The organism is Microbulbifer sp. MCCC 1A16149 (assembly GCF_050368945.1).
Lineage (GTDB): Bacteria > Pseudomonadota > Gammaproteobacteria > Pseudomonadales > Cellvibrionaceae > Microbulbifer.
Window position 1 is genome coordinate 115,343 of sequence record NZ_CP185959.1, and the last position, 57,671, is coordinate 173,013.

The 57,671-nt window shown below is 55.3% G+C and carries 49 protein-coding genes (2 of these 49 running past the window's edge); 29 read left to right on the top strand and 20 right to left on the bottom strand.

Annotated elements, in window-relative coordinates:
* Positions 1-496 carry the 3' portion of a formimidoylglutamase gene (gene hutG / locus ACONT6_RS00480; protein ID WP_428819949.1) on the top strand. The gene continues 458 nt to the left of window position 1, outside the view, so 496 of the gene's 954 nt are visible here — the last part of the coding sequence; its start codon lies beyond the left edge, outside the window; it ends in the stop codon at positions 494-496.
* 24 nt (positions 497-520) lie between these two features.
* Here hutG and ACONT6_RS00485 read toward each other — a convergent pair whose 3' ends face one another.
* Positions 521-1,105 carry an NUDIX hydrolase gene (locus tag ACONT6_RS00485; protein ID WP_428819950.1) on the bottom strand — a complete coding sequence of 195 codons (585 nt, stop codon included), beginning with the start codon at positions 1,103-1,105 and terminating at the stop codon, positions 521-523.
* A 202-nt stretch (positions 1,106-1,307) separates the two neighbouring features.
* On the opposite strand from ACONT6_RS00485, the gene ampC reads away from it, so the two are divergent.
* From ampC to ACONT6_RS00510, 5 genes are all read left to right on the top strand, one after another.
* Entirely contained in the window at positions 1,308-2,552 is a 1,245-nt protein-coding gene (ampC, locus tag ACONT6_RS00490; RefSeq protein ID WP_428819951.1) for a class C beta-lactamase, read from the top strand.
* Positions 2,553-2,675: 123 nt separating this feature from the next.
* A complete protein-coding gene (locus tag ACONT6_RS00495) occupies positions 2,676-3,365 on the top strand; it encodes a TetR/AcrR family transcriptional regulator (RefSeq protein WP_428819952.1) in 690 nt (229 codons plus the stop codon).
* A gap of 88 nt (positions 3,366-3,453) precedes the next feature.
* A complete protein-coding gene (locus ACONT6_RS00500; RefSeq protein WP_428819953.1) occupies positions 3,454-4,617 on the top strand; it encodes an iron-containing alcohol dehydrogenase in 1,164 nt (387 codons plus the stop codon).
* Positions 4,618-4,657: 40 nt separating this feature from the next.
* On the top strand, positions 4,658-5,098 hold the full coding sequence (locus ACONT6_RS00505) for an acyl-CoA thioesterase (protein WP_428819954.1): 441 nt from the start codon (positions 4,658-4,660) through the stop codon (positions 5,096-5,098).
* Positions 5,099-5,133: 35 nt separating this feature from the next.
* Complete coding sequence (locus ACONT6_RS00510; RefSeq protein WP_428819955.1) at positions 5,134-5,943, top strand: DODA-type extradiol aromatic ring-opening family dioxygenase; 810 nt, start codon at positions 5,134-5,136, stop codon at positions 5,941-5,943.
* Between the two features lie 48 nt (positions 5,944-5,991).
* Here the strand turns inward: ACONT6_RS00510 and ACONT6_RS00515 are convergent, their stop codons facing one another.
* Genes ACONT6_RS00515 through ACONT6_RS00525 form a run of 3 tightly spaced genes read right to left on the bottom strand, consistent with a single transcriptional unit; the run spans position 5,992 to position 7,239 of the window.
* Positions 5,992-6,240, bottom strand: a complete 249-nt coding sequence (locus ACONT6_RS00515; protein ID WP_181254467.1) for a DUF2164 domain-containing protein — start codon at positions 6,238-6,240, stop codon at positions 5,992-5,994.
* A gap of 2 nt (positions 6,241-6,242) precedes the next feature.
* A complete protein-coding gene (map, locus tag ACONT6_RS00520; protein WP_428819956.1) occupies positions 6,243-7,040 on the bottom strand; it encodes a type I methionyl aminopeptidase in 798 nt (265 codons plus the stop codon).
* Positions 7,033-7,239, bottom strand: a complete 207-nt coding sequence (locus tag ACONT6_RS00525; protein WP_428819957.1) for a ParD-like family protein — start codon at positions 7,237-7,239, stop codon at positions 7,033-7,035. The genes map and ACONT6_RS00525 overlap by 8 nt, the downstream gene beginning before the upstream one ends.
* Positions 7,240-7,416: 177 nt before the next feature.
* Here ACONT6_RS00525 and ACONT6_RS00530 point away from each other — a divergent pair, with 177 nt between their 5' ends.
* Both ACONT6_RS00530 and ACONT6_RS00535 read left to right on the top strand, forming a co-directional pair.
* Entirely contained in the window at positions 7,417-8,088 is a 672-nt protein-coding gene (locus tag ACONT6_RS00530; RefSeq protein WP_428819958.1) for a pseudouridine synthase, read from the top strand.
* A 21-nt stretch (positions 8,089-8,109) separates the two neighbouring features.
* Positions 8,110-8,538 (top strand): hypothetical protein, encoded by a 429-nt coding sequence (locus ACONT6_RS00535; protein WP_428819959.1) that lies wholly within the window; start codon positions 8,110-8,112, stop codon positions 8,536-8,538.
* A 181-nt stretch (positions 8,539-8,719) separates the two neighbouring features.
* On the opposite strand, the gene ACONT6_RS00540 is transcribed toward ACONT6_RS00535, so the two are convergent.
* Positions 8,720-9,838: a histidine decarboxylase gene (locus tag ACONT6_RS00540; protein ID WP_428819960.1), complete on the bottom strand. Its 1,119-nt coding sequence runs from the start codon at positions 9,836-9,838 to the stop codon at positions 8,720-8,722.
* Between the two features lie 94 nt (positions 9,839-9,932).
* Complete coding sequence (locus ACONT6_RS00545; RefSeq protein WP_428819961.1) at positions 9,933-12,281, bottom strand: Tex family protein; 2,349 nt, start codon at positions 12,279-12,281, stop codon at positions 9,933-9,935.
* Between the two features lie 371 nt (positions 12,282-12,652).
* Between ACONT6_RS00545 and ACONT6_RS00550 the strand changes: the two genes are divergently transcribed.
* The 5 genes from ACONT6_RS00550 to ACONT6_RS00570 all read left to right on the top strand — a co-directional run bounded on the left by ACONT6_RS00550 (position 12,653) and on the right by ACONT6_RS00570 (position 18,949).
* Positions 12,653-13,825, top strand: a complete 1,173-nt coding sequence (locus tag ACONT6_RS00550; RefSeq protein WP_428819962.1) for an efflux RND transporter periplasmic adaptor subunit — start codon at positions 12,653-12,655, stop codon at positions 13,823-13,825.
* A 2-nt stretch (positions 13,826-13,827) separates the two neighbouring features.
* Entirely contained in the window at positions 13,828-16,962 is a 3,135-nt protein-coding gene (locus tag ACONT6_RS00555) for an efflux RND transporter permease subunit (RefSeq protein ID WP_428819963.1), read from the top strand.
* Between the two features lie 160 nt (positions 16,963-17,122).
* Positions 17,123-17,884 (top strand): 16S rRNA (uracil(1498)-N(3))-methyltransferase, encoded by a 762-nt coding sequence (locus tag ACONT6_RS00560; RefSeq protein WP_428821532.1) that lies wholly within the window; start codon positions 17,123-17,125, stop codon positions 17,882-17,884.
* Between the two features lie 21 nt (positions 17,885-17,905).
* The gene (locus tag ACONT6_RS00565) at positions 17,906-18,268 is read left to right on the top strand and encodes a hypothetical protein (protein ID WP_181254456.1); all 363 of its coding nucleotides are present in this window, start codon (positions 17,906-17,908) and stop codon (positions 18,266-18,268) included.
* Positions 18,269-18,289: 21 nt separating this feature from the next.
* On the top strand, positions 18,290-18,949 hold the full coding sequence (locus tag ACONT6_RS00570; RefSeq protein WP_428819964.1) for an HAD family hydrolase: 660 nt from the start codon (positions 18,290-18,292) through the stop codon (positions 18,947-18,949).
* A 15-nt stretch (positions 18,950-18,964) separates the two neighbouring features.
* Here the strand turns inward: ACONT6_RS00570 and ACONT6_RS00575 are convergent, their stop codons facing one another.
* Positions 18,965-19,717 carry a hypothetical protein gene (locus tag ACONT6_RS00575; protein WP_428819965.1) on the bottom strand — a complete coding sequence of 251 codons (753 nt, stop codon included), beginning with the start codon at positions 19,715-19,717 and terminating at the stop codon, positions 18,965-18,967.
* 245 nt (positions 19,718-19,962) lie between these two features.
* Between ACONT6_RS00575 and ACONT6_RS00580 the strand changes: the two genes are divergently transcribed.
* Positions 19,963-20,583, top strand: coding sequence for an OmpA family protein (locus ACONT6_RS00580; protein ID WP_428819966.1), 621 nt, complete (start codon positions 19,963-19,965; stop codon positions 20,581-20,583).
* 177 nt (positions 20,584-20,760) lie between these two features.
* Here ACONT6_RS00580 and metF read toward each other — a convergent pair whose 3' ends face one another.
* From metF to ACONT6_RS00600, 4 genes are all read right to left on the bottom strand, one after another.
* The gene (metF, locus tag ACONT6_RS00585; protein WP_428819967.1) at positions 20,761-21,600 is read right to left on the bottom strand and encodes a methylenetetrahydrofolate reductase [NAD(P)H]; all 840 of its coding nucleotides are present in this window, start codon (positions 21,598-21,600) and stop codon (positions 20,761-20,763) included.
* 65 nt (positions 21,601-21,665) lie between these two features.
* Positions 21,666-23,042 carry an adenosylhomocysteinase gene (gene ahcY, locus ACONT6_RS00590; RefSeq protein WP_428819968.1) on the bottom strand — a complete coding sequence of 459 codons (1,377 nt, stop codon included), beginning with the start codon at positions 23,040-23,042 and terminating at the stop codon, positions 21,666-21,668.
* Positions 23,043-23,123: 81 nt separating this feature from the next.
* On the bottom strand, positions 23,124-24,344 hold the full coding sequence (gene metK, locus ACONT6_RS00595) for a methionine adenosyltransferase (protein ID WP_428819969.1): 1,221 nt from the start codon (positions 24,342-24,344) through the stop codon (positions 23,124-23,126).
* Between the two features lie 443 nt (positions 24,345-24,787).
* On the bottom strand, positions 24,788-25,768 hold the full coding sequence (locus ACONT6_RS00600; RefSeq protein ID WP_428819970.1) for a metalloregulator ArsR/SmtB family transcription factor: 981 nt from the start codon (positions 25,766-25,768) through the stop codon (positions 24,788-24,790).
* Between the two features lie 311 nt (positions 25,769-26,079).
* Between ACONT6_RS00600 and tkt the strand changes: the two genes are divergently transcribed.
* The 4 genes from tkt (at position 26,080) to ACONT6_RS00620 (ending at position 32,192) form a co-directional block, all read left to right on the top strand.
* Complete coding sequence (tkt, locus tag ACONT6_RS00605) at positions 26,080-28,080, top strand: transketolase (protein ID WP_428819971.1); 2,001 nt, start codon at positions 26,080-26,082, stop codon at positions 28,078-28,080.
* A 206-nt stretch (positions 28,081-28,286) separates the two neighbouring features.
* The gene (gene gap / locus ACONT6_RS00610; protein WP_181254447.1) at positions 28,287-29,309 is read left to right on the top strand and encodes a type I glyceraldehyde-3-phosphate dehydrogenase; all 1,023 of its coding nucleotides are present in this window, start codon (positions 28,287-28,289) and stop codon (positions 29,307-29,309) included.
* 22 nt (positions 29,310-29,331) lie between these two features.
* On the top strand, positions 29,332-29,805 hold the full coding sequence (locus ACONT6_RS00615; RefSeq protein WP_428819972.1) for a DTW domain-containing protein: 474 nt from the start codon (positions 29,332-29,334) through the stop codon (positions 29,803-29,805).
* 230 nt (positions 29,806-30,035) lie between these two features.
* The gene (locus ACONT6_RS00620; protein WP_428819973.1) at positions 30,036-32,192 is read left to right on the top strand and encodes a PKD domain-containing protein; all 2,157 of its coding nucleotides are present in this window, start codon (positions 30,036-30,038) and stop codon (positions 32,190-32,192) included.
* Positions 32,193-32,303: 111 nt separating this feature from the next.
* Here the strand turns inward: ACONT6_RS00620 and ACONT6_RS00625 are convergent, their stop codons facing one another.
* Positions 32,304-33,650, bottom strand: coding sequence for a hypothetical protein (locus ACONT6_RS00625; protein WP_428819974.1), 1,347 nt, complete (start codon positions 33,648-33,650; stop codon positions 32,304-32,306).
* A 210-nt stretch (positions 33,651-33,860) separates the two neighbouring features.
* On the opposite strand from ACONT6_RS00625, the gene ACONT6_RS00630 reads away from it, so the two are divergent.
* On the top strand, positions 33,861-34,379 hold the full coding sequence (locus ACONT6_RS00630; RefSeq protein ID WP_428819975.1) for a peroxiredoxin: 519 nt from the start codon (positions 33,861-33,863) through the stop codon (positions 34,377-34,379).
* A gap of 138 nt (positions 34,380-34,517) precedes the next feature.
* Here ACONT6_RS00630 and ACONT6_RS00635 read toward each other — a convergent pair whose 3' ends face one another.
* A complete protein-coding gene (locus ACONT6_RS00635; RefSeq protein WP_428819976.1) occupies positions 34,518-35,315 on the bottom strand; it encodes a DUF2884 family protein in 798 nt (265 codons plus the stop codon).
* A 321-nt stretch (positions 35,316-35,636) separates the two neighbouring features.
* On the opposite strand from ACONT6_RS00635, the gene ACONT6_RS00640 reads away from it, so the two are divergent.
* Positions 35,637-38,219 (top strand): TonB-dependent receptor plug domain-containing protein, encoded by a 2,583-nt coding sequence (locus tag ACONT6_RS00640; protein WP_428819977.1) that lies wholly within the window; start codon positions 35,637-35,639, stop codon positions 38,217-38,219.
* Positions 38,220-38,463: 244 nt separating this feature from the next.
* Here the strand turns inward: ACONT6_RS00640 and ACONT6_RS00645 are convergent, their stop codons facing one another.
* Complete coding sequence (locus ACONT6_RS00645; protein WP_428819978.1) at positions 38,464-39,612, bottom strand: pyridoxal phosphate-dependent aminotransferase; 1,149 nt, start codon at positions 39,610-39,612, stop codon at positions 38,464-38,466.
* 54 nt (positions 39,613-39,666) lie between these two features.
* Positions 39,667-40,485 carry a sulfite exporter TauE/SafE family protein gene (locus ACONT6_RS00650; protein WP_428819979.1) on the bottom strand — a complete coding sequence of 273 codons (819 nt, stop codon included), beginning with the start codon at positions 40,483-40,485 and terminating at the stop codon, positions 39,667-39,669.
* A gap of 298 nt (positions 40,486-40,783) precedes the next feature.
* On the opposite strand from ACONT6_RS00650, the gene ACONT6_RS00655 reads away from it, so the two are divergent.
* Entirely contained in the window at positions 40,784-43,174 is a 2,391-nt protein-coding gene (locus ACONT6_RS00655; RefSeq protein ID WP_428819980.1) for a zinc-dependent metalloprotease, read from the top strand.
* Between the two features lie 77 nt (positions 43,175-43,251).
* Here ACONT6_RS00655 and ACONT6_RS00660 read toward each other — a convergent pair whose 3' ends face one another.
* From ACONT6_RS00660 to ACONT6_RS00670, 3 genes are all read right to left on the bottom strand, one after another.
* On the bottom strand, positions 43,252-45,183 hold the full coding sequence (locus ACONT6_RS00660; protein ID WP_428819981.1) for a S8 family serine peptidase: 1,932 nt from the start codon (positions 45,181-45,183) through the stop codon (positions 43,252-43,254).
* Positions 45,184-45,293: 110 nt separating this feature from the next.
* Entirely contained in the window at positions 45,294-46,091 is a 798-nt protein-coding gene (locus tag ACONT6_RS00665) for a transglutaminase domain-containing protein (protein WP_428819982.1), read from the bottom strand.
* Positions 46,092-46,102: 11 nt separating this feature from the next.
* Positions 46,103-46,333, bottom strand: a complete 231-nt coding sequence (locus ACONT6_RS00670; RefSeq protein WP_428819983.1) for a DUF350 domain-containing protein — start codon at positions 46,331-46,333, stop codon at positions 46,103-46,105.
* 165 nt (positions 46,334-46,498) lie between these two features.
* On the opposite strand from ACONT6_RS00670, the gene ACONT6_RS00675 reads away from it, so the two are divergent.
* From ACONT6_RS00675 to ACONT6_RS00695, 5 genes are all read left to right on the top strand, one after another.
* Positions 46,499-47,107, top strand: a complete 609-nt coding sequence (locus tag ACONT6_RS00675) for an SPFH domain-containing protein (RefSeq protein ID WP_428819984.1) — start codon at positions 46,499-46,501, stop codon at positions 47,105-47,107.
* Between the two features lie 537 nt (positions 47,108-47,644).
* Positions 47,645-48,682: a tyrosine-type recombinase/integrase gene (locus tag ACONT6_RS00680; protein ID WP_428819985.1), complete on the top strand. Its 1,038-nt coding sequence runs from the start codon at positions 47,645-47,647 to the stop codon at positions 48,680-48,682.
* A gap of 19 nt (positions 48,683-48,701) precedes the next feature.
* Entirely contained in the window at positions 48,702-50,882 is a 2,181-nt protein-coding gene (locus ACONT6_RS00685; protein ID WP_428819986.1) for a hypothetical protein, read from the top strand.
* Positions 50,879-52,864: a hypothetical protein gene (locus ACONT6_RS00690; RefSeq protein ID WP_428819987.1), complete on the top strand. Its 1,986-nt coding sequence runs from the start codon at positions 50,879-50,881 to the stop codon at positions 52,862-52,864. Before ACONT6_RS00685 ends, ACONT6_RS00690 begins: the two co-directional genes overlap by 4 nt.
* On the top strand, positions 52,857-53,504 hold the full coding sequence (locus ACONT6_RS00695; RefSeq protein WP_428819988.1) for a hypothetical protein: 648 nt from the start codon (positions 52,857-52,859) through the stop codon (positions 53,502-53,504). Before ACONT6_RS00690 ends, ACONT6_RS00695 begins: the two co-directional genes overlap by 8 nt.
* A gap of 58 nt (positions 53,505-53,562) precedes the next feature.
* Here the strand turns inward: ACONT6_RS00695 and ACONT6_RS00700 are convergent, their stop codons facing one another.
* Positions 53,563-54,984 carry a DEAD/DEAH box helicase gene (locus tag ACONT6_RS00700; RefSeq protein WP_428819989.1) on the bottom strand — a complete coding sequence of 474 codons (1,422 nt, stop codon included), beginning with the start codon at positions 54,982-54,984 and terminating at the stop codon, positions 53,563-53,565.
* Entirely contained in the window at positions 54,984-55,505 is a 522-nt protein-coding gene (locus ACONT6_RS00705) for a hypothetical protein (RefSeq protein ID WP_428819990.1), read from the bottom strand. Before ACONT6_RS00705 ends, ACONT6_RS00700 begins: the two co-directional genes overlap by 1 nt.
* A gap of 131 nt (positions 55,506-55,636) precedes the next feature.
* Here ACONT6_RS00705 and ACONT6_RS00710 point away from each other — a divergent pair, with 131 nt between their 5' ends.
* The 3 genes from ACONT6_RS00710 to ACONT6_RS00720 all read left to right on the top strand — a co-directional run.
* Positions 55,637-55,954, top strand: coding sequence for a helix-turn-helix domain-containing protein (locus ACONT6_RS00710; RefSeq protein WP_428819991.1), 318 nt, complete (start codon positions 55,637-55,639; stop codon positions 55,952-55,954).
* A 186-nt stretch (positions 55,955-56,140) separates the two neighbouring features.
* The gene (locus ACONT6_RS00715; RefSeq protein WP_428819992.1) at positions 56,141-56,956 is read left to right on the top strand and encodes a metallophosphoesterase; all 816 of its coding nucleotides are present in this window, start codon (positions 56,141-56,143) and stop codon (positions 56,954-56,956) included.
* A 151-nt stretch (positions 56,957-57,107) separates the two neighbouring features.
* Positions 57,108-57,671 carry the 5' portion of an NUDIX domain-containing protein gene (locus ACONT6_RS00720; protein ID WP_428819993.1) on the top strand. 15 nt of this gene lie beyond the right edge of the window, so only the first 564 of its 579 coding nucleotides appear in the window; the start codon lies at positions 57,108-57,110; the stop codon falls past the right edge of the window.

Below are 57,671 nucleotides of genomic sequence, written 5' to 3' on the forward strand. Positions count from 1 at the left end.
GCACCTGGACCTGCGCCTACCGGCACCGAAAGGCTCATCCGGCACGCCCTTTTTCCAGATTGCGGAGCAGTGCGATGTCAACGGCCGGCCATTCAATTACCTGTGCGTGGGGGCTGCAGCCACTGCCAATACCCCGGCGCTGTACAACCGTGCGGAAGAGCTGGGGGCGCAGGTCATTTCCGATCGTGAAATCGTGCCCTGGCGTCTCGAGCTGGTGCAGAAGCAGATCGCCGACTTTATCGAGCGGGTGGACTTCGTTTACCTGACCATCGACCTGGATGTATTTCCCGCCGCGGTAATGCCCGCGGTGAGCGCGCCCGCTGGGCGCGGTGTGGCGTTTGAACTGTTTGAACCGCTGCTGGACACGGTGCTGGAATCGAAAAAGGTGTGCCTGGCGGATATTGCCGAGTTCAATCCGTATTTCGATATCGAAGACCACGCCGCACGCACCGCGGCACGGGTTATCTTCCAGATTGCCAACGGCATCAAGGGGTAATCGGGGCTTTGCAATGTGTCGCGCTCAGCGCTCCGGTGCGGCGCGTTGCTTGCTGGGCTGTTCCACCGGGGGAATCCTTGGTGGGCGGCGGGCCTCCAGATAGCGCTCTATATACGGCTTGTGGGTGTAGATCACATCGTCCGGGAGCATATGCAGCTCGAAGAACCGGTAGCCGTAGATTTCCCCGTCGCGGATGGCTACCTGCTTATCCTTGAGGCGCCCGCGTATGGCGATATTGATGATTCCCGAGCGCGGTACCTTATCGACCTCCAGTACCTCGAAATCATCGATCCTGATGTCCAGCTCCTCGCGCAACTCGCGCCGCGCCGATTCCTCGAACGATTCGTTGCGCTCCACCCAGCCGCCCGGCAATGCCCACTTGTCCTGATAGGAGTGGCGCACCAGCAGCAACTGGTTGTTGCGCTCCACGAAGTACACCATGCCCACCACGAATTTATCGGTCAGCGCATAGGATATGTTCCAGCGGATTTTGGGGGGCAGCTTGCGGTAGACCTCGTATTTGAGTCCGGGGAATACCACAAACAGCAGTGCTACCAGCGCGCCTGAGGCGAGCAGCGTGAGAATGGCTTTTGTCAGAAATGATCGCATCGTCCCAGAACTGCTTTCACTGCTTATAGGGTAGGGCTTGTTTAGGTTGTCGCAAGTTAACCTGCCTAAAGTGTATCCGAGGCGCGGCGGGGCTTTCGAGTACTCTTTTCGTTGGTGGGGTTTGTTTAGGGCTATATTGCACTAACCGCACCATTCAAAGTCAGACAAATACAATAAGCAACAGTTTCACAGGGAAGTCCCGATGCTGCCACCTCTTGTCGTTATTCGCTCCGGCGCGAGCATTCTACGCCGGATGTCCATGTTGGCGGGTTTTTGGTTTTGTCTGGTGGGGGCTGCACAGGCGCAAACATTGAGCCCGGAGCAGCTGGAGGCCGTGGTGGTTGAGGCTATCCAGCCGCTGGTGGAGAAACACCGCGTGCCCGGTATGGCGCTGGCACTGACCATCGATGGCGAGCCCTATTTCTTCAATCTCGGGGAAACGGCGCTAGAGGGCGGCGAGCTGGTTACCGAGCACACCCTGTTTGAAATCGGTTCGGTCAGTAAAACCTTTACCGCGACCCTGGCGGCCTATGCCGAAGCGAAGGGCGCGCTGGACTTCAGTAAACCGGTGAGCGTCTACTTGCCGCCACTGCGAGGCAGTGCGATGGATTCGGTCTCCGTACTCAATCTCGCCACCCACACCGCCGGGCATTTTCCCCTGCAATTGCCGGCGGAAGTGCGCAGCGAAGCTCAGCTGCTCGAGTATTTCCGCAACTGGCAACCGCAATACACACCCGGCAGCAAGCGCACCTATGCAAACCCCGGCAGCGGGCTGCTGGGCCTGGTCGCGGCGCGCAGCCTGAATCAGCCATTTGCAAAGGCGATGGAGGATTCCGTGTTTCGCGGGCTGGGTCTATCGGACACATTTGTGGAAGTGCCGCAAGAAAAAATGACCCACTACGCCGAGGGGCACAATCGCAACCATCAGCCGGTGCGAGTGAATATCGGTTTGCTGGGAGAGGAAGCGTACGGTGTGCGCTCCAGCGCGGCGGACCTCACGCGGTTCCTGGCCGCACAGATGGCGCTGGTAAAAGTGGGGTCGGAAATACAGCGGGCCCTGCAGGCTACCCGGCAGGGGTATTTCCGCACGGATTACTATGTGCAGGACATGGTGTGGGAACAGTACAGCCTGCCACTGGAGAAGGATCGCCTGTTGGCCGGAAACTCCCGCAAAATGATCAGCGAAGACCACCCGGTGGCCACCGTCATCCCGCCGTTGTCGCCGCAAGAGAATGTGCTGATTAATAAAACCGGCTCTACCGGCGGATTCTCGACCTACGTAGCGTTTATTCCGGAGAAAAAATTCGGCTTTGTACTGCTGGCGAACAAATATTTTCCCAATGAGGAGCGTGTAGACATGCTTTACCAAATCCTGCAGGCGGTACTGCCGGAGGTCACGGGTGGCAGTGAAACGGGCGTTGCCGATAGCGGTTCCGGGGACGCGTGACTGCCGGGTGACGGCCCATTATGGGAAACCTTGTACGATTGACCAATAATTGGCCATTGTATAGGGTGCCAAGCGGGTGTGCCCTGCACATCCGTACCTATCTTCCCGTGTGAGGCAGTCAACATGGTATCCAGCACCTTTGCTGGCAAGGAAAGCCCTGGAAAAACATCGCGCACGACTTCGGCCCCGGACAAAAAGGCCGAGAAGCGCGAAATCGCCAAGACAAAGATCCTCAATGCCACCCTCGATATCATTGCCAGCGAGGGGCTGGCGGCGCTGTCTCACCGTTCCATTGCCAGCGAGGCTGGCGTCCAGCTGGCGATGACCACGTATTATTTCGGCACTATCGACAATATTCTGGTGGCCGCTTTCCGCCAGTTCCGTGCGCAAATGGTGCCGCTGATTACCGGGCTCGCGCAGCAGCTGGAAGAATTGCTGGCCAGCTCCGCAGTTGCCGATGGAAGCCTGGCATCCAGGCAGTCTTATGCGGAGGCATTTGCCAGTGAGCTCGAGCAGTACATCGATGTCCACTCAAGCGAGCGGGTGAAACTGCTCCGGATCGAGTGCCAGTACCTGTTTGAACAGCACCCATCGCAAGCGCTCACCGAGGAGATCCAGGAGTACACCGATTGGATTACCTCTCTGGCCCTGCGCTTCGTGTCTCCCCTGGGTGGTGAAAACCCGCGAATGGATGCCCACATGTTGCTGTGGACGGTGCAGTACCTGGAGTTCTCTACGGTGACCAGCGTGTCCATCAAGGGCGCATCGAGCGGCGATGTGTTGCGGCGCCTGCTGCGCGGATTCTGTGTCTGAGGCGGATTTCCCAGCAGGAAGTCTGAGGTAATGGCCAAGCGGGCGCGACACCCGTTCAATGGATTCCCTGAGGTGAGCCGGGGGACCCATGCAAGATTTCACTTTTTCCACCACCAGAACCATTGTTTGTGAAGCCGGCGCGGCCGACCGACTGGCGGAGCACTGCCGTGCAGCCGGTGCCGGGCGAGTGTTGCTGGTCACCGACAATGGCATCCTGAACGCCGGCCTGCTGGATAGCGTGTTGCCGGGATTCGACAGCGCCGACCTGCGCCTGGGTATCTTCGACCGGGTGGAAGCCGACCCCAAAAGTGCCACGGTGGAAGCCGCTGTCCAGGCCGCGCGCACACTGGGTGCAGAAATGGTGGTGGGTTTTGGCGGCGGCAGCTCCATGGATGTGGCCAAGCTGGTCGCGGTGCTGGCGCACGGGGATTGCCGCCAGTCCCTGGAGGAGCTCTACGGTGTGGGTAATGTACAGGGACCGCGTTTGCCCCTGCTGCAGGTGCCGACTACCGCGGGCACCGGATCTGAAGTCACACCCATCGCCATCGTTACCACCGGTGAAACCACCAAGGCCGGCATTGTCTCCCCGCACCTGCAGCCGGACACCGCGCTACTCGATGCCAGACTTACCCTCGGCCTGCCCGCCCATGTGACTGCCGCCACCGGCATCGACGCCATGGTGCATGCGATTGAGGCCTACACCACCGCCCACAAGAAGAATCCGATATCGGATATGCTGGCCCGCGAGGCGCTGAGCCTACTGGCCACCAATATCGCCACTGCCACCCATCGCGGATTCGATCTGGAGGCCCGCGGCAAGATGCTGCTGGGGGCGCTGTATGCCGGCCAGGCATTCGCCAATGCGCCGGTGGCCGCGGTGCACGCGCTGGCATATCCGCTCGGGGGGCGCTTTCATATTCCCCACGGCCTCAGTAATTCCCTGGTCTTGCCCCATGTTCTGCGCTTCAACGCGCCGGCGGCGGCCGAACTTTATGCGCAACTGGCGCAGACCATAATGGGGGTGGAATGCCCAAGCGGGAGCGCGCAAAAGAAAACCGCAGCGCTGATCTGCTGGCTGGAAAACCTGATCGCGGAATTGGGGCTACCTGCCAAACTGCGGGATTGCGGTGTTACCGAAGACAGCCTGGCGCAACTCGCCGCCGATGCAATGGAGCAGCAGCGACTGCTGGTAAACAATCCCCGTATGGTCACCGAGCAGGACGCCCTCGCGATATATCGGGCGGCGTTTTAGTAAACATTGCGCACCGCAAGCAGAAAAATTTAGAGAATCCATGTCAAAGACGTCACCGGAAGAACACTTCACCCGCGAGCACTACCGGGTGTTCTACCCCATCACCACCCGCTGGCACGATAACGATATCTACGGCCACGTGAACAACGTGACCTACTACAGCTACTTCGACAGTGCGGTAAACCGCTACCTGATTGAAGAGGGGGGATTGGATATTCACAGCAGTGAGGTGGTCGCGTTTGTGGTGAGCTCCAGCTGCGACTACCGCGCGCCCCTGGCTTATCCGCAGCAACTGGAAGCGGGTATCCGGGTGGAAAAACTCGGTAACAGCTCGGTGGTTTACCGGGTGGGTATTTTTCCCGCGGGTGATTCCTTGGCAGCGGCCAGTGGCAGTTTTACCCATGTATTTGTCGCGCGCACTGAAAACCGCTCGGTGCCTATTCCCGATGCCACTCGACAGGCGCTGTCCCGCATCGACTAGAATAGACATCTGCAATAGTCTGAAGGGGTGTGCCGATGTCGAATAGCAGCGAACGTCCGGAAGTTCTGTTTGTCTCCCACGGGGGCGGCCCTCTGCCATTGCTGGGCGATCCCGGGCACAGGGAAATGGTTGAGTGTCTACAGGATATAGCCACACGCTTGCGCAGGCCTTCTGCCATCCTCGTGATCAGTGCGCACTGGGAAGAGGGCGTGCCCACATTGACCTCCGGTGAAAACCCGCCGCTGATCTACGATTACTACGGGTTTCCGGAGGCGTCCTACAGTATTCAATATCCCGCCCCGGGCGATCCCGCGTTGGCGCAGGCAGTACACGCTGCTTTGACGAAGGCGGACATCGACTCTGCGATGGATACGTCGCGGGGATTTGATCACGGTCTTTTCGTGCCCCTGAAAATTCTGTTCCCGAATGCGGAGTTTCCCTGTGTGCAGTTGTCCCTGAAAAACAACCTGGATGCCGGGGTACACCTGCAGATAGGCGAAGCCATCAGAGATCTGGAAGTCGCAAACCTGCTGGTGATTGGTTCCGGTTTTTCCTTCCACAATATGCGCGCTTTTTTCGCCGAAGAGACCGCGGAATCCCGCGCACTCAATGTCGGATTCGAGGAATGGCTGCACGAGACTCTGACCAGCACCGGGTTGAGTGAATCGGAGCGGGCACAGCGACTGGTTAACTGGCAGGCCGCAACCGGGGCGCGTTTCTGCCACCCGCGGGAGGAACACCTGTTGCCACTGCATGTCTGCTACGGCCTGGCACAAGCTCCCTGCGCAGAGCCATTTACACTGAATATCCTCAACAAACGCGCCAGTATGTATCTGTGGCGTTAGCCGTGTACCGCCGACAGAGCTTGTATCCATACAGTGCTAATAGCGGTGTTAGTAGCCTTCGGGTTTTTCCAGCTCCTGAATAACATACCCGGCCTCTTCGGTCTTTTCGTTGAAAACCTGTTGGGCATCGAAAAGACCGCGATTGTAGAAATAGGGTCCCAGCTCCTTTGCGAAAAAATCGATCAGGAACTCCGCCTCAAACCCGCCGATGTCCTGTTGCAGTTCATCACTGAAGTACGACTTGATCTTGCCCACCATTCTTTCTTTCTGGTCTTTCGAGAATTCAATTTCTTGCATGATTACCCTCGATTTTGTGTGCCGGGGGCAACGGATTCGTCAGCTCTCAGGGTGAGCACTTCAAATCCTTCCGCGGTTACCAGTACTGTGTGCTCCCACTGTGCAGACAATTTCCCATCGCGTGTTACTACCGTCCAACCATCTTTTTTGGTTTTGGTTTTGTGTGTGCCCTGATTGATCATGGGTTCGATAGTGAAGGTCATTCCCTCTTTCAGTACCTCGCCGGTGCCAGGGCGGCCGAAGTGCAGGACCTGCGGGGCTTCGTGCATTTCGCGGCCAATGCCGTGGCCACAATATTCCCTTACCACACTGTAACCGTACTGTTCCGCGTGTTGCTGGATCGCATGGCCGATATCGCCGAGGGTTGCTCCGGGACGCACCGAGTGGATACCGCACCACATGGCGTCGTAGGTTGTGTTCACCAGATTGCGCGCAGCGGGGGAGACGTCACCGACCAGGTACATTTTACTGGAGTCGGCGATATAGCCATTTTTTTCCAGGGTGATGTCCAGGTTGACGATATCGCCGCTTTTCAGCTTGCGCGACGCGCTTGGCATACCGTGACACACTACTTCATTGATGGAGGTGTTCAGGGAGTAGGGGTAGTCATACTGTCCCTTGCTGGCTGGGCGCGCAGCAAGGGTGTTCGTGATGAAGTCTTCCACCTGACGGTCGATTTCCATGGTGGTCACCCCCGGCGCCACAAAGTTATCCAGCATCTGGAATACCTCGCTCAGCAAATGGCCCGACTCGCGCATCAACGCCTGTTGCTGCGGTGTTTTTACCTGCACCTTATTCACGGGTCAGTGTCTCCAGGCTGGCCGAGGGGTTCCGTAGCAGCATCTTGCAAAGCTGGTTGTAGTTCAGCTCGGGGTTGAGCTCCGCGAGCATCCCGATGCGCATCCAGAACTCGGCCTGGGCGTTAATGGAGCGAGACATAACGGTGCTGGCGCCGCGGATCTCATCGTGCAGCTTGTCGGATATTTTTACGATTCCCAAGGTGCTCTCCACAGTTGATATTTCATAAAGAGTATATATGAACCATATATGATTCATATAAATAAATGAGTGGGTCGATGACCAGGGCAGGCTGGGGCTGGATCGGTGCCCGCTTTTTGCTTGCGGCGCAAAATTGCGTAAGCTTGCGGGCATTCGTTGTTACTCCGAGATCCAGTTTTGCGTCCCTACAACCCACCTTCCGATCCGTACCTGGATGTCGTCTACAGTGACGCCCACTTGCTTGTGCTGGACAAACCCAGTGGTCTGCTAACCGTGCCGGGGCGCGATCCGGCGCATAAAGACAGTCTCGCCAGTCGCGCACAGCAGGAGTATCCGGACGCTTTGATCGTGCACCGCCTGGATATGGATACCTCCGGTCTTGTGGTTATGGCGCGGGGGCCGGATATCCACCGCCAGTTGAGCGGTCTGTTTCAGCAGCGCGCGGTGGAGAAAATCTATATCGCGCGGGTATGGGGAGAGCCGCGGGAGGAAGACGGGGAGGTGGACTTGCCGCTGATCTGCGACTGGCCCAATCGACCCCGGCAGAAAGTGGACTTCGAGGTAGGCAAGCCGTCACAGACACGCTGGAAAAAGCTTTCCAGCGACGGCCGTACCAGCTTGCTGGAATTGACCCCGATCTCTGGCCGCTCGCACCAGTTACGTGTGCATATGCAGGCCTTGGGACATCCCATTCTTGGGGATCCCTTTTACGCCCATGAGGAAGCCCTGACGGCAGCGCCGCGATTGCTGCTACATGCGCAGGAGTTGGGTTTTACGCATCCCGTACTGGAACGGCCTTTGCATTTTATGTGTAACCCCGGGGCAGAATTTCAACTTGAGCATGTGTGATTGTGAAGGAGGGAAGTAACTGTGAATAGGACAAAACTCATCGAGTCTACCATCGCTATTGCGTTGGGAATTTTCTCGGTCTGGATGTCGATCTACACCATCGGCTTTTCCGCAGCCCTGGCGATTCCGCAGTGGCTAAACGGGCCGATGCAGAGTATCGGCTCAAATCTGTCCATGTTTCTCTGGAGCCTGCTGGTGGTGTATCCGCTGGGTATCGGCTTGTTGATACTGTTGTCGCTTTGGGTGGCGGCACGCTTTCCTGTTCAGAACCCGCGCCTGTTTTGCCTGGTGTTTGCACTCACACTGTGCGCTACGCATCTGATCTACGGCTTCTGGAACGGCAATGGGTATTCGCCGTTGCTAATTCTGATGTGGAGTAGTAGTTATTGCATCGTAGTGATTGCCATGGTCCGGATGGCATTCTCGTTGTTCCGGTTGGGGCGTGATTAATCGGGTGTTTTCAGCGAAAGCGCTCACATAAAAAAGGCGGCCATGGGCCGCCTTTGGTTTATTAATTGTTTAGCTCTTTCGGGTTATTTGTACTACTTTGATAGATCCGCCGCACACATTCCCAGGGGGCGCGCCCAGTGTGTATCGGGCGGAACGCTGTGCTCTCTCAAGAGGTCACGCTCTACTCTGACGCAGTCGCCAGCATATCTTCGATCAGCTCATCGATCTGTGCGCGGGTGACGTTCGGCATACAGATCACATGGCTTTCCCCATTGGCAGTGGCCAGCTGCCATTTCTGTTTTACCGATTCTGCCACCTGTGGGAATACCACGGTAATCGCATTGGCATTGCGCCAGGCGCTGATGCCTGCGTGGCGCATCTGGGTTTCGGCATAGCTGGCAGTATCCAGTGAATGCTGTACCCGTGCTGCCAGCCCCTCGACCCCCAGAGACTTGATGGTGTGCCACAGTACCAGCGGGGTAAATCCATTGCGCGAGCCGGTGATGGTGGTGTCCAGGTTGCCGATATAGGAGATGGAGCGCGCAATGCGGTCCACATTGCACTTGCGCGCCAGCACGATGCCGCAGGGTATCGGTGAGCCAAAGAACTTGTGGCCGCTGATGGAGATGCTGTCGGCGCCGTCGGCAAAATCGAAGGCGGGGCGCGGATCCATAAACGGCGCCATGCCCCCGCACAGTGCTGCGTCGCTGTGGATGTAGCGCTGGCTGAACGCCATTTCGTCGAGAATGTTGTTGATCTTTTTCAGGTCGTCGCGCGCTTCGGTCATGGTGGTGCCGATATTGGCGAAAATGATCGGCGGAATATCGCGGCGCGCGCGCAATGTCTCGCGCAGATCGTCGTAATCAATCTCGCCGTTTTTCTGCGAGCGGATCATGATGTGGCGCATGCCCAGGAAGTGCAGGTTCTTGGCCACGCTGTAGTGGGTGTCCTGGGAGTAATACACGATGCCCTTGGGCAGCAGTTCCCGCGCCAGGTAGAGTCCGTACAGGTTGCCTTCGGTACCGCCGTTGGTGACGTATCCCCACCAGTCGTTTTCCGGTGCGCGCAGCATCTCCGCAAAAAACGTAATCACGTCGCGCTCGAATCCTCGGCTGTCTACCCGCCAGGTGGAGTCGCTGAACGGATCGCCGAGGTTGTTGAGCGGATAGCGCAGGAATTCCACCAGGTCGTCGAATTCGAAATCCTTGGACACCGGATAGCCGAGGTAGGATTCCGTATTCTCGCGGGTGTTTTCCAGAAATGCCTGCAAGCGGGCGCGGTCGGAGGTTGAAAGTGTCATCTCGCTAAGCCTGTCAATTTTTATAAGAATAGTTTTAACGATCGGGAATAAAAAAGGGCGATCAATGATCGCCCTTTGTAGTGTGAATGGGCTGTTACTTTTTACCCTTCATCGCCGCTGCCAGCAGGTCACCCATGCTGCCGCGACCGCCGTTGCCACCGCCCTGTTGCTGGCGGCTGCGGTTGTTGTGGCGCTGAGCCTGACGGCTCTCGCGGTGGTCGGCTTTCTTGACGCCGCCGCTGCCCTGCTCGCCGGGCTCGTCAGACATGCGCATGGACAGGCCGATACGCTTGCGCGCTACGTCCACTTCCATCACCTTCACCTTGACGATGTCGTTTGCCTTGACCACTTCGTGCGGGTCCTTGACGAACTTCTCGGACAGCGCGGAGATGTGGACCAGGCCGTCCTGGTGCACGCCGATATCCACAAATGCGCCGAAGTTGGTGACGTTGGTGACGGTGCCTTCCAGTACCATGCCCGGGCGCAGGTCCTTGATTTCCTCAACGCCGTCTTCGAACTGGGCGGTGCGGAATTCCGGGCGCGGGTCGCGGCCGGGCTTTTCCAGCTCTGCGATGATGTCTTTCACCGTGGGCAGACCGAATTTTTCGTCGGTGTAGTCCGCCGGGTTCAGGCGGCGCAGGAAGCCGGAGTCGCCGATCAGGCCGTTGATCTCACGACCGTTTTTCTCGGCAATACGTTTGACCACCACGTAGGCTTCCGGGTGCACGCCGGATTTATCCAGCGGGTCTTCGCCGTTGTTGATACGCAGGAAGCCGGCCGCCTGTTCGAAGGCCTTGGGTCCGAGGCGCGGCACTTCCTTCAGTTCCTTGCGGCTCTTGAAGGCGCCGTTCTGGTCGCGGTAAGTCACAATATTGTTGGCAATGGACGCGCTGAGGCCGGATACCCTCGCCAGCAGCGGCGCTGAGGCGGAGTTCAGCTCGGCGCCGACGCCGTTTACACAGTCTTCCACCACCGCGTCCAGGGAGCGCGCCAGCTGAGTCTGGGAAACGTCGTGCTGGTACTGGCCCACACCGATGGACTTCGGTTCGATCTTCACCAGTTCCGCCAGCGGGTCCTGCAGGCGACGGGCGATGGAGATGGCACCGCGGATGGTCACGTCCAGGTCCGGGAATTCTTTCGCCGCGAACTCGGAGGCGGAGTACACAGAGGCGCCTGCCTCGTTCACCATCACTTTTTGCGCGGTCAGCTTGTACTGCTTGATGGTCTCGCCGACAAACTTGTCGGTTTCGCGGCTGGCGGTACCGTTGCCGATGGCGATAAGGCCCACGTCGTATTTGTTGCAGAAGGCGGCGATCACCGCGGCAGATTCCTGAATGCGGTTCTGCGGTGGGGTCGGGTAAATAGCGGTGTGGTCCAGCACCTTGCCGGTAGCGTCAACCACGGCCACTTTCACCCCGGTGCGCAGGCCCGGGTCGAGGCCGATGGTGGCCTTCTGGCCCGCCGGTGCGGCCAGCAGCAGGTCTTTCAGGTTGCGGGAGAACACCTTGATGGCCTCTTCCTCGGCCATTTCGCGCAGCTGGCCCAGCAGATCGGTCTCGAGGCTGGTGAGCAGCTTGATGCGCCAGGTCCAGCGCACCACTTCACCCAACCACTTGTCCGCAGGACGGCCCAGGTCCTCGATGTCCACGTGGCGCGCAATCATCGCTTCGCAGGGGTGGGCCTGTGTCGCGGTGCGCTCTTCGTCGCCCTCCAGCCCCAGATTGATCGCGAGGATACCTTCGTTGCGACCGCGGAAGATGGCCAGGGCGCGGTGGCTGGGCACCTTGGAAAAAGGCTCGGCGTACTCGAAGTAATCGCGGAACTTGGCGCCTTCCTGTTCCTTGCCGTCCAGCAGCTTGGATTTCACCTGGCCCTCGCGGCTCAGGAAGTCCCGCAGCTTGCCCAGCAGCTCGGCGTCTTCGGCAAAGCGCTCCATCAGGATGAACTTGGCACCGTCCAGCGCACCCTTGATGTCTTTGACGTGCAGGGCGGCATCTTCATTGTCGGTGTTGAGGTACTTCTGTGCCTCTTCTTCCGGGTTCAGGCCGGGGTCGGCGTAGAGCGCATCGGCCAGCGGCTCGAGGCCCGCTTCGATGGCGATCTGGCCCTTGGTGCGGCGCTTGGGTTTGTATGGGAGGTAGAGGTCTTCGAGACGGTTCTTGGTGTCGGCGGCATTGATCTGGTTTGCCAGTTCCGGCGTAAGTTTGCCCTGCTCATCGATACTTTTCAGGATCGCGGCGCGGCGCTCTTCCATCTCGCGCAGGTAGCGCAGGCGATCTTCCAGGGTGCGCAGCTGGGAGTCGTCCAGCTCACCGGTGACCTCTTTACGGTAACGGGAAATAAAAGGAACTGTGGCACCTTCGTCCAGCAGTCCTACTGCAGCGGCCACCTGCTGCGGGCGTACATTGAGCTCTTCGGCAATACGGGCGTTGATATCCAGCATCTTGTTATTTACATCCTCAGATGGTGCGCTGGCCCTCGGGCCATCAGTCGAAAATCGGGCGCGCGCTTCCGCCCATAAGGGCAGTATTGAACGGCGCGGAACGGTCAAAAGAGGGCGGCCATTATGGGGCAAGCGGCGGCGTGCACCAAGGCTGAATCTGACACGGAAACCGTGCACAGCGCCCATTTGCGGTCAAGTGCAATTTGTTGCGGTGGTTTGCATCTGGGGACAGTTCCTTTCTGGTTGAACTCCAGTAAAATGCCAAACTAGTTAAATTTTGATCAATGGAAGTGTTTGTGAAGCCCTCGAGTAAAAATAAAGTTCTAGGAATTGTGATCGTCGCCGGTGTGACAGCGATAGCCGCAATTACCATGATGGCGCCCAAACCAGAGGAAAAAGTTGCCGAGGTAGCGCTGCCGCCGTCTGCGGATGTCCTCTATGCGGAGCCGGGTCGTCAAACTCTGCTGGTGCCCAGTCAGGGCTCTGTCCACGCGCGTCACGAGATTGAAGTCGTGGCCCGGGTAGGTGGTGTCATCCAGGGGGTTGATCAGGCGTTCGTACCCGGGGGCTTCTTCGACGAGGGGGATTCCCTGGTACAGATTGAGTCGGCGGATTATCGCCACGCGCTGACCCGCAGTGAGTCCCAGGTGGCCAATGCCGCCGCCACCCTGGCGCAGGAGCAGGGGCGTGCCAAACAGGCCAAGCGCGAATGGCGTGATCTGGGCAGCGATGCGGCCAACCGCCTCTTCCTGCGCAAACCGCAACTGGCCGCTGCTGAGGCCGCGCTGGCGGCAGCGAAGGCCGACCGCGATCAAGCCAAACTGGATCTGCAGCGCACGTCAGTACGCGCCCCGTTTGCCGGTCGCGTGGTGGAGACCCTGGTCGATATCGGCCAGTACGTGACTCCGGGTACCAAGCTCGCGCGTATTCACAGTGTGGGTGTGGCGGAAGTGCGTCTGCCCCTGACCGACCATCAGCTTTCCCTGCTGGACCTGCCCCTTGGTCGCGCCATTGAAAGTGGCCCGGCCGTGCGTTTCGTTGCCAATCTTGCCGGCAAACAGCGCGAGTGGCGTGGACAGATCGTGCGCACCGAGGCCGCCATCGATCCGAATAGCCGTTTTGTATACGCGGTGGCACAGGTACAGAACCCTTACCAGGGCGATGTGCCGCTGATCAATGGCCTGTTCGTGGAGGCACATATTGCCGGCAAGACCTACGACGATATCACCCTGTTGCCGCGCCAGGCGTTGCACGAGGGGGATCACATCCTGGTGCTGAATGAGGAAAACCAGCTGGGCATCAAGTCTGTGGAGTTGCTGCAGGTGGTTGGCGACCAGGTTTGGCTGCGCGGCGATATTGCCACCGGCGACAAAGTAGTTGTTTCCAGTCTTGGCTATTCCCGTGAGGGCATGGTGCTGACTCCCAATCCTCTCAATGAAAAGCCTTCTGGCCTGATCCTTGGCGACACCGCGGAAGACGACGGTGAGCCTGAGGCCGAAGAAGCCGCCGGCAGTTCCACTGCGTCCGCTAAAGGAGTCTTCTGATCATGCAGGGCATCATCGGGTGGTTCGTCCGCAACAGTAAGGCCGCCAACTTGTTGATGATCATGATCATCATCGGCGGCATCTTCGGTATCCAGAGTATTGGCCGCCAGGTATTTCCTTCGGGATCCTCGGATACGGTTGCGGTGGAAATCTCCTATCCCGGCGCGGGACCTGCGGAAGTCGAGCAGCAGGTAACGGTACGGGTAGAGCAGGCGATTGCCGAGGTGAAGGGGATCAAGGAGATCAATTCCTACTCCCGTCGCAGTCACTCCTCGGTGCAGGTTCAGGCCGTGCAGGGCTACGACCAGCTGCGCCTGCTCAATGACATCAAGGTCAAGGTCGACAGCATCAATACCTTCCCTCTCGATATCGAGCGCCCGGTGGTCCAGGTGCATGAGTGGGAACAGCAGATGATGCATATCGCCATCGGTGGCGATGTGTCCGAGCGCCAGCTGAAGCAGACCGCAATCAGGCTGCGCGATGGCCTGCTGCTGCAGAAGGGCGTGCGCAGGGTCGATATCTGGGGTGAGCGTGCCGATGAGATGGCGATTGAGGTTTCCGAAATCGACCTGCGCCGCTACAACCTGACATTCGAGGACGTGGCGAACGCCGTGAGCCGCTCTTCCCTGGACCTGCCTGCCGGCACGATCCGTTCGGATCGCGGCGATATCCAGGTGCAGACGCGCGGTCAGGCGTATTCCGCGGAGGATTTTGGCCTGATTCCGGTACGCAGCCGTGCCGATGGCACCCAGTTGCTGCTGCGTGACGTCGCCACGATTCGCGACGGCTTCGAGGAAGAGGGTTCGGTGATCCGCTTCAACGGCAAGCCGGCAATGAACCTTCGTGTGTTGCAGGGCGAACCACTGGATGTGGTCGCCACCGCCGAGCGTGTGCGCAATTTTGTCGAAGATGCGCGCAAGGATCTGCCCGCGGGCATGCAGCTGGAAATCTGGTCGGACCTGTCCGAGCTGTATTCGGATCGCATGAGCCTGCTGCTAAACAATGCCTTCGGCGGTCTGGTGCTGGTGTTTGTGTTGCTGATGCTGTTCCTGCGCCCGGCGCTGGCGGTATGGGTGACCGCCGGTATTGCCACGGCCTTTCTGGGCGCGTTCTGGTTGTTGCCTCTGACCGGCGTGACCCTGAACATGCTGTCCCTGTTTGCGTTCCTGCTGATTCTCGGGATCGTGGTGGACGATGCCATTATTGTCGGTGAGGCGGTACACGCGGCTCACGATCGCGGCCTGACCGGGCTGCAGGCAGCGGATGAAGGGGTCAAGCAGGTTTCCAAACCGGTGATCTTTGCCGTGGTGTCCACCATGGTGTTCTTCCTGCCATTCCTGTTCCTGCCCGGCGGTGCCGCGCAGATGGCGCTGTCACTGGCGGCGGTGGTGCTGTTGTGTCTGGCGTTCTCGCTGGTAGAGTCCCTGCTGATCCTGCCGGCCCACCTGGTGGGGATGAAGCCGGAGCAGCCTGCCCGCTCGGGCCTGGGGCGCAAATTGCAGGCGGTGCGCGGGCAGTTTGCCGGCGCACTGAAAATGGTGAATGAGCGCTACTACGCGCCGTTGCTGGAAAAGTCCCTGCGCAGCAGCCGTGTCACCGTGATGGTGTTTTTCTTTGCCCTGGCAGGTGCCGTGGCGATCTACGCCGGCGGTTACCTCAAGTCCAGTTTTATGCCGGATGTGGCGTCTGACATGTTGCGCCTGAATACCACCATGGCCGCAGGGGAGCCCTTCGAGGAGGCATCCCGGGTTATGGACAAGTTTGTCTCCGCTGCCGACAAACTGGCGCAGGATGAAGAGATGCTGGCGAAGAACAACGGCAAGCCGTTTGTGAAGAGCAGTGTGACGTTCCTGTGGCGCGGCAACGTTACTGTGTTGTTGCAACTGATGCCCGGTGAGGAGCGCGATGTTTCGCCGGAAGAGCTCGCTCAGCGCTGGCGCCAGTACATCGGTGATGTGCCTGCGAGTGTCGAGGAGATGCGTATTGCCCACAGCATCAATGATTCCGGCCCGAGCATGTCTCTGCACCTGAGTACTGCCTCCGGGGATATGGCGGAAATGCGCCGCGCTGCTGACGAAGTGAAGAAGAAGCTTGCCAGCTACGAGGGCATTTACGATGTGCGCGATAACCTCAGCAGTGCGCGCCAGGATGTCGAGATTCAACTGAAGCCGCACGCCAGTAATATGGGAGTGAATCTGACCAGCGTTGCCCGCCAGGTACGCCAGGGCTTCTACGGCGTAGAGGTGCAGCGTATTCCTCGCGGAAGTGAGGATGTGCGGGTGATGGTGCGTTATCCGCAGGAAGAGCGTGCCAATGAGGAGCAGATCGATCGTGTGCGGATTCGCACCAACGAGGGTGAGGTGCCGTTCAGTGCGGTGGCCGATGCGGTATATGTACCGGGCTTCACCACCATCCGGCGCAATGACCGCGAGCGCGCGGTACGTATCACTGCCGAGATCCTGCCCGGCACCACCGAGTCGTTCAAAGTGCTGGAAGACCTGCGCAAGAACGCCTTCGCGGACTGGGAGCGTCGCTATCCGGGCTTCAGCCTGAAGACCTCCGGGCAGATGCAGGAAGAGAAGGAGTTCAACAGCGCGATGATGGCATTCTTCGTGCTGGCGCTGTTTGCGATCTACGCGCTGCTGGCAATTGCCTTCCGCTCCTACTCGCAGCCGCTGCTGATCCTGACGGCGGTACCGTTTGGTTTCTTCGGCGCCATCGTCGGTCACCTGCTCACCGGGCACAACATCAGCCTGATGTCGATGCTCGGTTTCCTCGCCGCTGCGGGGGTTGTGGTGAACGATAACCTGGTGTTGATGGACCGCATCAACCAGCTGCGCGCGGGCGGTATGCAAGTGCTGGAAGCGGTGAAGCAGGCGGGGCACGATCGCTTCCGTCCGATCATCCTGACGTCTATCACCACATTTGTCGGATTGGTGCCGATTATGTTCGAGCGCTCGATCCAGGCCCAGTTCCTGATTCCAATGGTGGTCAGCCTGGCGTTCGGGGTGCTGTTTGCAACGGCGGTCACCCTGATCCTGGTGCCAAACCTGTACAAGGTTATCGAGATACTCCGGGTCAAGGTGAAAGGCGACAAGGTTTCCGAAGAGCTGCCCGTGAGCTTTGAGAAAGCCTGATAGATAACCGCCACTGGGCTTGTAGGGCCCGGTGGCGGCCTGTGACCGGGACGGGGTGATCACAGTCTGGCCCGCCGGCATCTGTAGGGATGCCACCTACAACTTCTCCCGCTCCTGTATTACCCTTCACGCAACTCTGTTCCGCTCTCAGGATCTATCTTTGCGTATTCCCCGTATTTTTTCCGCCGAGCCATTGGCGGGTAAAACCGAAGTCCAATTAGACGAAGCTGCATCGCGTCATCTGGTGAAAGTTCTGCGCCTCGGCCCCGGCCGGCCGCTGATCCTGTTTGACGGCGAGGGCGGTGAATATACGGCGGAACTGCTGGAGGCGGGGAAGAAGGCGCGTGCGAAAGTCGGCGACTACTGCGAAGATGATCGCCAGTCACCGCTGGCAATCACTCTCGCCATTGGTATCAGCCGTGGCGACCGTTTCGACTGGGTAATCCAGAAGGCCACGGAGCTGGGGGTGAAGGATATCCAGCCGCTGTTTACCGAGCGCTGTGAAGTAAAACTCTCCGGCGACCGGCTGCAAAAAAAGCTGGGCCAGTGGCAGCAGATTGCCATCAGTGCCTGCGAGCAGAGCGCCCGCAACCGGGTGCCGGAGATTCTGCCGCCGATGAAGTTGCCGCAGTACCTCGATGAGCAGCGCGATTCGGTGGATGGTGATGCGGCCGGCAATACACTGAAACTGGTGCTGCACCACCGCACCGAGGAGACGCTGGCGCAGCTGGAGCAGCAACTGGGACGGCCCAGGTCGACGCTGTTGCTGGTGGGGCCTGAAGGCGGGCTCTCGGCGGAGGAAATTGAGCTGGCGCTGGGGCGCGGGTTCCACGCGCTGCGCCTGGGGCCGCGGGTGCTGCGCACCGAGACGGCGCCGGTGGCGGCGCTGTCTGTACTGCAGTTTCAATGGGGTGATTTTTAGAGCTTTTTGCAAGGAGCAAAAATGAAAGCGATAGTCTGGTTGATCGGTGTTGCGATAACCGCGATGTCTGTGCTGATTATTCTCAAGCCGCAGATCGCGCGCGATATCAGCGAGCGTATGAATCCGCAGTTGTTCTATTTCGCCGCCTGGGCACGCATTGTGATCGGCATGATATTCCTGCTGATTTCCGATACCCGCAGCTGGGGCACGCTGTTCAATGTACTGGGGATTCTGCTGGTAGTGGTCGGCGCCTATGCGTTGCAGGCGGGTTACGAGCGTACGCGGGAGTTTGTGCTGGGTGTGGTGCACGGCAATGAAAACCTGGTGCGGGTAGCCGGCGCGGTGGGTGTGTTGATCGGGGTATTGTTGATATCCGCCACCTGAGTTTTGTAGTAAGGAAGTTTGATGGGTAACCCGTTTTCAGAAACCCGCCTGGTGATCTTTGATTGTGACGGCGTGCTGGTGGATAGCGAGACTATCGTGTGTCGCGTGCTGGCGGAGGAGATGACCAAGCTGGGGATGCCGGCAACGGCGGAGGAACTGGACGAGCAGTTCAGTGGCCGGCCGTCGCGGGATTGTATTCTCGATATCGAGGCGCGCTACGGTGGCCCGCTGCCGGAGTCCTATTTTCACACCACGGAAAGCCGTATCCGCCGCGCTTTTCACGAGGAGCTGGAGCCCGTCACCGGTATCCACGAGGTACTGGAAAAACTGCAGGGTACAGACCTGCAATCCTGTGTGGCCTCTTCGGGGCCGCATGCGAAAATGCAGATCACCCTGAACAAGACGGGCCTGTGGGATTTCTTCGAGGGGCGTATTTTCAGTGCGGATGATGTGGGCCGCGGCAAGCCCTGGCCGGACTTGTTCCTGCACAGCGCGCGCCAGTTCGAGGTGGAACCGCAGCACTGCCTGGTAGTGGAGGATTCCATCGCCGGGGTGAAGGCGGCGGTGGCTGCGGGTATGCCGGTTATTGGCTACAGCCACAACAGCGCGCGCGGCCGTCAGCTGGAAGCCGAGGGCGCGCGGGTGATCCATGATATGCAGTTGCTGCTGGATTACCTCTGAATTAGGAAATGATTTTTACTGGGTCAGGCGGATATCCACCGAGGCGCTGCGGCGGGTGTCCTTGTCATCCACAAAGGTGCGGGTGTAACGCAGCTGGTAGATGCCGTTGGCCACGAGATCGTCTACCAGGCCCGGTGGCAACATCACGGTTTCTTTCAGGGTACTTTGCCCTTCGGCCACCAGCGGCTGCGACACCTCGTATACAACCCTGTCTCCCACCAGAAACTGCCCACTTTCGGACACGGCATTGATACTGCCGATATCGCCGTCGAGGCTCCACGCCAACATCATCTGCCGGGATTTACTGCTCACGGTCTGGGAGGGCGGGGAAGCCTGGACCTGCGCGAGTCGTCCGCTGGCATTCAGGTCGAACAGGATGTGATTGGAAAGACTGCCGGCGGCGCCGGCAAACACGCGCCGGTAACCGACCCTGCGGACACCCTTGGCATGCCAGCTGCGCGCCTGTTCCGGTGAAATCTGCACCACTTCCGTCACCACGCCGCGGTCGCCACTGAACTCGAGTATGCGGTCCACAACCGCCAGCTCCTTGTTGTTGTCCAGATTAACGAATACGCCCCTGGGCGATGCTGCGCCGCCTTTACTGGCCACCCGCCAGGTGACTTTTTCCTGATACCCCTCACTGGCATTCAGCCAGCCATCTCCGGGATCGACGGTGACAATCTGCTGGGCATTTACCGACGAACCAAAAATCGCGGCAATCACAATCGCGATTGCGCCGATTAGCGTCAGGATCATCTGTTTGTTCATCGCGGTCTCCCTGGCGATCCGAGCCCTTCAAAATAGTCGGGCATTCGTAAAAGTATCGTAAAGGTATAAGGTGCCTGTGATCATCTCAGAAATCACCCGTCGCGACTAATGCCGGCAGCTGAGTGCCGGTTTGCTCTCGTTCGGGAAAGTTACGGATTGACGGGGGGCGATCCTAGAATGCGTCGGACTTGTGAAATCGATAATTGAACAGATGAACCCCTGAGAAACCAAGAGGAGCTGGCCCTATGCCTGCACCCCTTAGCGCCACCTGTAAGTCGATCGTCCGTCAATATCCGCGCTGGGCGTCGTTTCTGATACTGATTCCCTCGCTGCTACTGAGCGGCTGTCCGGACCCCACCAAGAAATACACCCTCGACCCCCGCGACCTGGTCAGCAATGGTCTGGGTGAACAGTCTGCGCGCACAGCGGCGCCGTTTGGCGATGACATGGTGCGCTACCTGATGGGGCAGACGCGGGAGGCGGGCGATACCTTCGTGCTGGATGTGGATTTCGAGCCCGGTGGCTTTGCGCCGCGAATGGACACCCTCGGAGACGTGGAAGCACTGCTAGTGATTATGCGCGACTTTCCCAAACTTAAAATCGTCGTGGAAGGGCACACGGACAACGCCGGCGACTCGAAGAAAAACCGCAAGCTGTCGCAGTGGCGAGCCAACTGGGTGAAACAGTTTTTACTGGAGCGCGGTATTGATGAGGAGCGGGTTGAGGCGGCAGGTCTGGGGGATTCCGATCCGGTTGCCGACAATGATACCCAGCGGGGTAGGGAGCAAAACCGGCGGCTGGTGGTGCGCGTGATCGATTTTGATGGCAAGCCGATCAATGTGTGGATGGATGGCCCGAAAAAATAGTCTGCTGGGCGTAGGCCGGTGGCGATGTCGCTGCCGGGGATCGCTTTGTGAGTCACGCCGTGAACCCATCCCTGGGGGCTCTTCTAAAACATCCCTGTTTTAGAAGGTCTCACAAAGCGATCCCCGGCATCGCCATCTGCGCTTCTTAGCACATAGCTCTATTCTGTGTGGTTAGGCTTACTGGGCGATATTTAGATCCAGCGCTTTCAATATATCCGCGGTCGGTCCCACCTGATTCATGGTGTAAAAATGCAGGCCGGGCGCGCCGCCATCCAGCAGGGTTTCACACAGGTCGGTAACGATTTCCAGTCCCAGCTTCTTCACGTCTTCCGGATCGCGGAAGCTCTCCATACGGTATTTCAGCCAGCGCGGGATTTCCGCTCCGCAGTTGCGCGAGAAGCGCGCGAGATTGGTGAAATTGGTGATTGGCATGATGCCCGGGTAGATGGGGGCGTCGATACCGGCTTTCTCGCACTGGTCGAGGAAGTAGAAGTAGGCATCCGGGTTGTAGAAGTACTGGGTCAGCGCGCTGTTGGCGCCGGCCTCGAACTTGCCCTTGAGAAAACGGATGTCGTCGTCGTAGCTTTCTGCTTCCGGGTGAATCTCCGGATAGGCCGCCACTTCCAGATGGAAGTGATCGCCGGTATGGCGGCGGATGAATGCCACCAGCTCATTGGCGTACACCAGCTGTGCTACCGAGCCCATGCCCGAGGGCATATCACCGCGCAGGGCGACAATGCGGTCAACGCCCGCTTCCTTGTAGCGCTCTAGCAGGCCCAGCACGATCTCTTCGTTGTCGCCGCCGAAGGACAGGTGCGGTGCGATGGAAATGCCATCCTTGCGCAGACTGGTGACGATATTTGCGGTGGTGTCGCGGGTGGTGCCGCCGGCGCCGTAGGTGACCGAGAAAAACTCGGGGTTGAATACCTGCAGCTGTTCGCGGGTGTTATACAGTTTGTCCCGGCCCTCTTCGGTTTTCGGCGGGAAAAATTCAAAACTGATACGTAACTTGCTCATTGTTCTATTCCATTCCCTCGGCACACTGGATCCCGGAGCTGGCCCGGGATCCAGTGTGGAGGTCTTTAATACTTGTAGCTTTCCGGCTTGTAAGGGCCGTCAACAGAAACGCCGATGTACTTGGCCTGGTCTTCGGTCATGCGGGTAATCACACCGCCAAAACCTTCCACCATGTACTTCGCCACTTCCTCGTCCAGGTGCTTGGGCAATACTTTCACGTACAGTGCAGAAACCTTCTGGTCTGCCGGCAGGTCGGCAAATTTTTCGTTGTACAGGTGGATCTGTGCCAGCACCTGGTTGGCGAAGGAGCCGTCCATGATGCGGCTGGGGTGGCCGGTGGCGTTGCCCAGGTTTACCAGGCGACCTTCGGACAGCAACAGCAGGTGATCGTTGGTTTCCGCGTTGCGCACGATCTTGTGTACCTGCGGTTTTACTTCCTGCCACTCCCAGTTTTTACGCATGAAAGCGGTGTCGATCTCATTGTCGAAGTGGCCGATATTGGAAACCACGGCGCCGGACTTGAGTGCTTTCAGCATATTCGCATCGCACACGTTGACGTTGCCGGTGGTGGTAACGATCAGGTCGGTGTTCGCCAGCAGTTCCTTGTTGATGCAGGACTCGCTGCCATCGTTTACGCCGTTGATATAAGGAGATACCAGTTCGTAGCCGTCCATACAGGCCTGCATGGCGCAGATGGGGTCTACCTCGGTTACCTTAACGATCATGCCTTCCTGACGCAGGGAAGCGGCGGAGCCTTTACCCACGTCGCCGTATCCAATCACCAGCGCTTTCTTGCCAGACAGCAGGTGGTCGGTACCGCGCTTGATAGCATCGTTCAGGCTGTGGCGACAGCCGTACTTGTTGTCGTTTTTGCTCTTGGTGACGGAGTCGTTCACGTTGATTGCCGGAACCTTGAGGGTGCCCGCTTTCAGCATGTCCTGCAGACGGTGCACACCGGTGGTGGTTTCCTCGGAAATACCGTGACACTTGTCCAGCAGCTCCGGGTACTTGCGGTGCAGTAGTTCGGTAAGGTCGCCGCCGTCGTCCAGGATCATGTTGGGCTGCCAGCCGGCAACATCGGCACCGATGGTGCGCTCGAGACACCACTCGTACTCCTCCTCGGTTTCGCCTTTCCAGGCAAATACCGGGATGCCGGACGCTGCGATGGCTGCCGCAGCGTGGTCCTGGGTAGAGAAAATGTTACAAGAGGACCAGCGTACTTCCGCACCCAGGGCGACCAGGGTTTCGATCAGTACTGCAGTCTGGATGGTCATGTGGATACAGCCCATGATGCGGGCGCCTGCCAGCGGCTGTTCCGCGCGGTATTTTTCGCGCAGGGTAATCAGCGCGGGCATTTCGCCTTCCGCAATTTCAATTTCCATGCGGCCCCAATCGGCGAGGGAAATGTCGGCTACTTTGAAGTCTTTAAATTCAGTGCTCATCTGGTTCATTACCTAATTCTCTGAGTTGTCGCTCTGGTTGTGCCGAGCGTTGTGGGCGGGCTTTTGGCCCGCCTGTTCAAATCAAATACCTGCCTGTGCGCGCAGGGTTTCCGCCTTGTCGGTTTTTTCCCACGGGAAGGCGGTGAAGGTTTCGGTCTGCTCGTGGCCGTTGCTGTCCACCCACTTGTAGGTGTGCTCAAACGGCTCGCGGCCGAAGTGACCGTAGGCCGCGGTCAGCTGGTACATCGGGTGCAGCAGGTCCAGGGCCTTGGAGATGGCGTAGGGGCGCAGGTCGAAGTTCTCGCGCACCAGCTCAATCAGGCGCTCGTCGCTTACCTTGCCGGTGCCGAAGGTGTTGATGGACACGGAGGTCGGCTCGGCCACGCCGATGGCGTAAGACACCTGAATTTCACAGCGGCTGGCGAGGCCGGCGGCCACAATATTCTTGGCCACGTAACGACCGGCGTAGGCTGCAGAGCGGTCAACCTTGGACGGGTCTTTGCCGGAGAAAGCGCCGCCGCCGTGACGGGCGGAACCACCGTAGGTGTCGACGATGATCTTGCGGCCGGTGAGACCACAGTCGCCCACCGGACCACCGATGACAAACTTGCCGGTGGGGTTGATGTGGAACTTGGTGTTCTCGTGCAGCAGCTCGGCGGGCAGCACGTGGTGCACGATCAGTTCCATCACTGCTTCGCGCAGGTCGTCCTGGGAAATCTCTTCGTTGTGCTGGGTAGACAGCACTACTGCATCGATCGCGCACGGCTTGCCGTTTTCGTCGTAGCGGAAAGTAACCTGACTTTTGGCGTCCGGGCGCAGCCACGGCAGCAGGCCGGTTTTGCGCGCTTCAGCCTGGCGCTCTACCAGACGGTGAGCATAGTAGATCGGGGAGGGCATGAAGGTCGGGGTTTCGTCGGTGGCGTAGCCGAACATCAAGCCCTGGTCACCAGCACCCTGGTCTTCCGGTTTTACACGGTCGACGCCCTGGGCGATATCCACGGACTGTTTGCCGATCACGTTGATCACACCACAGGTTTCGCCGTCGTAACCGACGTCGGACGAGGTGTAACCGATATCGGTGATGACCTTGCGCACCAGGTCTTCGAGGTCGACCCAGGCGGAGGTGCTGATTTCACCGGCGATCACTGCGATACCGGTTTTCACCAGGGTCTCACAGGCAACGCGCGCATTCTTGTCGCGCGCCAGCAGGGCGTCCAGAACCGCGTCGGAAATCTGGTCGGCAATTTTGTCCGGATGTCCTTCGGATACGGATTCCGAAGTAAAGATACTGTATTCACTCATTGTGAGTTTCTCCTTTCGCGCAGTAATGCGCCTGACTTATTCCGCTGCTGGCGGTTATAAAATTTGCTCGGCCCTGTGGCTTTTGGCCCGGAGCTTGGTTCCTGTTACTGGGCGTCCAAGGTGCCGGTGAAAGGTTTCAAAACCGCTGTGAATACATCCCTGTACGCTGCGTCGGCGCCGTCCATGGCGCCGATGCTTTTGAAACCTTTCACCGGCACCTTGGCCTTCAAATTTTGTATTTCGGTACTTCGTCGCTATTTATGCTTACGAAGTTCATTTGTTCGTTGCTAAGCCACAGTGCCGGGTGCAGCTCTTCGGAAGCGTCGGCAACAGGGATGTTGCCGACGCAGCGTACAGGGACGTATTCACAGCGGTTCCGAAGAGCTGCACCCGGTGCTGTGGCGCCCGCAAGCCAAAACAAAGCTCCAAAGAAGCGGCGAAGCTCAGGATCCCTTAACAAACTCCTGAATTTGAATCTGAAAGCCGTTGCGCAGGGCGCTGTGCTCACTGCGTCCCTTCTGCAGGCCGGCCTCGGCCGCCCACTCAATTAACTGTTGCGGAGCAAAGCCCAGCCACAGGTCGCCACAGGCATCCCGGGCCCAGTCCTGCTTGTGATCGTGCAGCTCCGTAATCAACAGCTGTCCGCCCACTTTCAACGACTTCTGCAAATCGTGAAAAATCTGTGCCGGCTCCGGCGTGTGGTGCAAAACCATATTCACCACAATCGCATCGCAACTTTCCGGACGAGACGCCGCCGCACGGGTGTCGTCGCACACGAACTCGATATTCTGCAGGCCCTGCTCATCCGCAAATGCCTGCGCTCGCTCCAGCATCGTCTGCGACAGGTCCAGCGCAGTCACCGTGCCGAAGCGGCTTGCCAGTTCCTCGAGAAATTCCCCTTCACCAGGGCCCACCTCCAGCGCGTGACGCCCCGGTTTCAACATCTGTGCTACTTGCGGACCGTAGACGCTATAACTGGCGATCAACTCCTGCTGCTCGCGGAAGCGATTGCCGTAATCCGCGAAAAAGCGGCGCGAGGCCTCGGCGCGTTCCGCGGCAATCCGCGCAACGGTTTCCGCGCGGGCCTCGGTGAGCGCCAGCTGGTCAAGGCCGGCGAAGAGCTGTTGCAGCAGTTCGCTACCCGCGGTGCGGCGGTAGAACAGGTTGTTGCCCTCGCGGCGCTTGCTCACCAGGCCTGCCTGCGCGAGCACTTTCAGGTGGTGGGACAGCGCCGGCTGGCGCAGGTCGAAGATGCGACACAGCTCCAGCACGCTGTAGGAGTCCTGGGCTAGCAGGCGCAGAATCTCCAAGCGCAGGGGATCCCCGGCGGCCTTTAAGGTCGCCGCCAGCTGTGGAATCTGGGCGCTGGCGTGTGCTTCACGCTCGGCGCTGGCACTGCCGCTGGAACTACTGGAAGTAAGCATGGCGGGGAGTCTAGCAGCGCTTTTGAGCTATATCAAAATATTTTGATTTAGGTGCATTGAATTTTTTTGATGCAGGTGCGGGCAAATCCCCAAAGGGCGCCCATATTGCGATTCATTAGGAAAATGTTGCTGCCGCGGCCTGATAATTGGCCTCGCAGCCTTTGCGCCCGGCGGGGTATTACGGGAAAATACGCCCCCCGATTTGCCGCCGGCCAGTGCCGGTGCAGAAGTGGAATTGCGGCAAACTGGCCGTCAGAGCCGGGCCCGCAGCGCATCTGATGAACCGAAGATCCCCAAACCGAGAATTCCCTATGTCTTCTACTCCGTCTCGCACAGAAAAGGCCAACGCCATCCGCGCCCTGTCCATGGATGCGGTCCAGAAAGCCAAAAGCGGCCACCCCGGCGCGCCCATGGGTATGGCAGATATCGCTGAAGTGCTGTGGAACGACTATCTGAAGCACAACCCGGCCAACCCCGAGTGGGCTGACCGCGACCGCTTTGTGCTGTCCAACGGCCACGGTTCCATGCTGCTGTATTCCCTGCTGCACCTGACAGGTTACGACCTGTCCATCCACGAGCTGCAGAACTTCCGCCAGCTGCATTCCAAAACCCCGGGCCACCCGGAGTACGGTTACGCGCCGGGCGTTGAAACCACCACCGGCCCGCTGGGTCAGGGCATCACCAATGCCGTGGGCTTCGCCCTGGCCGAGAAAGTGCTGGCGGCCCAGTTCAACCGCGAAGGCTACGAACTGGTCGATCACCACACCTACTGTTTCCTGGGCGACGGCTGCCTGATGGAAGGCATCTCCCACGAAGCCTGCTCCCTGGCCGGCACCCTGGGCCTGGGCAAGTTGATCGCGTTCTACGACGACAACGGCATTTCCATCGACGGTGAAGTAGAAGGCTGGTTCACCGACGACACACCCAAGCGTTTCGAATCCTACGGCTGGCACGTGATTCCGGGCGTGGATGGCCACGATCCCGCCGCCATCAAAGCCGCCATCGAAGAAGCCCGCGCGGAAACCGGCAAGCCCACCATTATCTGCTGCAAGACCGTGATCGGCTTCGGCTCCCCCAACAAGCAGGGCCGCGAAGAGTGTCACGGCGCACCGCTGGGCGACGAAGAGATCGCACTGGTGCGTGAAACCCTGGGCTGGAAACACGAGCCCTTCGTCATCCCCGAAGACCTGTATCACGCCTGGGACGGCCGCGCCAAAGGCGGCGAACAGGAAGACGAGTGGAACGACATCTTCGAAGACTATAAAGAAGCCCACCCGGAACTGGCCGAAGAGTTTGTACGCCGCATGAAAGGCGACCTGCCCGCTGACTTCCTCGCCAAGGCCGACGAGTACATCAAGCAGTGCCAGGCTGACGGCGACAAGATTGCCTCCCGTAAAGCCAGCCAGAACACCCTGAACGCGTTCGGCCCGCTGTTGCCAGAATTCCTCGGCGGTTCTGCCGACCTCGCCGGTTCCAACCTCACCATCTGGTCCGGCGCCAAAGGTGTAAGTGCCGACGATGCCTCCGGCAACTACGTCTACTACGGCGTACGTGAATTCGGCATGAGCGCAATCATGAACGGCATCGCCCTGCACGGCGGCTTCGTTCCCTATGGCGCCACCTTCCTGATGTTCATGGAATACGCCCGCAACGCCGTGCGCATGGCCGCCCTGATGAAGCAGAAGGTCGTGTTCGTATACACCCACGACTCCATCGGCCTCGGCGAAGACGGCCCCACCCACCAGCCGGTAGAACAGCTCACCGCACTGCGTTCCACCCCGAACCTGCAGACCTGGCGCCCCTGTGATGCCACCGAGTCCGCGGTGAGCTGGAAAATGGCCGTATCCCGCAGCGACGGCCCCAGCGCCCTCATCTTCAGCCGCCAGGGCCTCGCCCCGCAGGCGCGCACCGACGAGCAGCTGGCCAACGTCGAGAAGGGTGGTTACATCCTGCGTGATAGCGACGGCGAACCGGAAGCGATCATCATCGCCACCGGCTCTGAAGTAGAACTGGCCGTAGCCGCTGCCGACCAGCTCGCTGGCCGCAAGGTGCGCGTTGTTTCCATGCCCTGCGCCGAAGCCTTCTCTGCCCAGAGCGCCGACTACCGCGAATCCGTACTGCCTTCCAGCGTGCGCGCCCGCGTCGCTGTGGAAGCTGGTCACAAGGACTACTGGTACAAGTTCGTCGGCTTCGATGGCGCCATCATCGGCATGGAAACCTTCGGTGAATCCGCGCCAGCTGGTGACCTGATGAAGCACTTCGGCATCACTGCCGAGAAGGTTGTGGAAGCGGTTGAAGGACTGCTGAAGTAATAACGGGCCCAGGCTAACGAAGCTCTGTGGTTTGAATAGAAGGGCAGGTGCTTGGGGCGGGTTTTCAGGATCGTCGGCAACAGGGATGTTGCCGACGAAGCGTACAGGGACGTATTCACAGCGGTCCTGAAAACCCGTCCCCAGTACCTGACCGCCACCGCACCGGAAATAAATCCAGAAGGCGGTGCCGTCAGCCTGAGGATTTCATGCCCAACCAATCTCCTATAAGACTCGCCATCAACGGCTACGGCCGCATAGGACGCAGCGTTCTGCGCGCCCTCTACGAATCCAATCTGCGCGACCAAATGCAGATCGTTGCCATCAACGAGCTGGCCGACTGCGCCACCATCGCGCACCTGACCAAATACGACACCGTGCACGGCCGCTTCCATGGCGAAGTCACCGTCCACAACGACGCCTTACAGATTAACGGCGACCCGATTGCCGTCACCCACTTTGAAAACCTCGAAGACCTCGACTGGCGCCAAGAGCGCGTGGATATCGTCCTCGAGTGCACCGGCAGCTTCACTGAGCGCGAACGCGCGGAACTGCATTTAAAGGCGGGTGCCAAGAAAGTCATCTTCTCCCAGCCCGCCACCAGCGACGTCGACGCCACCATCGTCTACGGCGTCAACGACACCGCACTGACCGGCGCTGAGACCATCATCTCCGCCGCCTCCTGCACCACCAACTGCAGCATTCCCGTCATCGCCGCACTGGAGAGTGCCTTCGGCATCGAAGCCGGCGTTATCACCACCATCCACTCGGCCATGAACGACCAGCCGGTAAACGATGCCTACCATCACACCGACCTGCGCAAAACCCGTTCCGCCATCTCCTCCATCATCCCGGTAGACACCGGGCTGGCCCGGGGAATCGAGCGCATACTCCCGGAAATGGCCGGCAAATTCGAAGCCCAGGCCATGCGCGTACCCACCGTCAACGTCTCCGCTATCGACCTCTCCGTGCAGCTGCACAGGAATGTCACCCAGGCGGAAGTGAACTCGGTACTGAAGCGCGCGGCAGAAACCCGCTTCTCCGGCGTCCTGGGCTATACCGAAGAACCGCTCACCTCCTGCGACTACAACCACGACCCCCGCTCCGGCATTGTCGATGCTAGCCAGACCCGTGTAGCTGGCGGCAGGCTGGTCAAGGTACTGATCTGGTTCGACAACGAATGGGGCTTTGCCAACCGCATGCTGGATGTCGCCAGACACGTGAACGTTTGAACACGGTTGCGACGCTGTACCGGTGAAAATTTATCTCCTGACCCACGAAAGAGAGCTGGATAGGCCGACTAATACCGGAAGGCTTGCGCTGGATGTGGGCGGGGATACGGAAGGCGTTGTCGAGCGCATCGTCTGGAACCGCGTTGCGCCCAGCCCGAAGCTGCTCTCCGTGCTCAAGACTCCCAATACAGGATTGCTGTATCCGGTAGCGGAAGTCCCTGGCGAAGAGATCGCACTCGCAGATTGTGATCAATTTGTCCTGCTGGACGCCACCTGGCAGGAAGCACGCAAGATGTTTAATCGCAGTCCCTATTTGCATCCTGTAAAACGTGTTGCGTTGAACACGACTGAATCTTCTCGCTATGCGCTGCGGCGCAATCAGCGACAGGGCGGTTTGTGTACTGTGGAATGCGTCATCGAAATTTTGCGGAGCAAGGGGCGCATGGAATTGGCTGCGCACATACAGGCGCAATTCGACCACTTCAATATCCGATAGCGTTCACCGCGTTAGCATTTTTTTTGTGAATGTAATCGCACTCATTGTGGGTCGTTTCCCATTTGGTTCATGACCAGGTGGGCCTTCCTATTCAAGCCCCTGAGCCGCTCATCGCAGGCTTCGTCCCACGTTGGACGGGAAGTGATAGTGGGAGAAGTGTCGTCAAGCCGAATTGGTAGATTGGAGGTGCACGCTGCAAAGCGTGCCTCAACCAATGAGGGAAAACGACGATGCATAATAAAAATAGATATAAAAAGTTGCTTCTCACCGTCGGCCTGACGGCCGCATTGCCGGCTTTCGGCCAGCAGTGCCAGTCTCCGGCGCCGGTGTGGGAAGACAACTTCGACGGTACCACTTTGGACACCTCCAAGTGGGAACCCATGATTGGCGATGGTTGCAGTTACGGTATCTGTGGCTGGGGCAATAGTGAGCTCCAGTATTACAAAGCCGAAAATGCCACCGTGGCCAACGGGTTGCTCACGATCACCGCGCGCAAGGAGCGGGTGCAGAGCAAGGCCTACACATCTGCGCGCCTGCGCACTGCCAACATGCCCAACGGCGGCGAGTGGACCAATGGTCGCTTTGAGGCGCGTATCAAGGTGCCGGATGGCACCGGCATGTGGTCGGCGTTCTGGATGCTGCCCACCGATCCCGCCGAGGGTTGGCCGATCAGCGGCGAGATCGACATTCTGGAATCGCTCGGTCAATCGGATGAATATGTCTTCGGCACGCTGCACTACGGCGAGCTCTACCCGAATAACTCCCATACCGGTAATCGCTTACTGATCCAGCCGGAACCCTGGTCGGCGGATTTCCATGTCTACGCGCTGGAGTGGGAGCCTGACGAGATGCGCTGGTACGTGGACGACCAGCTTTACGCGACACTGACTCCCAATGACCTCACCGACGCATCCTACTGGACCTTCGAAAATTACCAGTATCACTTCCTGCTGAACCTGGCGGTGGGCGGTAACCTCGGCGGTGCGGTAGATGATTCCATGCTGCCGCAAACTATGCAGGTGGATTATGTTCGGGTCTATGATCACGGCCAGCCCAGCATCAAGGGTGACCGTATTGTGGATAACGGCGAAACCACCACCTATTCCGTAGCAGGTGCGATCGGCGGCAATCCCGGTTATGCCTGGAGCCTGCCGGCCGACGCGACCCTGGTTGCCGGTGGCAACAGCGATACTGTCACCGTGCAGTGGGGCAGCGCCGGCGGCGCTGTGACTGTCAGCGTGACTGACAGTTGTGGCAATCGCGAACTAAGTTTGCCGGTACATGTGGGGCCAAAGCTGGTGCAGGAGAGCGTGCTGGATAACTTCGAGTCCCAGCGCAACCTGACCTACAGCGTGTTCGACGGCACCTTTGTTCAGGATGCCGCCAACCCGCAGGCGGATGCCAACAATGCCTCATCCACCGTGGCGATGTATACCCGTTCTGCGGGTGCCCAGTACGACGTGATCGCTGCCGATACCAACGCGGTGCCCGATGCGGATCCGTTCCTTTCCGGTGAGAAAGCGTTTTATATGGATGTGTTCACCACCGCCGCTCCGGGTACCCAGATCCTGGTACAGCTGGAAGATAGCGCTACAGCCACTGCCACCAACTACCCCACAGGGCGCCACTCCAAGTATGCGGCCTATGTAGGCGAGGGCAGCGGCTGGCAGCGACTCAAGTTCGAGTTGGACGACCGTATAGATGGCGGTACTCCGGCAAATGCCGTGGACAGCCTGGTGATCCTGTTTGACCCCAACACCTTCAACGGAGACACCTACTACTGGGATAACTTCGACATCTACGGTCTCGATACCGGAGCCAATCAATCCCCCACCGCAAGTGCCAGTCACACCTGCACCGATCTGGACTGCAGTTTTGACGGCAGCGCCAGTGCGGACAGCGATGGTTCGGTTGTCGGCTACCAGTGGGACTTTGGAGACGGTGCTTCCGCCTCCACCGTTTCGGTCAGCCACACCTACGCCGCATCAGGTACCTATACCGTAACGCTGACGGTTACCGATGATCAGGGCGCAAGCGGCCAGGCAAACTTCGATGTGAGCGTAAACGACGGCGCCGAGGCCACCACCATGTACGTGTCCAGCGTGGTGACCGGTACCGCTGCTGCGGGAAGGGGGCAGAAGTACGCCACCGCAACGGTGACCGTGCTGGATGATCTGGGCCGCGGCGTGCCGGGTGTGTCAGTGAGCGGTAACTTTGCTGGCAGCATTACCGAAAGTGGTGCGAGCGGACTCACCGATAGCAACGGTATCGCCAGCATCACCAGTACGGCTACTGCTGGTGGTAACCTCTCGGCCAGCTTCTGTGTCACGGACCTGAGTGGTGGCCTGAGCCACGATACTGCTACCAGCACTGGGCTTTGCCAGTAAAGTAGTGCGCATTTGGGCGGCGGTAGCCGCCGCGCGCAAAGAGGATATCTAGATATCCGCGTAAATGAAGGCCTGCCCCCGGTGACGCCGGGCGCAGGCTTTTTTTATTGGTTAGTTGAAACCGCAGGAGCCCAGACGATCTTTGTAAGGCTGGGAATCCTTCATAAACGCCACATACTCTTCGCGAAAGCTCGCGCAGGATGCGGTGGAATCACCCGAGGTACCACAGCAGCGAATCACTTCTGACAGCGCCTGCTGTGAAACACTGTCAAACGCTTCGGACTGGCCGGCACCGTACATGATGCTGTCGGGCCAGCTCTTTGCCGGACGCCACGAGTTGTTGCCATAGGCACCACCGTAATAGCAGCCTGCGCCCTCCATGCAGTCGAGCCCGATATCCTCGGTGCCCCAGGCGGGTGTGCACTGGGAGCCAAAGTACTCGTCCTCGGCGTCCTCGGACCAGGTGCAGCAGGAAACGGTGCCGCCGTCGTCGGTTTTGCATTCACCGGATTCGCTGCGGTTGTGGCTGACACAGGCATCCTTGCTGTCGAACGTGTTGCAGGCAGCGCTTGCGGAAAGCGTGTATTCGGAGGCGGGCTTGTAGCTGTTACACCACTTCTCGCAGCCGGGACCATCCAGGTTGCCCCATTCCCGCGACAGCTCGCTAGGCCAGCCGGTGACGGGAGATCCGTCGGCGTTGGTGCCGCCGTCATAGAGGTCGGCGAGGCCGAAATTGTGTCCAACCTCGTGTACCACAAGATTTTTCAGATTAAACAGCGCGGTATCCGCGTCCGGCCACTGACTGTCGCTGCCGAGGTAGATGATCTCGCCACCGGAAGCGCCGTAGCCGGTATCCGCGATCACCACCTTGATTACCCCATGGATATCATCGACCTCACACTGCTCGAGAATTGCCTGGTGGACCCGCTCATCGTTACAGGCAAAGGAGGCGCCGCTGCTGTTGCCGGTGGCTTCACACCCGAGTGCATCTGCACCAGTCAGCTCGAGCCGGTAAAAGGCGAAGTTCGCTGTATAGTCCTTTAGCGGTGCCAGCTGCTGGAACTGGTTGTGCACCGCATCTTCGACGATTTCATCGAAGTAGGGCGCACCATCAAGGTTGGCAAACAGCAGCTTGAATTCCGCGGCTTCACTACCGGCCACGAGCGGGCAGCTGGGGGTGGTATTTACCCGGGCGTAATCGCCCGGTTGCACAGTCTGGAGTGATCCAGAAGTGTCCGTCGGCGTATCAGAAGCACCGCCGGAGCCACCTTGTGCGTCGCTGGGGGCATTGGATGGTGGTGGAACCTGGGTGAGGTCCGCTCCGGGATCTTCACTGCCGCCACCGCCGCCACCGCAGCCGAGGGCAAGGGTGACATAAATACACAGGCCACTTAGCCAGAAAGTACGGAATCGCATCTTGAAAGGATTGAGGTTGCCTAAGTGTGGACACTTGGCCATAGTCCACTGGTTATTGGTATTCGAGCCCAATCCATCGTGCGCCTGTCACCGGAGCCCCTGTAATCCCTTCCGGCTGATTATGTTTGGTGCAAAAGTAGGCGATTCTACGGTTGAAAAATGATCGTTTCCAGCGATAAAACCGCAGTTTCGGAACTGAATGGAAAGTCAGATTGATGCCCGGCCTCCGCCGGAAAAGCCTGGAGAAAAGTGATGAGAAAATTGTTCTTTTTATTCGCCGTGATGGCGATTGCTTTGCCCGCTTCTGCACTGGAAGTGGGAGATATGGCCCCAGAGTTTTCTCTGCAGGCTTCCGACGGGAAAACTTATACCCTGTCCGATTACAAGGGCAAGCAGGCCGTCGTGGTGGCCTGGTATCCCAAGGCATTTACCAAAGGCTGCACCATCGAGTGCAAGTCCCTGGCGGAGAACGGCCACCTGATCCGTGAATACGACGTGGCCTACTTTATGGCGAGCACCGACGAAGTAGAGGACAACGCCAAGTTCGCGGCAGAGCAGAAAGCGGATTTCCCGCTGTTGAGCGATCCGTCCGGTGACGTCGCCGTTGCCTACGATGTGAAAATGCCGGTGTTGAATATGGCCAAGCGGGTAACCATTTACATCGGCAAAGACGGCAAGGTGCTGAAGATCGATCGCGATATCAAACCCGCAACCAGCGCTCAGGACATGGCGGCTACCCTCGGGCAGCTGGGTGTGGCGCGTAAGGAATAAGAATTTCCTCGCGGTTAATCTGGATCAATAAAGGCCGCTCAAGCGGCCTTTTCTTTACCTGAGTTTTCTGGCGAGCATCCCGTAAATAAAAAAGGCCGCAATTGCGGCCGAACACTGGGGGTATTGTTTAAAATGCTGTTAGCTAGATTTTTTTGCCTCGAGCAGCTCCATGCCCTGCAGCTCGGGTATTGCGCGATGCAGATCGGTTTCCAGGGCATCCAGTTCAAGTAGTTGGGTGCAAAGCCCTTCGGCGCGCGCCTCAAGTCTCTCCGCTTTCTTTTCCATCACCTTCTCCACCTTTTCGGCAGCCAGCTCTGCATCCCGCTCGATACTCGCGCCACCGGTGAACGCCGCTTTCAGTGCGTGCCAGGCGATCTTACCCGCGGATTTCTTTGCCAGGGCCTCGAGCTGGGGTTCTAACTCCCGCTCGAAGGATTCACCCATCGCATGGTCAATCCAGGATCCACCGAAGGTGTATACATCACCCGGGCGCTGGGTTTGCACCAGTAGTTTGGTGCGCAGGGCTCGTGAAGATGAGAGAAATTCCTGGGTGTCAGGATCGTCCGCACCGGCGAGGACTGACAGCGCTATTCCAACTCCATCCAGCGCGATATCCATCGCGTCTGCCGCTATCAGTGAGACATCGCGACCTGCACTGTGCAGGCCCTGCTGGTAGGACTGCATCAGCGCCTGCTGTTCCGGTGTCAGGATGACGCCGTCGTCGCCCACCGCCAGTTGGTCCGGTGCATGGTAAGCGATCTGTGGCGCACCTTTGTCTCCTCCCCGGGTCTCTATGAAATCCGGGCCCACGGTTACCTGCTGGTGCAGGTCCACCGAGCAACTGCTGTGATTGTCTGCATCGATATGCACCTCAGTGGCCAATGCTACTGAGGAAGAAAGTGCTGCAACTGCAAAGAATGGGAGTAGGTGCTTCATCGCTGTATCCGTATTTATTCATCTGCACCTATGACGCATGCAGTGATCCATATGGATGCACGGAGGGGGTAAAAAAATCTGGCATGCATATTGCTCTATACCGTGTAGCGCTCAGAAAAATACCTGAGAACTGCTGATTCCGGTGGTCGCGGGGATCCCCCGCACCGCTCTGTCTCCCGGGTGCACATGGCCCGGACGTATCTGAAAGTGCCCGTTGTATCTGATGTATTGCGAGCTGTGTATATCCCCGGATTGCACGGCACGGGATGCTTTTGCCCAAAATTTATGGTTATGGCATTTATTCAATAAGAAGGGTGGGTTATGAAGCGTAAGTCTTTAAGTTTTGCTGTAATGGCAATAATTGCCGGCGGTGCACTTGCACCAGTGGCACCAGTAATGGCGGAAGAAATTGAGGAGGTGGCCGTTACCGGCGTCCGCGGCAAGCCGCGCTCGGTTTCGGATTCTCCGGTACCGGTAGATGTGTTCGGCAGTGAGGCACTGGAATCGGTATCCCATACCGATACCAACGATGTGCTGAAAACACTGGTGCCCTCCTACAACGTATCCCGGCAGCCCATCAGTGACGGCGGCACTTTCATTCGCCCGGCGCAACTACGCGGTATGCCTACCGATAAGACACTGGTTCTGGTCAACTCTAAGCGTCGTCACCGCGCCTCCCTCGTACAGATTGGCGGCTCCGGTACCCAGGGCCCGGATATTGCCACCATCCCGAGTTCCGCACTGAAATCGGTGGAAGTGCTGCGCGATGGTGCGGCGGCGCAATATGGCTCGGATGCGATCGCAGGGGTTATCAACTTTATCCTCAAGGACAACGCTGAGGGTGGGTCTTTCTCGGTGAATGCGGGTGAATACAGCGAAGGGGATGGTTTTCAAACCACTGCCGCTGGTAATTTCGGCCTGGCACTTGGCACTGATGGATTCCTGAGTATTTCTGGTGAAGTTTCCCAGCAGGACTTCACCCAGCGCGCAGAACAATACTGTGGCGACTGGTTCTGCCTGGATCAAAACAACCCCATTTACGACAGCAGCGAATGGTACGCGGCCTATACCGAAGACCCGGATTTTATTGCCGCGTCAAAAAATGCCTCACTTGAGGGCGATGTAGTGCAGCCATGGGGGCAGCCGAATGCCGAAGCCGCGCGTCTGTTCTTTAATGCGGGTTACGATCTCGGCGGTGGCAAGGAACTTTACGCTTTCGGTAACTACTCCGAAAGCGAGGCCGATGGCAGCTTCTATTACCGTTACCCCAACAACGGCACCATTATGGATCTCCGTGAAGAAGACGGCTCCATTTACAATCCTCTGGAAAAATTCCCGGGTGGCTTTACGCCGCGCTTCTTCGGTGAAGTCACCGACTACTCACTGGTCAGTGGCTTGAAAGGAGAGATGAGTTCCGGAATCCTGTACGACTTTAGTGCACGTTACGGTCTCAGTGAGGTGGCGTACACCCTGAAAAATACCATCAACCCCTCTATGGGCCCCGATAGCCCCACTTCGTTCAAGCCGGGTACGCTGGCAAACGAAGAAATTCAGTTGCAGGCAGATTTCTCCAAAGAGCTCGACTTGGGAATGACAGCACCAGTGGTTGCCGCATTCGGTCTGAGCTATATGGATGAGTCCTATGAACTGACCGGTGGCGATCCCGATTCCTATGCGGCTGGGCCCTACGCAACACAGGACCCCTGGGGTTTCTGTGAGGGTGGTGTGGAAACCGCTGCAGGGCAGGCCGCAATCGATGCCGGTTCTAGCCTGAATTGTGCCGACGAAGACGACCCTGTTTACACCGCAGTGGGTGTTGGCTCCAACGGCTTCCCCGGTTATTCACCGGAATACAGCGGTAGCTATTCCCGCGACTCCTACGCCATCTACGGTGATTTGAGTACCGATCTTTCTGACAAGTTATTCGTGCAGGCCGCTGCCCGTTTCGAAGATTATTCCGACTTTGATTCCGAGCTGGTAGGCAAGCTTGCCATGCAGTACGACCTGACCGAAACCATCGGCCTGCGGTCTTCTATCGGTACCGGTTTCCGCGCACCGACTCCGGGTCAGCAGGGCACCACAAATGTTTCGACTCGATTGCCCAATGGCTTCCCTGTAGCCACCGGCCTGTTCCCCGCAAGCAGCAGTGTTGCACAGGCTCTGGGGGCGGAGGCTTTGAAACCCGAGACCTCTACCAACTTCACTTTCGGTTTTACCGCCGACTTCGACAAGCTCAATCTGACCGTCGACTTCTATCGAATTGATGTTGATGATCGTACTTACGCAATTTCCACACTGGATGTTTCTGCCGACGATTCAGATCCGGCGGCCTACGCTAACTATCTGGCACTGGTTGATGCGGGTGTTGTGGGAGCAGAGTCTATCGGTGGGGTTTTCTATTTCACCAATGCGTTCGATACCCGTACCCAGGGTGTGGATGTGGTGGCGACCTATCCACTGGAATGGTCAGGTGATAGCGTAACTAACGTTACCGCCTCTCTGAACTACAACAAACATGAGTTTGCCTCGGATCCCAGTGAGTACCTGAACGAGGAAGACCAGTACGACTTTGAAAACTTCAACCCGAAACTGCGCGGTGCGGTAACCGCAACGCACGAATTTGGACCGCTCGCACTGATGGCACGCGCCAACTGGTATGGCAGCTCCGAAAACTATCAGGGCGGAGAGATCCAGGATTACAGCTCCGTAGTGCAGGTTGACCTCGAAGGCAAGTATCACCTGACTGAATCGACCAATGTGAGCCTGGGTGGACGCAATATCTTTGACGAGTACCCGGATGAGGACATGCTTGGAGACTACTGCTGTGGCGCCAAGTATCCCTCAGACTCCATTATTGACTGGCAGGGTTCTTACTACTATATGAGCCTGAATCATAATTTCTAAAACAGCAGTGTCTTCTGCAACCTTGAATCCCCGCCTCGGCGGGGATTTTTTGTGCCTGGAATAAACGCATCTGAATGTTCGGGCATATGGGAACCGACTTGATGTAGCTTTGGGGAAAGGAGGCTGAGGGTTGGCCGCGAGGCAAGATGACTGGAAGTGAAAGCCAGCAGGCCGCAATTGATAGGCACAAAAAAGGCCAGCAGAGCTGGCCAGTGGAGCGACTGTTATTCTTAGGCTGAATAAATCAGCTCATACGGTGCAGTACCTTGGGCAACGCGGACGTGTATTTCTGCACATCTTCGATATAACCCATGCTGACCCGCGACCAGTTGGTGTAGTCGCGGTAGATGCCACGGATCAATACGTTCTCTTTTGCCATTTCTTCGCGGAAGGTTTCCGCGTTGAGATCGCCCAGGTTTACGAACATGAAGTTGGTGACAGAAGGCAGGGCAGTCAGGCCGTTTTCCTTTACGGCTGCGCTGACCATATCCCGGGCCTCTTTGACTTTGCTGCGGCAGTAGTCCATGAACTTGTGGTCTTCGTAACAGGCAATGGCGGCAGCCAGGCCAGCCTGGTTCAGTCCGTACCACCCCAGGCCGTAGCGTTCCATTTCTGCGATCTTTTCCGGCTGTGCGATCAGGTAGCCCACGCGCATGCCGGCAAGTCCGTAGATCTTGGAGAAGGTGCGCGCAACGATCACGTCGTGCCCGTCCTTGATCAGCGGAATAACCGTATTGGCATCGCTGTTGTCGGTGAGTTCGTTGTAGGCCTCGTCGGCCAGAACAGTGCATTTCTTGGAAGCCTTGATACAGAAATTGCGCATCGCAACCGGGTCGATCAGCATCCCGGTCGGATTGTTCGGGTTGGTGACCTGAACCATGGAGATGGAATCATCGATGGCGCCGTACATTGCGTCCAGGTCGATGGCCAGGGACTCGAGTTTGGGGAGTCGTTTGATCTCGCCGATTTTCTGCATTTCAACCACCCGTGAGGTGGTGTCCCAGAAGAGGTCCGGTCCGAGAATATTGCCTTTCTGGGCAGCGGCGATGGCCGCGGCGGCAAGACCGGCGCTACTGCCGGAACCGAGCGTGACATGATCCGGTGTGAGCCCGTGGCGCTCTGCGATCATAGTTTTCAGGCGCATCACGCTGTCGTAAACGTAGTAGGCACCTTTCTGGCTCGCTTCCATCATGGCCTTAAGTGCAGCGGGGCTGGGACCGTATGGGTTTTCGTTGGCGTTGAGTTTGGCTACGCCGGGGGGCGGTCCGTACAGGGGGGTAGGTCGCACGATCTCTTTTGCGGATGCGCTGCTGGCGAGTCCGCCTACGGTCGCCGCGGAGAAGGCGGCAGTGGTGCCCTGTAGAAACAACCTCCTGCTCAGTGATTTATGCATTATTTTGCTCTCCCCGTTATTCGAGTGTTGTGTTGAGTTCGATGAATGGTTGCATCACGCCTTGGCGAACATCGCCAGGGATACCGCGATCAGGTAGACCCCGAAGAGACGCTTCAGGTGTAATTCGTTCAGGCTGTGTGCCCAGCGCGCTCCGATGGGGGCGGAAATGATCGAGAACACAGAAATCGCGATCAGCGCCGGAATATTGATGTAGCCAATGGAACCCATGGGCAGATTCGGTGCATTCAGCCCCATAATGAGGAATCCTATGGCGCCGGGCAGGCCGATCAGGAAGCCGATACCGGATGCGGTTGCCACTGCCTGGTGCGTCGGGCGGTTGCACAGCACCATGGTCATTACAGTGATGGTGCCGCCGCCGATCCCCAGCAGCGATGAAAAACCGCCAAGGAAGCTCGCCAGGCCAGCGCGCGCAAAACCCGTGGGCATTTCCAGTTTGCCCTTGAGGCCGTCAAACAGGTTGGGAAACAGAAAGTAGATGGAGTACAGCAGTACGCCGGCGGCAAATACATGTACCAGGCTCTGGCTGTTGGTAAAGGATGCAATATAGAGGCCGGCACCGACCCCCAGTACGATCCAGATAGACCAGTCCCTCAATACCTTGAAGTCCACGGCCCCGCGTTTACTGTGCGCCTGCACCGAGCGCGCCGATGAAATTACGATAGAAGCGAGGGAGGTGCCCACCGCCACGCGCATCATTTCATCCGATGCGCTGTGTAAAAACGGGAATACCGCCAGCAACGCAGGTACAACGACAAAGCCCCCGCCATTTCCGAAAAGTCCCGCGGTAATACCCGCAATAAGGCCCGCGGCGCAGAGCAGCAGGATAAACAGTGAAATTTCCTCGACGCTCATATACTTCTCCGACGTTCTCCATTGAACAGAGATGGAAAAGCATTAACCGTGCCAAACGACGCGCCAATTTTTTGTGGGCGTAGGGCTTGCGGTAAAGCGTCGCCGATGAGCGGTAGAGTGATTTCCGGTAGATTGTGCGGCCGGTGCCCTTTTGTACAGAGAGTTCGTTTTTTATTTCCCCTCGATGCGGGCTTGGTTCTAGCCACAGGTTCACGAATGGCTGTCAGGTGTTAATCTCTGCGACTGATTTCCGGCGCAATCCGCGCCGGAAAGTTTCAGTAACCCTGCCGGGGGAGACATGTTTAGAAGAATAATCATTGCAACCGCACTGCTGCTCAGCATCTGCGCACAGGCGGAAACCATCAGTGGCCTTACCACAGGCCTGGACAGGCAGCAGGGCCTGTTCGACTTTTACTGGGATGACCGAAAAGGTCGGGTGCTACTGCAGATCGACCAGTTTGACCGCGAGCTGTTGCTGCTTACCGGCCTTGCGCAGGGACTGGGATCGAATCCGGTAGGCTTGGATCGCAACCAGGCGGGTGAGAGTCGTGTGGTGAAATTCGAGCGGGTGGGCAACAAGGTATTGATCCACCAGATAAATCTCGATTACCGGGCGCAGTCGGACAACCCGGCTGAGCGGCGCGCAGTCGAGGAAGCCTTTGCTTCGTCTGTGCTGTGGGGCTTCGAGATTCTCGCGGAAGAGGGCAGTGGTGTGCTGGTGGACTTCACGCCCTTCCTGTTGAGCGATCAGCACGGTATCGCTCAGCGGCTGAAAGACGCCGAGCAGGGTAGCTACAGCGTGGACGCCAGTAAATCGGCGGTCTACCTGCCGCGTACCCGCAGCTTTCCGCAAAATACCGAGTTTGAAGCACAGCTGACTTTTGCCGGCAGTGAGCCCGGTAAATACATGAAGGAAGTTGTGCCCACCCCGAAGCTGGTGACACTGCGCCAGCATATTTCCCTGGTGGCACTGCCTGAAGACGGTTACCAGCCGCGCGAGTTTCACAGCCGCAGTGGTTACTTCCCGCTCACCTACCGGGACTACGCCACGGAAATTGACCAGCCGATGGATCAGCGACTGATCTTCCGCCATCGCCTGCAGAAAAAGCCCGACAGCAATGAAGTGGTCGAGCCGATTGTGTACTACGTGGATTCCGGTGTGCCGGAGCCGGTGCGCAGCGCCCTGATCGAAGGCGCCAGCTGGTGGAATCAGGCATTTGAGGCCGCCGGTTTTGAAAACGCCTTCCAGGTAAAACTGCTGCCGGAAGACGCCGACCCGCTGGATGTGCGCTACAACGTGATCAACTGGGTCCACCGCTCTACCCGCGGCTGGTCCTACGGTTACTCGGTCTATGATCCGCGCACCGGTGAAATCCTCAAGGGCAATGTCACCCTCGGCTCCCTGCGGGTGCGTCAGGACTTCCTGATTGCACAGGGCCTGTTGCAGCCCTACGGTAAAAAGGATGCGGATACCGAGAAGCTGAAGGCAATGGCGCTTGCGCGTATCCGTCAGCTCTCCGCCCACGAGGTCGGCCACACCCTGGGCCTCGCGCACAACTTTATTGCGAGTGCCGAAGGGCGCGCTTCAGTGATGGATTACCCGGCACCGCTGGTCACCCTGAGTGGCAAGGATCTTAAACTAAGTGAAGCCTACGACTCCGGTATCGGTGCCTGGGACAAACTGGCAATCCGCTACGGCTACGGTATTGCCGATGATGCAGAGCAGGAATTTCTGGCCGGCATCATCGAAGAGGCGCAACAACAGAAATTGCGTTTTATCTCTGACCCGGACTCCCGCGCAATCAACAATGCACATGCAGAATCCCACCTGTGGGATAACGGGGAAGAGGTACTGGAAGAGTTCCAGCGGATGACCGAGCTGCGCCGGCACGCACTGGAAAACTTCTCCGCGGCTGCCAACCGTCCGGATGTAGCGCGCTCCTCTCTCGACGAGACCCTGGTACCTGTCTACTACGGTCATCGCTACCAGGCGGAAGCCGTGGGCAAGCTAATCGGCGGGCTGGATTACAACTACCTGTACAACGATGCCGAGAGCGAGAGTTACACCATGGTGCCGGCGGACAGGCAGCAGCAGGCAATAGATTCACTGGCTGCGACGCTGAAGCCGCAATTCCTGACCCTGCCAGAAAAAGTGCTGCAGCTGTTGCCGCCGAAGTCCTACGGTTACAGCCGCACCATTGAAAGCTTTCCCGCATACACCGGCGTGACGTTTGACAGCATCGCCATGGCGGAGGCCGCGGCTGGCCACACGCTTTCCATCCTGCTGCATCCCGAGCGCGCCGCGCGCTTGCAGCAACAGCAGGCGCGCAGGGGCGCGGGGCCAGGTTTCAATACCCTGCTTGCCCAGTTGACCGAGCAAGCTCTGGATCACGGCGATTATGAGGGATTGCAGGCCGCCGTTCACCAGCGGGTCAACCATGTGTATATCCATCAGCTGATGATACTGGCGGGCAACAAGAAAGCCCCTGCGTCTGCGCGCGCCCGCGCGAATTTCGAACTGGCCAGGTTCCAGCACGCGGTTGGTGAGATGAAGCTGTTCGGGGAAGATCCGCACGGCTATAACGCCCACTACTTTTACGAGGCCAACCGCATAGCTGCCTATATGGCCGGGGACCTCGAAGTGGAAGCCGGGGATATCAAGCCGATGCCCCCGGGATCGCCGATCTAACCGAGAAAGATTCATTCATTAAAAAAAGGCCGCGCAAAACCTGCGCGGCCTTTTTTTATTTCAATACAGTGCCGAACTTAAAACAGGCATTGGCTGCCCCACCAGAAGCGGCAGTTGATGGTGACACTTTTGGCAACCGAATGGCTGGCGCCATCGTCGTCGGTTACCGTGAGGGTCACCTGGTAAGTGCCGTTTTCGCTGTACGCGTGGCTGGGGTTCCGGGTGGTCGCACTGCCTCCGTCGCCAAAGTCCCAGGCCCAGCTGGCAATGCTGCCGTCACTGTCGCTGCTGTTGTCGGTAAAACTCGCGGTGACACGGGATACGGAAACACTGAAATCCGCGACCGGAGGCTCGTTTTCTACCGGTTCATCACTGCTGACCGTCACTTCCTGTGCGGTGGAGTCCGTCACTCCATCGTTGTCGGTGACTGTGAGCGATACATTGTAGGTGCCGGCGGCAGCGTAACTGTGGCTCGGGTTCTGCGCGCTGGAAGTGTTTCCGTCACCAAAATCCCAGTCCCACGCGGTGATATTGCCGTCCGGATCGCCGCTCTGATCCATGCAGTCGATGGTCAGTTCGTCGGTAGTGCAGCTGAATTCTGCCTGCGGTGGCCGGTTGCCGGTAGCTACCGCATCCAGTGCCGCGCGGGCATCCACAATACCGGCGCCACAGCCCCCGGAACAGCTGCCGGGTAGCGGGCGGGCGGTGTTCTGCAGGATGCTGGAAACCTCATCCGGGGAGATGCCGGGGCTCGCCTGGTAGAGCAGCGCGGCAACACCGGCCACATGGGGCGTCGCCATACTGGTGCCCTGGTAGTGGCGGTAGGTTTCCTGCGCGGGGCCCTGGGTGCCGCTGTTCAGGGTGGAGAGTATCCCGTTCGCGGTGGTATTGGTTTCACCGCCCGGTGCCGTCACTTCCACCGTACCCCCGTAATTCGAATAGGAGGCGCGATTCCCCTGCCGGTCGTTGGCGGCCACGGTGACCACGCCATTGCAGTTGGCCGGGGAAAAGTCTGCGGCGTTGGCATTGCTGTTGCCTGCGGCCACCACCACAGTAGTACCGTTATCCCGCGCGGTGTCGATGGCGCTTTGCATGGCACCGCCGCAGCTGCCACCACCGCCGAGGCTGAGGTTGATCACATGGGCGGGATTGGGGTTATCGGGTACGCCGCTGACACTGCCGCCCGATGACCACACAATGGCGTCGATGATGTCGGAGGTGTAGCCGCCGCATTTGCCGAGCACCCGCGCCACCAGCACCTTGGCACCGGGCGCTACTCCGGCCACGCCAAGACCGTTGTTGGTGATTGCCGCGATGGTGCCGGCGACATGAGTGCCGTGCCAGCTACTGTCACGGGGCTGGGAGGGATTGAAAAAGCCGCATTCCCAAACCTGCAGCCAGTCGCCCGGATCGCTCGGGTCGCTGTCGCGGCCATCGCCATCGTTCGCCACCGCCGTGTCGTCGATAAAGTCGTATCCGGGCAGGATATTGGCGTTCAGATCTGAATGGCCGGTGATCCCGGTATCGATAACCGCAACCACCACACCGCTGCCGTCGTGGGTATCCCAGGCTGCTTCCAGGTTGATGCCACCGGTACCTTCAAAATAGTGCCACTGCTCGCTGTAGCGGCTGTCATTGGGGACCGCGGTGTGCTGCATCATACGGTCTACCTCGACCGAGAGTACGCCCGGCTGCCTTTGCAGGGCCGCTACAAGGCGGTCCAGAGCAGTGGGTGGCAGGCGCTGTTGCAGACTCAGCAGGTCAAACTGACCGCTGGCGAGGCGGTGCCGATAGTGCATTTCGGTGCCGGTAACCTGCATGAGTTCCGCGGTGGCGGCGCGCGCCTGCTCGCTGGTGCGCGGGCCGGCAAAGCGAAGAATCAGTCGCTGCGGCTGTTCCGCGACAGGTTCTGGTGTTTGCGCGCTGAGCGGCGTGGCGAGAAAAAACGAGGTGGAGAGAAGAAGGGCAACCACGGCCGCACGGCCGGCACTGGCATAGTCGAATTTCACGGCAGCATCCTGCAACGGCTAGGAGCGGCCGGTACAACCGCCCCGGTTTTATTTCAGCGTCTTCCTGACGCCGGGTCATTTTTAAGCCTAGCAGCGATACCCGGGCACACTCAGCCGCGAATAAACTGGGATTTCCGGATCCAGTGACTACCGCGGTATTTGCGGGTTGGCGCAGAAGTGGTTTTGGCCCAGAAGTAGTCCCGGTTGAACTGGAACTCTACCTCATAGCCTTCCGCCAGCGCAGCCAGGGGCATGGCCTGCCAGTTGGACTGGCGGCGCTTGCTGGTGGCCTCCAGCAGGTACTCTGTGCCATTGACAATGGCGACCACCCAGGCGTGCCCCTGGCCCTTGTGGGTGCCAAGCGCCACCCGCGCATCGACGCCCAGGTTGATCAGCCAGTCTGCCAGCAGAATCGCGTGGTCTTCGCAGTCGCCGCGCTTCTGGTAATAGGCCTGGCGGGAGGTCTGCCAGATGTCGGCGAGCCCCGCGTATTGCAGGTGGTCATACTGGTATTCCTTGCGAATAGCCAGTGTGTACAGGGGAACCCAGAGCTCCCGGGTTTCAAACGGCTGGAAGCCGACCAGATAGCTGTTGGCAAAGTGGTGCAACTTATCCAGTCCGCGCGCGGATGCGGTCACCGACTCCAGGCCCTGCCAGTTCCATACGGAGATATAGCTGCTTTCCTGTTCCGAGCGTTTGCCGACCGCGTTCTGCACCGTGGATTCGGTAAGTGGTGTGGATACACCCTTTACGATCACCGTGCCCTTCTGGTTGTCGCTGACATCCGGCGAGCCGATCTCTCGCAGTTGGGGCAGGGGGACGGGTTGCGGTGTCGAGTTCTGTTGCAGGAGTAATTCCGGCAGCAACAGTATGACGCCCAGTGAAACGCCAATCAGCAGTAAACGCATTGCCGCTGGCCTCAGCCCTTGAGGCCAAACGAAATAATCATGGCCACGAACACCAGGATGGTGGAGGCAAAAATGGCCACCGCGATATTGCCGTTTTTCAGTTCCGCCTCGATATCGACATGCTTGAGCAGCTTTTTGTCGATCACCAGCAGCGCGACCATACCGATAACGAGGGCGATCAGTGTGTATAGAAGGTTCAGGCCGAGGTTGAAGAGGGTTGCGGTGAGAAATTCAGATTGCACGTTGTTTGATCCATGTGAACATATCCAATGGTTAATTAGATCATAACCTGCACGGATTTTCCGCCCTCACCGAAAGGTGTTCGCCGCATCGCAAGCGGCCTGCTTGCCGGACGGCGGCTTGGTCTCTATTGTGTGCAGCGATTTTCAACACAAAAGGGAATGTCGATGTTGTCTAAGTTGTCAAAAGTACTGGTTGTGATGGCAGTGGCGGGGCTTGTAGCCTGCGGTGATCGGGTGGAAGTGCCACCGGCACACGTGGGCAAAATTCTCACCAAGAACGGCTACAAGCCGAGTACGGTACCACCGTCCAAATTCCGCCTCGACCCGTGTCTGTTCTACTGTGACAAGCTGGTTACCCTGGCCACCGCAGATTTTGGTCACCTGGAAAAGTTCAAGCTGTTTATGCCCAAGGATCAGCTGAACATGAGTTTCGATATCCGCATGACCGGTTCGGTCAATGAGAAATATATCGACAATATCTTTGATCGGGTGCCCCCCCAGACTGACAATATTTCCGTCAATCAGGTGTACAACACTTACGCCCAGCCGGTGATCCGGGATGTGGTGCGCCGTGTTATCGCCAAGTACTCCATCAATGAGATCGCTTCCAGTCGCGAGATGCTGAGCCAGGAACTGTTTTCTGCCGTCACCACTTCACTGGAAGGCACGCCGATCAAGATCAAGCGCCTGGGGATCGCCGATGTGCAATTTCCCAAGGTGATCACCGAGGCCAAGGAGCGTGCCGCGGAACGTCGGGTTATGCAATCTGTATAGTATACCGATCAAAATATCCTGCTTCCTGCTTCCTGCTTCCTGCTTCCTGCTTCCTGCTTCCTGCCTTAACTAGCGACTAAGCCGAATGAGGTGGACTAGACGGCGAATACGACACGTGTGCGAAGTTCTGGAGGTTCGATGTAAACCTAATCTAAAAGTAAGTAGATTTTTGATTCGATAACACTCACAAATTAATAAAAATAATTAATGGCGAATATGTAATAAAAAAATATTAAAGATAATTTATAGAATTTATTCGTTGAGATTTGACGAAAGCAAGACTTGATTTTACGGATACTCACAGTTTTTCAAGTAAGTTATTAGGAATTCCAAGATCTTAAAAATATTACAAAAAACGTCTCACGAAAATAAAAAGTGATTTGACGAAGTCCAAGTAATTCAGGTTTCGCCAGCTATTGATTGGCTCATTCGCGATGAAATAATGGCTCTAGTCATTTACCGTAAGCGTGATTTGTAGTGAATAGATATCGGCTAGTAAGTTACACCAGTAAATACGGGGGGCGATCTGTTCAATACGTGTCGATTTTTGATGATATGACATTAGCGATAGAACCGATTTCATCTCTATACCTATTGGATGTTGTCAATAAAGGGAAAAAGTTTTCCACGGTCAGAAATTACGGACATTCAATAGTTAAATTCCTAAACTATATCGATAAAAGTGAAGATCTTGACGATTGGAGAATTATGAATGGATTTCAATTCCAGGATTATCTTGATCACCAATTTGCTCAGAATAATCTAAATGCATCGACTGTTGGTCAAACAGAAACACGATTAAATCTTCTGTATGACTGGGCATTAGAGCGAGATTTCATAAGTGAGGACAAGAGATCCCATAGATTTTCTTTACGAGGCCTGGATCTAGAACTTAAAAAAGTTAACGGAAGGAAAAAGTCGTTAGATCCGTATGGCTTAAATTTTCAGTACATTGACCTAGAAGAGTTCGAGTTTCTGGCCTCCTATAAAACTGAGCGTAAATCATATTTTATAGATAGGAACGATCTGATATTGAGGTTTGGCTACTTTTGCGGATTGAGAGCAAGTGAAGTTGTTGATCAGAGAAATCTGCGGATTTCAAGGTTGAAGCAAGCTATTGGAGTAAGCGAGAAAAAAGGAAGCAAAGGCCTATATATTACTATAGTAGGGAAGGGGCCAAGTACCGGAAAGGTAAGAACGATATACATCCCAGAAAGCTTAAAGATAAAAATATTAAGATTTATCTCTGGGGCAAGAAAGTCTATCCCAGGCGACCTTCTAATTTGTAAAAAAAGCGGTGAAGAGTTGAATAGACAATTCCCATCAGCAATGTTCAGCGAGGCTAAAAAGAACCTCATAAAGAATTTAAATGATAGCCGGTCCGCTGACTGGGTGAGGTTTAATCGAAGCTTTCATAGTCTTAGGCACAGCTACGCTACAAATCTATGTGCGCTGTGTCGAGAAAATGGAATAAACACGGTTCTTGTGCAGGAGAGAATGGGGCATGAGGATATGAGTACAACAAGAATATATATAGCCTTCGAAAAAACCATTAATTTGGGCTGTGAAATTTAAATCAATAAAAATTTATAGAATGAGTTTAGATAAATTTGATTCAAAATTTCAAGGATTTCTATTCTTAGATAATAGTGGAAATAAGTATCATGTACCTCTGCCTCAAGATGTTTGTAATGTAGATATCATAGAAGCAATTTTGGCGTATGTTAATGGTCCGGGTTATCCAAAGCTTCAACCGCTGACGATGGTAAATCACAAAAGAATACTTTTCGAATTTACGTTGTTTCTTACGGAAAAAGAAGTGGTCGACGAAAATGTCGGCCTGAAGTTCTTAAAGTATCTTAAGAAAAGAAATTTTACAGAGGATTTCATATATCAAGCAAGTTCAAAGTTAAAGTCAATATTTGAATCGGCAAGGACTGATGATGCGCGGTTGAGAGTTAAGCTCATTGATGCGGTGGATAATTGGCCGTCTGTACTGCGGCCGGTAGGTGAAGCAAGGCCTTCGCTAGAAAATTTATTTCCTGATTTTGAATATGATAACAAGAGCTACTTGATTGCATTCAATCGATTTCCAATTTGGTTTGTTTCTCAATGGCAATCTATAAGGAAAGAGTTTCGTGAAAAAATGCCAGAAGATTACGCATTCCTTGAAAGCCTATTGCCAGAGGAAATATCAAAGCATGCAATTATAAGCTGTAGCTGCCATTCAAAAAAAGAGGATAGAGATTTACTTAAAAAGCTAGCGGGGATTACAGTTAGAGCTGCCATTGGCCTGGGAAATGTTTTTCTCCTAGAGGCAGTTTTTTTCGCTGCATATATCAACACGATACGCATCGGGAAAGGCGTACAATTGGGTGACTATAAGCCTGCGTTCACATATTTTTTTAACAAGGAAAAGCTGGAGCTAAACCCCCACGTAAACAGGCAGGTTCAAGTTGAAGCTTTAAGGAAGTTTTTAAAACCCAATGGCGATGCTTGGACTAGGCGATTTGGTTTGGTGATTAAGAAAGGTAGAGGGGGCAGGCTACGAAAGGATAGAAAATCCTTTTATTTGAATTCATTTATATCTCCATTTGACCTTTTAAGACCTGGCCGTGAAGAAAAAGCAATGATGTATTACTATTTTTCAGCTCAACGGGTGTCGGCATCTAGTATCGACAGGTTGACGCTGAAAGATGTAGTAAATAGTAGAAAAAAAATAGTTGTCCAAAGCTACAAAGCAAGAAATAGAACTAGTATGTCAGTGGGTTTTGACAGAGGAACGGAAGCATTTAAAGTCATAGAGGCGTGGGTTAGTAACATTCGTGAAATGAAAGTAAAAGGGCATTATCGAGAAGGAGGTGACGACTCGGAAATACCACTTATTTGCGAATCAAAAACTTATGCGATACCCGCTGTTTTCGGGCTAGGCCAGACGCATCTATTCAAGTTTAGGCCGTTTATTTTCGAGAACTCAATATCGAGATCCCGCATTTTGTCGTCAGAATCTGATAGTGAAAGGATTCGCCCATTTCTTGATATATTTTCTCGTGTTGTCTTAGAGGCTGAATCTAACCCTGCAGCTAAATATGACGAGTCAAGAACAATACAGCCAGCAGCTGTAAGCCAAACTGCGGTATATGCTTCAAGGGTGAAAAATAATTTTAGTGTTTCAGACGAATTTTCCAATACTCAGGGTGGTGAGGACCATCTTTTGGCTGATGAGTCTGCGCTTCGGTTGAATCACACAAGAAAAACGCATCATGATCAATACCTGAATCGAGCCACGGACAGGCAGAAGCTAGATGATGAGTCCAGGTTTGCAGCAGCCGTCGGAGAGGAAATGCTGAATATAGCCAATAAAATAAACGAAGAGAGGCATAGCTTCGTTGAGGCCATTACTCTTAATGATGTAAATAGAATCTTAGGGTTACCTGCAGGAAAAAATAGCAGTGAAATCGAGCTGCTTAATGAAGTTAAGCAGCTGAAATTCATGAAGAAATATGCTTATGAGAGCACGGGAGTTTTCAGTAACGGCTCGAAAGTAATTGTGGTGAAAACACCATTAGTTGCTTCGATAATAATGGCTGAAATAGCACATATTGATAAGTCAATTGAGAGACTCATAGGCATAGCTGAGAACAAAGCCTACCAAATTATTGCTCGTAGAATTTTCCTTTCCGTATTGTTGAACCATTTCGATGCCACACAGTTACGAATAGCCAGGGAGCAGTATGCAGGGGCAAGCTTTAAATTTCCGGACTTGGTGCTATGAATAACAACTCAACAAAGTCGATCCAGGTAGATAATCCAAATAATTTAGAGGGCAAATTTTTTCATTCTCTGCATGAGGACTTGCGGAGAAATATCCTTGGCGCGCGTGTATGGAATGTGGAATGCATCGTGAGCGGTGTCTTTCCGGTTGATTGGACAAAGTTACACCCAGAAATCGAAAATAATATAGAAAAGCTTGTTCTTATTCAAAATTGGGCACTTGGATACCTTAATAAGGGGGAGGCATCCCTTATATATAGAAAGAGTACCTTCAATCATTTGTTCACCCTTTTTAAAAGATTCTGTGAATACTGGATCGACAAGGATCCTATAGATCTTAATCGCTGGAGTGAAGAGAGCATTATAAATTGCTTAGTTTATTGCTCGAAGAGAGAAGATGGTCTTTTTAAAGCCAGAGATTGGGTGAGACAAACCTTTGAAAAAATAAAGAGCATAAACCGATTCTACCTAAACGGAACGTTCAGCGACGGGTTTGTAACATTTCCATATTTGGAAACATTTTTTGGGATTGTCGAAGCTGAAATAGAGGATAGCGGTACTGACTTGCTTGCTTGGAAGCTAGGGGGTAGATGGGAGTCTATTCCCATTCAGATAGCAATGCTATTAGTCTCTGATGCAGTTAACCTGCTTAGATCGCCCAAAACCAAGTGTGCAAGAGCGATCTACAAATGGATAAATGATCATCCAGATATAGCGTTGCCCGAGTATACACGGCTGAAAATTAATTTGCCCAAAGTTATTTATCGGGAAAGTAAGCTGTCTACTGGTTTGCACGGGTTGAGGCATCCAATGTTTCAAAGCCTAAGATCATATCTGGAGTATGAATTTAATGTTGGCCCGGATGATGATCTCCCGATATCGGATTGGCCGTTCTGTACGCCCGGAGATGTTAATAGGCATGTCAGAGAACTCTATACAAGCTGCGCTATCATATTTCTTGCGATTACAGGTGCCCGAAGAAGCGAAATTCACAGTATTCGGTACGATGGTTTAGTTAAGGGAAAATTTGGTCGTTATAAATTTAAGTCCGAAATTTTAAAAACAAACTATGGAATTGTGACTTTAAGGGATATATCCGGATTAGCAGCAGAAGTGGTTGATGTTATATGGGATATGTCGATCGAGGATCCTGAAATAAGATCTACGCAGAGAATTTTTGAGTATAGAAAAATGTCACTTCAGTTAGGAAAGCGAGCTGGTCAGAAGGTCGACTTATTTAAAGACAAGTACTTGCGTGCTGTCTTGTCGGAAAAATACAAATCATTTGTAGACGTTTACGGTTCTGAGTATTTAACTCTCTGTGACAGCATTCATCCACATAAATGGCGGCATACGTTTTCGGAATTCGCCATGCGAAGATTCGATGGAAATGTTCCTGGAGCAATTCGGGACCATTATCGGCACTCATTCGATTCGTATATGACATCAAGCTACTTATTTAACAAACTGTACGAGGAGGACGATTACAGCATATCTAAAGAGTATATTGTTGAGCTGATGGGGCGGGCTTGCGAAGGAAAAGAGAGGCTTTATGGAGCAGTTGGTCGTTATTTCGAATCGCTAATCTCAGAGTACGAGTTTTTGGACAAGCCTTCTTTGCATGAGAGGTTAAAAGAAATTGTAAATGATAAATTTTTCGGTGAAGTAGAGCCTCATGCCTGGGGAATGTGTGTTCTTCGAAAAGACAAAATTTCGATGGCAAATTGCGCGGATAGGAAATCTGGTGTGCCGAGGATAAAGGACGCTGACTTAGACGTTTGTACTAACTGCCCGAATGCGTTGAGACTTGAATCGAATATTGAGGAGGTTGTAATTCTCGGGCAGTCACTAAAGGCTCACAGGGATAGCTTTAAGAGCTTGGGTATTGATGTTGTCAACGATGCTTATGAAAAAAAGTTAAAAGCATGTAGGAAGATTGTAGAAGAACGTAAATTTTCTCCGTTGGAAAGTTCTCATGGATGATATTTTTGATATTTCGGTTCCTAATCTGGAAGAAAAAATTCCTGAGTGGGTTTCAGAAAACAAACTAGAAAAAATGTATTCTCTGATTCAAAAAGATTTCTCAAGAATCGAAAAGGAGATCGTTTCGGGTGGTTTTTCTTATCATAAGATTCCTAAAATTAAAATGTCAGAAATTTCACGCAAGCTTGGGTATAACTCAAGATATATTAATGGTGAGAAATTCCCGCTAATCGTTAATCACATTGACAAGTTGAATGGAATTCTAAAAGCTAAAAAAGCTGCAGTTAATCCATCTGAAAATGTTAAATACAAATCTAAGCAAAATATGAACCGCAAGGAACTAACCTCACTTCTTGATGTTGCCGAGAAGAAGGTAGAGGAGTTGCAGGTGGCTATAGTCAGAAATCAAATGAAATTATTGGTTGATCTTGGAGCGTTGGATTCCACTCATTCACTGGCAAGGAAGGTTAGTCAATTAACTCGTGAGCGTGACGAGTTGGCAGAACATAATGTGCGCTTGCTGGATAAGCTTGATGATCTGAAATCAAGGGTTGGTCATTTCTCTAGCGAAAATGTCGAGCTTAAGAATAAGTATACAAAGCTTCTAAAATCTAAGCGTAGTTTTCAGGTTGTGACATAAACTAAAATTTAAAAGCCAAGCCAGGGCGAGCGGAAGCTAACGAAAAATTTAAAGAGTCTTAAAGGTCAATTCTAATGTCTTTATGGATGAAATTTCCATTCACCTGTATGTTGTCTAAATACTCTATAGATAACTTCGTTTTTAAGGGTGTGAAGTTTTCATCATCAAAGGGCTCAGGTCTATGATGAGAGAATTTACCTAAAATAATCTCCTCCTGCTTTCTTATTTTCTCGCTATTTTTGTCATCAACAGTTATATCCTCAAGAGAGTAGCTGGTGTTTTCCTCTTTTGCTACTTGATCTTCAATTGCTGGATATGAAGGAGTGTCGTTTTTTACGCTGTTAGCGTATTCAATGAGTGTTGGTTCCGCAGGAACGAACATGTATCCGATTTCTGAATGTTTACCGTGAGACCGAAGAATTCTTCCTAAAATCTGACGAAAGTAGAGCTCAGTTTTTACTCTTGTCAAATGACAGCAAACCTGCAGCCTCGGAATATTTGTGCCTTCGCTGATCATTCCAACCGATATGATCCACTTTCGATCACTGTGTTTGAATTCTCTGATCTTTTTAGGTGCGTCTATGTCTTTATGCGTGACAATATCAGCATTTTCCCCGAATTTATCTAATAGAATCCTGTGAATTTGATTGGCATGAGAAACTGATGTCGAAACAATGAGTCCCCCTGCAAATTCATTTTTTCGCCGTAAGCTATCTAGTTTTTTAGTGGCTTTACTGAGACAGTATTGTATTAAATCTTTACTCTCTAGGAGCTTTTGGTAACTACAGTTTGATTCATTTAATAGTTCGCTGAATGATTGATAGTAGGTGCTGGTTTTATCATGTATATATCCGACGTTGTCGTTATCTATGATTGTAAACTGCGGGAGTCTGCAAACATTGTCCTTTATTGCCTGAGTCAAACCATAGCTATAGTCACATTTCACTAGTCCACTTTTTCGATTGTAATTTGCTAGTACAATCGGCAACTGATCTGATCTCCAGGGTGTTCCGGTAAGTGCGATTGTGTAAGCAGCTTCTCCTTGAATGTTACTTATTACTTTAGAGCCCCAGGCGTTTGCGAGAGTGGGTTCCCCTGGAACACCGGTACCAGCGCAATGATGGATTTCATCGAATATTACTAGAGTTCTATACCTCTTTAAGAGAGACCAAAAATGCGGCTCAAGTGACAACATCGATTGATACGTGACCGAGAATCCTATAGAGCCAAGTAGTCCGTTCAGTGTCTTACCTGTTTTAGCTTCTAACTCCGCCTTAAAATCGGCTGCCACTACTACTGATGGTGAGAAGCACATCACCATATCGATATAATTTTCTTCAAGTAGTTTTCTGGCTAGGGTCGATGCCATAGTTGTTTTTCCTGCGCCTGGTGTTGCCAGGCACAGAAAGTGTTTTTCGCCTTTTGAAAAATTTGAAATGCACTGTTCAATACACTCTATTTGCCATTTTCGGAGGTGCATTAATGAGCCTGTTCAATTGTTGCAAGCATTTTTTCTAAAGCTTTAATTTTACCGTGAGTCCTTGAGTATCGGTCGCGCGCTTGCCTATACAACTCTTTAATTTCAGTAAGATTTTCAGGAGATGCTAAAGAAATTTCTTCATATTCTTCAACTTCGCCAACTGCCTCGAGTATTTCGATCTTGTAGTTGCGCATTCGGTCTTTAAGCTCACTCGTGAACTTACTTTTTACTTCGCCTACATCTGAGACTTTCTGATCTGTATGGCCGTGATTTTGATAGAATTTTTTTGTCAATCGGTAGGATATTGGCCGAGTGTTTTTTGCCGATACGCGCTCCGCAAAGCTCTCGGATAAAAGCAGTTTCACATGTCGGCTGATTAACTTGTTCGCCCCCTTTTTACTCGTGTTCTTACAGCTAGGCAGGTCAAAGTAAGCGCTCGTCAGCGCCGGGCAGGTAAATACGTCAAACTCACCTGATTTTAGGAGTTTCAGGAGCTCTGAGTTGATCTTTGGTCTGTTCATCCAGAAGAGTGTCGATGGTTAAATCAATTAGGTTGTAGGCGGTAATAGCCCTACTTAGGATTCCTAAGTATACCTGAAGCCAATATACTAGGACAATCAGGGGCCCAGAGACTCGATAAGATGTTTAAATTTTGGACAATCAATCGCCGCTTCCTATGCGCCTTCGGCAGGCGCGCGAAGCTCTTGAGCTCACTCAGCAGGAGCTCGGAGAGCGTTTGGGCTTTGAGCATCGCTCAGCCAGTAGCCGCATGACCCACTACGAGAAGGGGCGACACACCCCGGATTACCAGACTCTCGAGCGCCTAAGTGAGGAGCTGGGTGTTCCTGTTGCCTATTTCTTTTGTGAGTCGGATGTTATGGCTGAGCTTGTATGTCAGCTTGATGAACTAGATGAAGAGGAGCAAAAAAAGCTTCTAAAGAAACTCCAAGAAATGACCGGAAAGTCATAGCTTAAAGTGGGTGGCTTGCCAATTTTTTTGGGGGGTCAAGATCGAGGTGCCCGGTTCTTACCAAGGGTGATGTGGCAGGGATTCGAGTCCTTGGTGCTCGCTGCCTATTGGAGCGCGTATACATAGCTGCACTACTCGCATGTTTATTTAGTATTCGATTCTGACTTGTAAGCCTATGATGGTGCAATGACTACATATTTGCAGGTTGAGCAAAACCCCAGTGGTAGGGACTTCGTAGTCGGCGATGTTCACGGACACTTAAATCAATTGCAGTCCCAGTTAGAGGATGTCGATTTTTCGCCTGGATTAGATCGCCTTTTCTTTCTTGGCGATATCATCGATCGAGGCCCGGACAGTTCCGCATTAATTCAGTTAATCGATAATCACACCTACTTCAGCGTCCTAGGCAATCATGAGGCGATGATGATTGCTGCGCACCAAAATCCCGATGCTGTGAACTTGCATCAATCAAATGGTGGTGAGTGGTTTTATCGGCTTTCGGATAAAGCGCAGGAAGCAATTGTAGACAAAGTATGCAGCTGGCCTTGGGCAATTGAGCTAGATACTTATGCGCAACGAGTAGGCCTTATACATGCAGATGTCCCTGAAAGTAGTTGGCCAAAGGTTGTGGAGTTGTTAAAGGGTGTCGATGATGCTTGGTTGGCCGGAGCAACATTCGCCGCTCCCAAAATCGCAGAGGTGGCTAACGCCTTGTTATGGGGGCGGTCATTAGTAAAGCACTTATACCACGATGTTTTGGATCTAGGGCCGCGAAAAAGAACTCGATTCGAATATATGAGAATGTTTCTAGATCGAATAGACAGAGTCGAGAGCGTAAGTCGAGATATTATCCAACCATTTAATATTGAAGGGATTGATGCCGTATTTATCGGGCACTCTTATGTCCCCGTTGCAACGAAGGTTGGAAATTGCCAGTTTTTGGATACATATCGTGGCGACACATGCGAAGTGCTAAGCCTCATTTGCATTAACTCCATTTAGATCCTTTTTGTAGGACTCTGCTGCTTGTCTGTTTAAATGGAGTGGAATTCTTCGACGGGCAGGGTAAAAAAGATGGAAAGGATGTTTGTCGCTGGTTTAATCTAGTTGCGAGCGAGTGTTAGAGACATTATTGGGGGGATTTATAGCACACATGCAGGAAAAGGTGAGAAATTTAAAAAGTGAGTTGCTCTGTAAGAGTTGGTCTCGATTTGAAAAGTACACTTTTGAGTACTTGTCTGGAGAGGGGAAGTGGGAGCTGCAAGACCGTGAGGTCTATGATCGTGGCGACGGTGCCGTAATACTGCTGTTCAATCGTGAAAAGCAGACGGTGGTACTGACCTCGCAATTCCGCCTGCCGACCTTTCTGAACGGTAACCGCTCCGGGATGATGGTGGAGGCCTGCGCCGGTGCGATGGAGGATCAGGATCCCCTCGAATGCGTTATTCGTGAGGCCTGGGAAGAAACCGGTTACAAAATTTCCGCTGCGGAAAAGGTGTTTGAGCTGTATATGTCGCCGGGTTCGGTGACGGAGAAATTGCACTTCTATATAGCCGAGTGCTCCGATGCCATGCGTACAGGCACCGGTGGTGGACTGGATTCCGAGCAGGAATATATCGAAGTGCTGGAGCTGCCATTGTCTCGGGCCAGGGACATGCTGGCGTCCGGGGAGATCAAAGATGCTAAAACAGTCATCCTCATTCAGCACATTTTGCTG

What these genes read in the sequence shown, in the direction of transcription:
- ACONT6_RS00485 (WP_428819950.1), bottom strand. Translation starts at nt 1,105, where the DNA reads ATGCGATCATTTCTGACAAAAGCCATTCTCACGCTGCTCGCCTCAGGC.
- ampC (WP_428819951.1), top strand. Translation starts at nt 1,308, where the DNA reads ATGCTGCCACCTCTTGTCGTTATTCGCTCCGGCGCGAGCATTCTACGC.
- ACONT6_RS00495 (WP_428819952.1), top strand. Translation starts at nt 2,676, where the DNA reads ATGGTATCCAGCACCTTTGCTGGCAAGGAAAGCCCTGGAAAAACATCG.
- ACONT6_RS00500 (WP_428819953.1), top strand. Translation starts at nt 3,454, where the DNA reads ATGCAAGATTTCACTTTTTCCACCACCAGAACCATTGTTTGTGAAGCC.
- ACONT6_RS00505 (WP_428819954.1), top strand. Translation starts at nt 4,658, where the DNA reads ATGTCAAAGACGTCACCGGAAGAACACTTCACCCGCGAGCACTACCGG.
- ACONT6_RS00510 (WP_428819955.1), top strand. Translation starts at nt 5,134, where the DNA reads ATGTCGAATAGCAGCGAACGTCCGGAAGTTCTGTTTGTCTCCCACGGG.
- ACONT6_RS00515 (WP_181254467.1), bottom strand. Translation starts at nt 6,240, where the DNA reads ATGCAAGAAATTGAATTCTCGAAAGACCAGAAAGAAAGAATGGTGGGC.
- ACONT6_RS00540 (WP_428819960.1), bottom strand. Translation starts at nt 9,838, where the DNA reads ATGACACTTTCAACCTCCGACCGCGCCCGCTTGCAGGCATTTCTGGAA.
- ACONT6_RS00545 (WP_428819961.1), bottom strand. Translation starts at nt 12,281, where the DNA reads ATGCTGGATATCAACGCCCGTATTGCCGAAGAGCTCAATGTACGCCCG.
- ACONT6_RS00550 (WP_428819962.1), top strand. Translation starts at nt 12,653, where the DNA reads ATGATGGCGCCCAAACCAGAGGAAAAAGTTGCCGAGGTAGCGCTGCCG.
- ACONT6_RS00555 (WP_428819963.1), top strand. Translation starts at nt 13,828, where the DNA reads ATGCAGGGCATCATCGGGTGGTTCGTCCGCAACAGTAAGGCCGCCAAC.
- ACONT6_RS00565 (WP_181254456.1), top strand. Translation starts at nt 17,906, where the DNA reads ATGAAAGCGATAGTCTGGTTGATCGGTGTTGCGATAACCGCGATGTCT.
- ACONT6_RS00570 (WP_428819964.1), top strand. Translation starts at nt 18,290, where the DNA reads ATGGGTAACCCGTTTTCAGAAACCCGCCTGGTGATCTTTGATTGTGAC.
- ACONT6_RS00575 (WP_428819965.1), bottom strand. Translation starts at nt 19,717, where the DNA reads ATGAACAAACAGATGATCCTGACGCTAATCGGCGCAATCGCGATTGTG.
- ACONT6_RS00580 (WP_428819966.1), top strand. Translation starts at nt 19,963, where the DNA reads ATGCCTGCACCCCTTAGCGCCACCTGTAAGTCGATCGTCCGTCAATAT.
- metF (WP_428819967.1), bottom strand. Translation starts at nt 21,600, where the DNA reads ATGAGCAAGTTACGTATCAGTTTTGAATTTTTCCCGCCGAAAACCGAA.
- ahcY (WP_428819968.1), bottom strand. Translation starts at nt 23,042, where the DNA reads ATGAGCACTGAATTTAAAGACTTCAAAGTAGCCGACATTTCCCTCGCC.
- metK (WP_428819969.1), bottom strand. Translation starts at nt 24,344, where the DNA reads ATGAGTGAATACAGTATCTTTACTTCGGAATCCGTATCCGAAGGACAT.
- ACONT6_RS00600 (WP_428819970.1), bottom strand. Translation starts at nt 25,768, where the DNA reads ATGCTTACTTCCAGTAGTTCCAGCGGCAGTGCCAGCGCCGAGCGTGAA.
- tkt (WP_428819971.1), top strand. Translation starts at nt 26,080, where the DNA reads ATGTCTTCTACTCCGTCTCGCACAGAAAAGGCCAACGCCATCCGCGCC.
- gap (WP_181254447.1), top strand. Translation starts at nt 28,287, where the DNA reads ATGCCCAACCAATCTCCTATAAGACTCGCCATCAACGGCTACGGCCGC.
- ACONT6_RS00620 (WP_428819973.1), top strand. Translation starts at nt 30,036, where the DNA reads ATGCATAATAAAAATAGATATAAAAAGTTGCTTCTCACCGTCGGCCTG.
- ACONT6_RS00625 (WP_428819974.1), bottom strand. Translation starts at nt 33,650, where the DNA reads ATGGCCAAGTGTCCACACTTAGGCAACCTCAATCCTTTCAAGATGCGA.
- ACONT6_RS00630 (WP_428819975.1), top strand. Translation starts at nt 33,861, where the DNA reads ATGAGAAAATTGTTCTTTTTATTCGCCGTGATGGCGATTGCTTTGCCC.
- ACONT6_RS00635 (WP_428819976.1), bottom strand. Translation starts at nt 35,315, where the DNA reads ATGAAGCACCTACTCCCATTCTTTGCAGTTGCAGCACTTTCTTCCTCA.
- ACONT6_RS00640 (WP_428819977.1), top strand. Translation starts at nt 35,637, where the DNA reads ATGAAGCGTAAGTCTTTAAGTTTTGCTGTAATGGCAATAATTGCCGGC.
- ACONT6_RS00645 (WP_428819978.1), bottom strand. Translation starts at nt 39,612, where the DNA reads ATGCATAAATCACTGAGCAGGAGGTTGTTTCTACAGGGCACCACTGCC.
- ACONT6_RS00650 (WP_428819979.1), bottom strand. Translation starts at nt 40,485, where the DNA reads ATGAGCGTCGAGGAAATTTCACTGTTTATCCTGCTGCTCTGCGCCGCG.
- ACONT6_RS00655 (WP_428819980.1), top strand. Translation starts at nt 40,784, where the DNA reads ATGTTTAGAAGAATAATCATTGCAACCGCACTGCTGCTCAGCATCTGC.
- ACONT6_RS00665 (WP_428819982.1), bottom strand. Translation starts at nt 46,091, where the DNA reads ATGCGTTTACTGCTGATTGGCGTTTCACTGGGCGTCATACTGTTGCTG.
- ACONT6_RS00675 (WP_428819984.1), top strand. Translation starts at nt 46,499, where the DNA reads ATGTTGTCTAAGTTGTCAAAAGTACTGGTTGTGATGGCAGTGGCGGGG.
- ACONT6_RS00685 (WP_428819986.1), top strand. Translation starts at nt 48,702, where the DNA reads ATGAGTTTAGATAAATTTGATTCAAAATTTCAAGGATTTCTATTCTTA.
- ACONT6_RS00690 (WP_428819987.1), top strand. Translation starts at nt 50,879, where the DNA reads ATGAATAACAACTCAACAAAGTCGATCCAGGTAGATAATCCAAATAAT.
- ACONT6_RS00695 (WP_428819988.1), top strand. Translation starts at nt 52,857, where the DNA reads ATGGATGATATTTTTGATATTTCGGTTCCTAATCTGGAAGAAAAAATT.
- ACONT6_RS00700 (WP_428819989.1), bottom strand. Translation starts at nt 54,984, where the DNA reads ATGCACCTCCGAAAATGGCAAATAGAGTGTATTGAACAGTGCATTTCA.
- ACONT6_RS00705 (WP_428819990.1), bottom strand. Translation starts at nt 55,505, where the DNA reads ATGAACAGACCAAAGATCAACTCAGAGCTCCTGAAACTCCTAAAATCA.
- ACONT6_RS00715 (WP_428819992.1), top strand. Translation starts at nt 56,141, where the DNA reads ATGACTACATATTTGCAGGTTGAGCAAAACCCCAGTGGTAGGGACTTC.